The 57,671-nt window shown below is 72.9% G+C and carries 44 protein-coding genes (1 of these 44 running past the window's edge); 11 read left to right on the top strand and 33 right to left on the bottom strand.

From position 1 onward, the window contains the following. Nucleotides 1-426 precede the first annotated feature (426 nt). The 3 genes from ACFVXJ_RS21995 to thyX form a co-directional block, all read right to left on the bottom strand. Nucleotides 427-2,112, bottom strand: a complete 1,686-nt coding sequence (locus ACFVXJ_RS21995) for a ribonuclease J (protein ID WP_361308758.1) — start codon at nucleotides 2,110-2,112, stop codon at nucleotides 427-429. Between the two features lie 137 nt (nucleotides 2,113-2,249). Continuing rightward, nucleotides 2,250-3,149, bottom strand: a complete 900-nt coding sequence (gene dapA, locus ACFVXJ_RS22000; RefSeq protein ID WP_361308760.1) for a 4-hydroxy-tetrahydrodipicolinate synthase — start codon at nucleotides 3,147-3,149, stop codon at nucleotides 2,250-2,252. 240 nt (nucleotides 3,150-3,389) lie between these two features. Continuing rightward, nucleotides 3,390-4,130: an FAD-dependent thymidylate synthase gene (gene thyX, locus ACFVXJ_RS22005; protein ID WP_389663932.1), complete on the bottom strand. Its 741-nt coding sequence runs from the start codon at nucleotides 4,128-4,130 to the stop codon at nucleotides 3,390-3,392. 230 nt (nucleotides 4,131-4,360) lie between these two features. On the opposite strand from thyX, the gene ACFVXJ_RS22010 reads away from it, so the two are divergent. Next, nucleotides 4,361-4,600, top strand: coding sequence for a hypothetical protein (locus ACFVXJ_RS22010; protein ID WP_389663934.1), 240 nt, complete (start codon nucleotides 4,361-4,363; stop codon nucleotides 4,598-4,600). A gap of 48 nt (nucleotides 4,601-4,648) precedes the next feature. Further along, complete coding sequence (locus tag ACFVXJ_RS22015; RefSeq protein ID WP_389663936.1) at nucleotides 4,649-5,218, top strand: PH domain-containing protein; 570 nt, start codon at nucleotides 4,649-4,651, stop codon at nucleotides 5,216-5,218. A gap of 40 nt (nucleotides 5,219-5,258) precedes the next feature. Here the strand turns inward: ACFVXJ_RS22015 and ACFVXJ_RS22020 are convergent, their stop codons facing one another. The 6 genes from ACFVXJ_RS22020 to eccD all read right to left on the bottom strand — a co-directional run bounded on the left by ACFVXJ_RS22020 (nucleotide 5,259) and on the right by eccD (nucleotide 12,416). Then, the gene (locus ACFVXJ_RS22020; RefSeq protein ID WP_389663938.1) at nucleotides 5,259-5,711 is read right to left on the bottom strand and encodes a hypothetical protein; all 453 of its coding nucleotides are present in this window, start codon (nucleotides 5,709-5,711) and stop codon (nucleotides 5,259-5,261) included. Nucleotides 5,712-5,730: 19 nt separating this feature from the next. After that, nucleotides 5,731-6,483, bottom strand: coding sequence for a 4-hydroxy-tetrahydrodipicolinate reductase (gene dapB / locus ACFVXJ_RS22025; RefSeq protein ID WP_389663940.1), 753 nt, complete (start codon nucleotides 6,481-6,483; stop codon nucleotides 5,731-5,733). Between the two features lie 63 nt (nucleotides 6,484-6,546). Then, a complete protein-coding gene (locus tag ACFVXJ_RS22030) occupies nucleotides 6,547-7,926 on the bottom strand; it encodes a M16 family metallopeptidase (RefSeq protein WP_389663942.1) in 1,380 nt (459 codons plus the stop codon). Beyond that, nucleotides 7,923-10,142: a polyribonucleotide nucleotidyltransferase gene (locus ACFVXJ_RS22035; protein WP_389664139.1), complete on the bottom strand. Its 2,220-nt coding sequence runs from the start codon at nucleotides 10,140-10,142 to the stop codon at nucleotides 7,923-7,925. Before ACFVXJ_RS22035 ends, ACFVXJ_RS22030 begins: the two co-directional genes overlap by 4 nt. A 283-nt stretch (nucleotides 10,143-10,425) precedes the next feature. Beyond that, a complete protein-coding gene (gene rpsO, locus ACFVXJ_RS22040; protein WP_136213493.1) occupies nucleotides 10,426-10,713 on the bottom strand; it encodes a 30S ribosomal protein S15 in 288 nt (95 codons plus the stop codon). Between the two features lie 188 nt (nucleotides 10,714-10,901). Next, nucleotides 10,902-12,416, bottom strand: coding sequence for a type VII secretion integral membrane protein EccD (gene eccD, locus ACFVXJ_RS22045; RefSeq protein ID WP_389663945.1), 1,515 nt, complete (start codon nucleotides 12,414-12,416; stop codon nucleotides 10,902-10,904). A gap of 192 nt (nucleotides 12,417-12,608) precedes the next feature. Between eccD and eccCa the strand changes: the two genes are divergently transcribed. Beyond that, complete coding sequence (gene eccCa / locus ACFVXJ_RS22050) at nucleotides 12,609-16,583, top strand: type VII secretion protein EccCa (RefSeq protein WP_389663947.1); 3,975 nt, start codon at nucleotides 12,609-12,611, stop codon at nucleotides 16,581-16,583. Nucleotides 16,584-16,672: 89 nt separating this feature from the next. Further along, complete coding sequence (locus ACFVXJ_RS22055; RefSeq protein ID WP_136213490.1) at nucleotides 16,673-16,906, top strand: DUF397 domain-containing protein; 234 nt, start codon at nucleotides 16,673-16,675, stop codon at nucleotides 16,904-16,906. A 63-nt stretch (nucleotides 16,907-16,969) separates the two neighbouring features. Here ACFVXJ_RS22055 and ACFVXJ_RS22060 read toward each other — a convergent pair whose 3' ends face one another. The 4 genes from ACFVXJ_RS22060 to eccB form a co-directional block, all read right to left on the bottom strand. Next, the gene (locus ACFVXJ_RS22060; protein ID WP_389663949.1) at nucleotides 16,970-17,272 is read right to left on the bottom strand and encodes a WXG100 family type VII secretion target; all 303 of its coding nucleotides are present in this window, start codon (nucleotides 17,270-17,272) and stop codon (nucleotides 16,970-16,972) included. A gap of 45 nt (nucleotides 17,273-17,317) precedes the next feature. Then, entirely contained in the window at nucleotides 17,318-17,638 is a 321-nt protein-coding gene (locus ACFVXJ_RS22065; protein ID WP_389663951.1) for a hypothetical protein, read from the bottom strand. Between the two features lie 216 nt (nucleotides 17,639-17,854). Continuing rightward, the gene (gene mycP / locus ACFVXJ_RS22070; RefSeq protein ID WP_389663953.1) at nucleotides 17,855-19,102 is read right to left on the bottom strand and encodes a type VII secretion-associated serine protease mycosin; all 1,248 of its coding nucleotides are present in this window, start codon (nucleotides 19,100-19,102) and stop codon (nucleotides 17,855-17,857) included. 11 nt (nucleotides 19,103-19,113) lie between these two features. After that, the gene (gene eccB, locus ACFVXJ_RS22075) at nucleotides 19,114-20,691 is read right to left on the bottom strand and encodes a type VII secretion protein EccB (protein ID WP_389663955.1); all 1,578 of its coding nucleotides are present in this window, start codon (nucleotides 20,689-20,691) and stop codon (nucleotides 19,114-19,116) included. A 251-nt stretch (nucleotides 20,692-20,942) separates the two neighbouring features. Between eccB and eccE the strand changes: the two genes are divergently transcribed. The 3 genes from eccE to ACFVXJ_RS22090 all read left to right on the top strand — a co-directional run bounded on the left by eccE (nucleotide 20,943) and on the right by ACFVXJ_RS22090 (nucleotide 25,238). After that, nucleotides 20,943-22,220 carry a type VII secretion protein EccE gene (eccE, locus tag ACFVXJ_RS22080; protein WP_389663957.1) on the top strand — a complete coding sequence of 426 codons (1,278 nt, stop codon included), beginning with the start codon at nucleotides 20,943-20,945 and terminating at the stop codon, nucleotides 22,218-22,220. Beyond that, a complete protein-coding gene (locus tag ACFVXJ_RS22085) occupies nucleotides 22,217-22,915 on the top strand; it encodes a hypothetical protein (RefSeq protein ID WP_389663959.1) in 699 nt (232 codons plus the stop codon). Before eccE ends, ACFVXJ_RS22085 begins: the two co-directional genes overlap by 4 nt. Nucleotides 22,916-23,090: 175 nt before the next feature. After that, a complete protein-coding gene (locus tag ACFVXJ_RS22090) occupies nucleotides 23,091-25,238 on the top strand; it encodes an SCO5717 family growth-regulating ATPase (RefSeq protein WP_389663961.1) in 2,148 nt (715 codons plus the stop codon). A gap of 93 nt (nucleotides 25,239-25,331) precedes the next feature. Here the strand turns inward: ACFVXJ_RS22090 and ACFVXJ_RS22095 are convergent, their stop codons facing one another. From ACFVXJ_RS22095 to rimP, 9 genes are all read right to left on the bottom strand, one after another. Then, nucleotides 25,332-26,288, bottom strand: coding sequence for a bifunctional riboflavin kinase/FAD synthetase (locus tag ACFVXJ_RS22095; RefSeq protein WP_389663963.1), 957 nt, complete (start codon nucleotides 26,286-26,288; stop codon nucleotides 25,332-25,334). Nucleotides 26,289-26,407: 119 nt separating this feature from the next. Further along, nucleotides 26,408-29,956, bottom strand: coding sequence for a serine protease (locus ACFVXJ_RS22100; protein WP_389663965.1), 3,549 nt, complete (start codon nucleotides 29,954-29,956; stop codon nucleotides 26,408-26,410). Between the two features lie 284 nt (nucleotides 29,957-30,240). Beyond that, nucleotides 30,241-31,149, bottom strand: coding sequence for a tRNA pseudouridine(55) synthase TruB (gene truB / locus ACFVXJ_RS22105; protein WP_389663967.1), 909 nt, complete (start codon nucleotides 31,147-31,149; stop codon nucleotides 30,241-30,243). Beyond that, nucleotides 31,146-31,595, bottom strand: coding sequence for a 30S ribosome-binding factor RbfA (rbfA, locus tag ACFVXJ_RS22110; RefSeq protein ID WP_136213481.1), 450 nt, complete (start codon nucleotides 31,593-31,595; stop codon nucleotides 31,146-31,148). The genes truB and rbfA overlap by 4 nt, the downstream gene beginning before the upstream one ends. A 33-nt stretch (nucleotides 31,596-31,628) precedes the next feature. Further along, complete coding sequence (locus ACFVXJ_RS22115; RefSeq protein WP_136213480.1) at nucleotides 31,629-31,922, bottom strand: DUF503 domain-containing protein; 294 nt, start codon at nucleotides 31,920-31,922, stop codon at nucleotides 31,629-31,631. Between the two features lie 184 nt (nucleotides 31,923-32,106). Then, a complete protein-coding gene (infB, locus tag ACFVXJ_RS22120; RefSeq protein ID WP_389663969.1) occupies nucleotides 32,107-35,277 on the bottom strand; it encodes a translation initiation factor IF-2 in 3,171 nt (1,056 codons plus the stop codon). Between the two features lie 148 nt (nucleotides 35,278-35,425). After that, on the bottom strand, nucleotides 35,426-35,713 hold the full coding sequence (locus tag ACFVXJ_RS22125) for a YlxR family protein (protein WP_389663970.1): 288 nt from the start codon (nucleotides 35,711-35,713) through the stop codon (nucleotides 35,426-35,428). Nucleotides 35,714-35,886: 173 nt separating this feature from the next. Next, nucleotides 35,887-36,969: a transcription termination factor NusA gene (nusA, locus tag ACFVXJ_RS22130; RefSeq protein WP_389663972.1), complete on the bottom strand. Its 1,083-nt coding sequence runs from the start codon at nucleotides 36,967-36,969 to the stop codon at nucleotides 35,887-35,889. Between the two features lie 2 nt (nucleotides 36,970-36,971). Further along, entirely contained in the window at nucleotides 36,972-37,484 is a 513-nt protein-coding gene (gene rimP / locus ACFVXJ_RS22135; protein ID WP_389663973.1) for a ribosome maturation factor RimP, read from the bottom strand. Between the two features lie 180 nt (nucleotides 37,485-37,664). Here rimP and ACFVXJ_RS22140 point away from each other — a divergent pair, with 180 nt between their 5' ends. Genes ACFVXJ_RS22140 through ACFVXJ_RS22155 form a run of 4 tightly spaced genes read left to right on the top strand, consistent with a single transcriptional unit; the run spans nucleotide 37,665 to nucleotide 40,655 of the window. Continuing rightward, entirely contained in the window at nucleotides 37,665-38,222 is a 558-nt protein-coding gene (locus ACFVXJ_RS22140) for a hypothetical protein (RefSeq protein ID WP_389663974.1), read from the top strand. After that, on the top strand, nucleotides 38,219-38,683 hold the full coding sequence (locus ACFVXJ_RS22145) for a ferritin-like domain-containing protein (RefSeq protein WP_389663976.1): 465 nt from the start codon (nucleotides 38,219-38,221) through the stop codon (nucleotides 38,681-38,683). The genes ACFVXJ_RS22140 and ACFVXJ_RS22145 overlap by 4 nt, the downstream gene beginning before the upstream one ends. Before the next feature lie 16 nt (nucleotides 38,684-38,699). Beyond that, a complete protein-coding gene (locus ACFVXJ_RS22150; protein WP_389663978.1) occupies nucleotides 38,700-39,602 on the top strand; it encodes an aminoglycoside phosphotransferase family protein in 903 nt (300 codons plus the stop codon). Nucleotides 39,603-39,647: 45 nt separating this feature from the next. Continuing rightward, nucleotides 39,648-40,655, top strand: coding sequence for a slipin family protein (locus ACFVXJ_RS22155; RefSeq protein ID WP_389663979.1), 1,008 nt, complete (start codon nucleotides 39,648-39,650; stop codon nucleotides 40,653-40,655). Nucleotides 40,656-40,716: 61 nt separating this feature from the next. On the opposite strand, the gene ACFVXJ_RS22160 is transcribed toward ACFVXJ_RS22155, so the two are convergent. The 11 genes from ACFVXJ_RS22160 to ACFVXJ_RS22210 form a co-directional block, all read right to left on the bottom strand. Then, entirely contained in the window at nucleotides 40,717-42,414 is a 1,698-nt protein-coding gene (locus ACFVXJ_RS22160) for a proline--tRNA ligase (protein WP_389663981.1), read from the bottom strand. Nucleotides 42,415-42,454: 40 nt separating this feature from the next. After that, entirely contained in the window at nucleotides 42,455-43,027 is a 573-nt protein-coding gene (locus tag ACFVXJ_RS22165) for a GNAT family N-acetyltransferase (RefSeq protein ID WP_389663982.1), read from the bottom strand. A 68-nt stretch (nucleotides 43,028-43,095) separates the two neighbouring features. Continuing rightward, nucleotides 43,096-43,941, bottom strand: a complete 846-nt coding sequence (locus ACFVXJ_RS22170) for a GNAT family N-acetyltransferase (RefSeq protein ID WP_389663984.1) — start codon at nucleotides 43,939-43,941, stop codon at nucleotides 43,096-43,098. 211 nt (nucleotides 43,942-44,152) lie between these two features. Beyond that, entirely contained in the window at nucleotides 44,153-45,310 is a 1,158-nt protein-coding gene (gene ispG / locus ACFVXJ_RS22175; protein WP_389663986.1) for a flavodoxin-dependent (E)-4-hydroxy-3-methylbut-2-enyl-diphosphate synthase, read from the bottom strand. A 176-nt stretch (nucleotides 45,311-45,486) separates the two neighbouring features. After that, entirely contained in the window at nucleotides 45,487-46,788 is a 1,302-nt protein-coding gene (locus tag ACFVXJ_RS22180; RefSeq protein ID WP_389663988.1) for a M50 family metallopeptidase, read from the bottom strand. After that, nucleotides 46,785-48,038 (bottom strand): 1-deoxy-D-xylulose-5-phosphate reductoisomerase, encoded by a 1,254-nt coding sequence (dxr, locus tag ACFVXJ_RS22185; protein WP_389663990.1) that lies wholly within the window; start codon nucleotides 48,036-48,038, stop codon nucleotides 46,785-46,787. The genes ACFVXJ_RS22180 and dxr overlap by 4 nt, the downstream gene beginning before the upstream one ends. A gap of 20 nt (nucleotides 48,039-48,058) precedes the next feature. Next, the gene (locus tag ACFVXJ_RS22190) at nucleotides 48,059-49,411 is read right to left on the bottom strand and encodes a hypothetical protein (RefSeq protein WP_389663991.1); all 1,353 of its coding nucleotides are present in this window, start codon (nucleotides 49,409-49,411) and stop codon (nucleotides 48,059-48,061) included. Between the two features lie 105 nt (nucleotides 49,412-49,516). After that, nucleotides 49,517-51,460 carry an acyl-CoA dehydrogenase family protein gene (locus tag ACFVXJ_RS22195; protein ID WP_389663992.1) on the bottom strand — a complete coding sequence of 648 codons (1,944 nt, stop codon included), beginning with the start codon at nucleotides 51,458-51,460 and terminating at the stop codon, nucleotides 49,517-49,519. 195 nt (nucleotides 51,461-51,655) lie between these two features. Next, nucleotides 51,656-53,101, bottom strand: a complete 1,446-nt coding sequence (locus tag ACFVXJ_RS22200) for an aldehyde dehydrogenase family protein (RefSeq protein ID WP_389663993.1) — start codon at nucleotides 53,099-53,101, stop codon at nucleotides 51,656-51,658. A gap of 1,203 nt (nucleotides 53,102-54,304) precedes the next feature. Next, nucleotides 54,305-55,885: a PucR family transcriptional regulator gene (locus ACFVXJ_RS22205; protein ID WP_389663995.1), complete on the bottom strand. Its 1,581-nt coding sequence runs from the start codon at nucleotides 55,883-55,885 to the stop codon at nucleotides 54,305-54,307. Nucleotides 55,886-56,097: 212 nt separating this feature from the next. After that, nucleotides 56,098-57,671, bottom strand: partial view of an ATP/GTP-binding protein gene (locus ACFVXJ_RS22210; RefSeq protein WP_389663997.1) — the 3' portion only. 772 nt of this gene lie beyond the right edge of the window; only the last 1,574 of its 2,346 coding nucleotides appear in the window; its start codon lies beyond the right edge, outside the window; it ends in the stop codon at nucleotides 56,098-56,100.

Here is a 57,671-nt window from a genome sequence, read left to right on the forward strand (position 1 = left end):
CGCTTCCTTCGTACTCACCCTCGCGGGTTTTCCTCCGGGCGCTTCCTTTGTTCTTCGTTTTGTTCTTGCGTTTCCGACTCTATCAGACTCTTTCGTGTCCGATTCCCGGTCGAAGCGGGGTTCGCTTTCCAGTTCAAGCGCTTTCGCGCTTTCCCTTTCCGGCGAGGCCAACCTTACCAGACCATTTCCGCGCCGTTTCCGGAACCGGATTTGAATTCTGTGGCCGTTGGCGGGCCATTCCCTTTCGGGTGGATGCAGACTTTATCAGGTCTCCCCGGGTCTGTTTCCCACCCTCCTCGCGGGCACCGTCCGGGCACACGTGTGTGTCGGGGGGCCGTGCGAGGTGGAGACGTAAACGTACTGGAGCGGGCCCCCTCGGTGCAAATCGAGGGGAGCCCGCTCCGGTTCGGGTCGCTATGGCGAGGGTCAGACCTCGATGACGACCGGGAGGATCATCGGGCGGCGGCGGTAGCCGTCCGAGACCCACTTGCCCATCGTGCGGCGGATGAGCTGCTGGATCTGGTGCGGTTCGGCGACGCCGTCGGCCGCGGCGCGGGCGATGGCTTCCTCGATCTTGAGCGCGACCGAGCCGAACGCGCCGTCGTCGATGCCCGAACCGCGGGCCTGGATGTTCGGGCCGCTCACGACCTTGCCCGTGGTGCTGTCCACCACGACGTAGACCGAGACGATGCCCTCTTCACCCAGGATGCGGCGGTCCTTGAGATGGACCTCCGTGACATCGCCGACCGACAGGCCGTCGACGTACACGTAGCCGGCCTGGACCTTGCCGGAGATCCGGGCCTTGCCGTCGATCAGGTCGACGACCACGCCGTCCTCGGCGATCACGATCCGGTCCTTCGGGACACCCGTCAGGGCGCCCAGCTCGGCGTTGGCGCGCAGGTGGCGCCATTCGCCGTGGACCGGCATCAGGTTCCGCGGCTTGCAGATGTTGTAGAAGTACAGCAGCTCGCCCGCGGAGGCGTGACCGGAGACGTGCACCTTGGCGTTGCCCTTGTGCACGACGTTGGCGCCCCATCGGGTCAGGCCGTTGATCACGCGGTAGACCGCGTTCTCGTTGCCCGGGATCAGGGACGACGCCAGGATGACCGTGTCGCCGGGGACGATCCGGATCTGGTGGTCGCGGTTGGCCATCCGGGACAGGGCGGCCATCGGCTCGCCCTGGGAGCCGGTGCAGACCAGGACGACCTCGTGGGCCGGCAGGTCGTCCAGGGTCTTCACGTCCACGACGAGGCCGGCCGGGACGCGCAGGTAGCCCAGGTCACGGGCGATGCCCATGTTGCGGACCATCGAGCGGCCGACGAAGGCGACCCGGCGCCCGTACTCGTGGGCGGCGTCGAGGATCTGCTGGATGCGGTGCACGTGGCTGGCGAAGCTCGCCACGATGATCCGGCTGTGGGCGTTGGCGAAGACCGTCCGCAGGACGTTGGAGATCTCCCGCTCCGGCGGCACGAAGCCCGGGACCTCGGCGTTCGTCGAGTCGGAGAGCAGGAGGTCGATGCCTTCCTCGCTCAGCCGCGCGAACGCGTGGAGGTCGGTGAGTCGGCTGTCCAGCGGGAGCTGGTCCATCTTGAAGTCGCCGGTGGCCACGACCAGGCCGGCGGGGGTCCGGATGGCCACGGCCAGGGCGTCCGGGATGGAGTGGTTGACGGCGATGAACTCGCAGTCGAAGGGGCCGAGGGCCTCCCGTTCGCCTTCCTTCACCTCAAGGGTGTAGGGGCGGATCCGGTGCTCCTGGAGCTTCGCCTCGATGAGGGCCAGCGTCAGCTTGGAGCCGATCAGCGGGATGTCCGGCTTCTCCCGGAGGAGGTAGGGGACGGCGCCGATGTGGTCCTCGTGGCCGTGGGTGAGGACGATGCCCTCGATGTCGTCGAGCCGGTCCCGGATGGACGAGAAGTCCGGGAGGATCAGGTCGATGCCCGGCTGCTCCTCCTCCGGGAAGAGGACGCCGCAGTCGACGATCAGGAGGCGACCGTCGAACTCGAAGACGGTCATGTTGCGGCCGATCTCACCGAGACCGCCCAGGGGGGTGACCCGGAGGCCGCCCTTGGGGAGCTTCGGCGGCGGGCCGAGTTCAGGATGCGGATGGCTCAAAAGTCTCTCCTCACCACGCACGCCACGTACCTCGGAAGGCACGTGGCGCGCATGTCATTCGTGCACTTGCTTGTGTCTGTTGTGATCTTGCGTGTTCAGTTGTGCCGGTCGTGCTTGTTCAGTTGTGAAGTCCGTTGTCAGAGCTGTACCCCGCCGGCGGCAAGATCGATCTTGAGCTGGGCCGTCTCTTCGGCGGTCAGCTCGACCAGCGGGAGCCGCAGCGGGCCCGCGGGCAGGCCCTGGAGGTTCAGCGCGCCCTTGGTGGTGATCACACCCTGGGTGCGGAACATGCCGGTGAACACGGGGAGCAGCTTCTGGTGGATCTCGGCGGCCTTCTGCACGTCGCCGCCCAGATGGGCTTCGAGCAGCGCGCGCAGCTCGGGGGTGACCACGTGGCTGACCACGGAGACGAAGCCGACGGCGCCGACCGACAGGAGCGGCAGGTTCAGCATGTCGTCGCCGGAGTACCAGGCCAGGCCGCTCTGTGCGATGGCCCAGCTGGCACGGCCGAGGTCGCCCTTGGCGTCCTTGTTGGCCACGATACGGGGGTGCTCGGCCAGCCGTACGAGGGTTTCGGTGTTGATCGGGACACCGCTGCGGCCCGGGATGTCGTAGAGCATGACCGGCAGTTCGGTGGCGTCGGCGATCGCCGTGAAGTGGCGGTAGAGGCCCTCCTGCGGCGGCTTGCTGTAGTACGGGGTGACCGCGAGCAGGCCGTGGGCGCCGGTGCGCTCGGCCTGGCGGGCGAGCTCCAGGGTGTGGCGGGTGTCGTTGGTGCCGATGCCGGCGACGACGTGGGCGCGGTCTCCGACCGCTTCGAGTACGGCTCGTACGAGGTCGTTTTTCTCCGCGTCGGTGGTGGTCGGCGACTCACCGGTGGTGCCGTTGATGATCAGGCCGTCGTTGCCTGCGTCCACCAGGTGGACGGCGAGCCGCTGCGCGCCGTCGAGGTCGAGTGCGCCATCCGCCGTGAACGGCGTGATCATGGCGGTGAGGACCCGCCCGAAGGGGGTCTGCGGAGTCGAGATCGGAGCCATGGGTAACACGCTACTCGCTGCCACGCTCGCGGTGTCCCCTCGGGGGACGTCAACGAGGTGTCGCTCCCCCATATGACTGCGGAGTGTGACCGCGGGTTGTTGGAGCCCGGCACTGCCTGCTCGGGGGTTCAAGCAGTGCCGGGTCCGTTTGATCAGCCTAGATGAACTTTACGAAACGCCGCAATACGGACACTTGGGACTTGCCTTCGGACATCCGTGCGCGACCGGCTGTTTCCGGCCCTACGGCGCGACGCGACCGTTGGCGTTGAAGGCGGCGTAGGTGAGCGGCATGAGGGCCGCCCAGTGCCGCTCCATCTTCTCGCCGACCATCTCGATCTCCCGCTGCGGGAAGGACGGGGTGGCCGCCAGCTCGTGCTGGGTGCGCAGGCCGAGGAAGTGCATGAGCGAGCGCGCGTTGCAGGTGGCGTACATCGAGGAGAAAAGACCGACCGGCAGGACCGAACGGGCAACCTCGCGGGCCACGCCCGCCGCGAGCATCTCCTGGTACGCCTCGTACGCCTGACGGTAGGAGTCCTCCATGACGCGGCCGGTCAGCTCCTGCTGCGCCTCGGTGCCCTCGACGAACACGTACTTGCCGGGGCGCCCCTGCTGGACGAGCTTGCGCTCGGCGTCGGGGACGTAGAAGACCGGCTGGAGCTCCCGGTAGCGGCCGGATTCCTCGTTGTAGGACCAGCCGACGCGGTGGCGCATGAACTCGCGGAACACGAAGATCGGGGCGCTGATGAAGAAGGTCATCGAGTTGTGCTCGAACGGGCTGCCGTGGCGGTCGCGCATCAGGAAGTTGATCAGGCCCTTGGAGCGCTCCGGATCCTTCTGCAACTCCTCCAGCGACTGCTCGCCGGCCGTGGAGACCCGGGCGGCCCACAGGACGTCGGAGTCGGCGGCGGAGTGCTTCACCAGCTCCACCGTCACATCACTGCGGAAGCTGGGTTTCAGGTCTGAGGCGGCGGTATCGCTCACTGGGGTCCTTCCAAACGTGTCGCACCTGGGGCGCGCCCACTCTACGGCGCCCGGCGGGGCTCCCCGTCCGGGCCCGGGCGGGGAAGGGGCGCGCCGGGACGGCCGACGGGCCGCCGAACGAACGCGAACGATGTCCGAAATCCGGCACCTATCGGGGCGTTCGCGCGTCCTACTGGGGGAAGGACCACCAACGGCCCCCCGGGGCCCCGACCACAAGGAGAGCCGTCTTCATGTTCCTCCGGCGCGAACCCGTCCCGTTCACCTTCGTCGCCGAGGCCGAGCGTTTTCGCAGTAACGTCACTCCGCCGCCGCGCGAGAGTCTGAGCAAGACTCAGCTCGCCGCCCGTACGCTGGTCGGACTGACCGTGGTGGCCGGACTCGTCGGCTCGCTGCTCTTCGGTATGCCGGCTCTGCAGCCGCACCAGGCGCCCGGGACGTCACAGCAGTCGCGGGCCTCCGAGGGGCGGTAGCCTCACGGGCACAGCCCAACCGAACGTGCATGTGAGTGAGGTCCAGCCGTGCCCCTGCCCTTCTTGACGGCCGACGGCGTAGCCGACGAGCACGAAGACGAAGCCCTCCCCCACGACGACCACGACCGCTGGCGCCGGGCCTACCGGCCCGGCCCCTGCCGGGTGGCGATCGCGGCGCTGCTGCTCCTGCTGACCGCCTTCATGCTGCTGGCCACGATGATCATCGCGTTCGCGGGAGCGTGGGGCGGCGCCGTCGGGTGCCTGGCCGCCGCGCTCACGGTGCTGGGGGCGACGCTGCGCCTGCTCCTGGCGGGCGTGTGGGTGAGCCGTACGGGCCTGCGCCACGTGGCGTTCTTCCGGACGCGCTCGATCCCGTGGAGCGCGGTCGACGGGATCAGGACGGTGCAGCAGCCGGTGCGCTGGCTGGGCCTGCCGAGGACCGTGCAGGGCCAGGCGCTGACGCTCTCGACCCAGGACGGCGCGGCGGCGCCGGTGCTGCTGACCGACCACAACGCCGACTTCCTGGCGCGCGGCGAGGCGTTCGAGCGGGCCGCCGACGTGGTCGGCGCCTGGGCCGAGGAGTACCGGGCCGACGAGTACGCGGCCGTGCCCGCCTGAGGTGCACCCGGAGCGCGGCCGAAGCCCGTACAGGAGCGGATCAGACCTGTACGGGCTTCCCGTCGTGCAGGGCGATCGCCCGCTGCATGGCCTTGCGGGCCCGCGGGGTGTCGCGGGCGTCGTGGTAGGCGACGGCGAGGCGGAACCAGTTGCGCCAGTCGCCCGGCGCGTCCTCCGTCTCCGCCTTGCGGCGCGCGAAGACCTCGTCGGCGGAGTCCCGCAGGATCCGGCCGTACTGGTCCCGCTCCAGCTCGTCCACGGGCAGGGCCCCCTCGGCCTCCAGCTCGGCGGCGAGCCGGTTGGCCTTGGTGACGAAGCGGGTGTTCATCCAGAGGAACCAGACCCCGATGACGGGCAGGACCAGGACCGCGACGCCGAACGTGACGGTCAGCCAGGTGCCCTGCCCGAGCAGCATCAGGCCCCGGCTGCCGACCAGGACGAAGTAGACGACCAGGACGGCCGCCGTCAGGAAGTACGTGATCTTCGCGCGCATGGGTACTACTGCCTGCTCATCAGCCGAGGTCGAGGAAGTGTTCCAGGCCGAAGGTGAGGCCCGGGGTCTGCGTCACGCGGCGCGCGCCGAGCAGGATGCCCGGCATGAAGCTGCGGTGGTGCAGGGAGTCGTGACGGATGGTCAGGGTCTCGCCCTCACCGCCGAGCAGCACCTCCTGGTGGGCCAGCAGCCCGCGCAGGCGGATGGCGTGCACCGGGACGCCGTCGACGTCGGCGCCGCGGGCCCCGTCGAGGGCGGTGGCGGTGGCGTCGGGCTGGGCGCCGAGGCCGGCCTCGGCACGGGCGGCCGCGATGAGCTGCGCCGTACGGGTCGCCGTCCCCGAGGGGGCGTCGACCTTGTTGGGGTGGTGCAGCTCGACGACCTCGACGGATTCGAAGTAGCGGGCGGCCTGGGCGGCGAACTTCATGGTGAGGACGGCGCCGATGGAGAAGTTCGGGGCGATGAGCACCCCGGTCTCCGGGGAGCCGGCCAGCCAGCTGTCCAGCCGGGCGAGGCGGTCCTCGGTCCAGCCGGTGGTGCCGACCACCGCGTGGATGCCGTGGCCGACAAGGAATTCGAGGTTCCGCATCACCGAGTCGGGGGTGGTCAGCTCGACGGCGACCTGGGCGCCGGCGTCGACCAGCGTCTCCAGCTTGTCGCCGCGGCCGAGGGCGGCGACCAGCTCCATGTCGTCGGCGGCCTCGACGGCCTTGGCCGCCTCGGAGCCGATGCGGCCGTGGGCGCCGAGGACTGCCACGCGCAGCTTGCTCATGTTCGCTTCCTTAGGTGCGTACGTCGGCACGTGCGTACGTGCCTGCGGGATGTGCCGGCGGGGTCAGGCGACCGCTTCGTCGAGGCGGGCGGCCTGCTTCTCCTTGAGCGGGCCGATCGCCGCGAGGGAGGGGCGCTGGGCCAGGACGTCCCGGGCGACGTCGCGTACCTCGTCCGGGGTCACGGCGGCGATGCGGGCCAGCATCTCGTCGACCGACATCTGGTCGCCCCAGCACAGTTCGCTCTTGCCGATGCGGTTCATGATCGCGCCGGTGTCTTCCAGGCCGAGGACGGTGGAACCCGAGAGCTGACCGACGGCCCGGCCGATCTCCTCGTCCGTGAGCCCGTCCGAGGCGACCTTGTCGAGTTCGTCGCGGCAGATGCGCAGGACGTCGTGGACCTGGTTGGGCCGGCAGCCGGCGTAGACGCCGAAGAGGCCGGTGTCGGCGAAGCCCGAGGTGTACGAGTACACGCTGTAGGCCAGGCCGCGCTTCTCGCGGACCTCCTGGAAGAGCCGCGAGGACATGCCGCCGCCGAGGGCGGTGTTCAGCACGCCGAGCGCCCAGCGGCGGTCGTCGGTGCGGGCCAAGCCGGGCATGCCGAGGACGATGTGGGCCTGTTCGGTCTTGCGGCTGATCAGGTCGACCCGGCCGGCGGTGCGCACGCGCTTGGTGCCGCCGCGCGGGCCGACCGGCTCGGCGTCGGCACGGGTGAGCGCCCCGGCCTTCTCGAAGGCCGCGCGGACCTGGCGCACGACCTTGTTGTGGTCGACGTTGCCGGCCGCGGCCACGACCAGGCGGGTCGGGTCGTAGTGCTTCTTGTAGAAGCGGCGGATCCGCTCGGCGCCGAGGGCGTTGATCGTGTCGACGGTGCCGAGGACGGGCCGGCCGAGGGGGGTGTCCCCGTACATGGTCTGGGCGAACAGGTCGTGGACGCAGTCGCCCGGGTCGTCCTCGGTCATCGCGATCTCTTCGAGGATCACGCCGCGCTCGGCGTCGACGTCCTCCTCGCGGATCAGCGACCCGGTGAGCATGTCGCAGACCACGTCGATGGCCAGCGGCAGGTCGGTGTCGAGCACCCGTGCGTAGTAGCAGGTGTACTCCTTCGCCGTGAAGGCGTTCATCTCGCCGCCGACCGCGTCGATCGCGGAGGAGATGTCGAGGGCACTGCGCTTTTCGGTGCCCTTGAAGAGGAGGTGCTCCAGGTAGTGCGTGGCGCCGTTCAGCGTGGGCGTCTCGTCGCGGGAACCGACGTTCGCCCAGATGCCGAAGGTGGCCGAGCGGACGGACGGCAGGGTCTCGGTGACGATGCGCAGGCCGCCGGGCAGGACGGTGCGGCGGACGGTGCCGATGCCGTTCCGGCCTTTGAGGAGGGTTTGGGTACGGGCGACGGCCCGCCCCTCGGAAGAGGGGCGGGCCGTCACACGGGAACTACGCGACGTCACTTGTCGGAATCGTCCTTCTCGGCGTCGGCGGCCTCTTCGCCCTCGACCACGGGGACGAGGGAGAGCTTGCCGCGGGAGTCGATCTCGGCGATCTCGACCTGGACCTTGGTGCCGACCCCGAGCACGTCCTCGACGTTCTCCACGCGCTTGCCACCGGCGAGCTTGCGGATCTGCGAGATGTGCAGCAGGCCGTCCTTGCCGGGCATGAGGGAGACGAAGGCACCGAAGGTGGTGGTCTTGACGACCGTACCCAGGTAGCGCTCGCCGACCTCCGGCATGGTCGGGTTGGCGATCTGGTTGATCGTGGCGCGGGCGGCCTCGGCGGCCGGGCCGTCGGCGGCACCGATGTAGATGGTGCCGTCGTCCTCGATCGTGATCTCGGCGCCGGTGTCCTCCTGGATCTGGTTGATCATCTTGCCCTTGGGGCCGATGACCTCGCCGATCTTGTCCACGGGGATCTTGACGGTGATGATCCGCGGGGCGTTGGGGGACATCTCGTCCGGCGTGTCGATCGCTTCCATCATCACGTCGAGGATGTGGAGGCGGGCGTCGCGGGCCTGCTTGAGGGCGGCGGCCAGGACGGAGGCCGGGATGCCGTCGAGCTTGGTGTCCAGCTGGAGCGCGGTGACGAACTCCTTGGTGCCGGCGACCTTGAAGTCCATGTCGCCGAAGGCGTCCTCCGCACCGAGGATGTCGGTGAGGGCGACGTAGTGGGTCTTGCCGTCGATCTCCTGGGAGATCAGACCCATGGCGATACCGGCGACGGGGGCCTTGAGCGGCACACCGGCGTTCAGCAGCGACATGGTGGAGGCGCAGACCGAGCCCATGGAGGTCGAACCGTTGGAGCCGAGGGCCTCGGACACCTGACGGATCGCGTAGGGGAACTCCTCGCGCGTCGGCAGGACCGGCACGATCGCGCGCTCGGCGAGCGCGCCGTGGCCGATCTCGCGGCGCTTGGGGGAACCGACGCGGCCGGTCTCGCCGACCGAGTACGGCGGGAAGTTGTAGTTGTGCATGTAGCGCTTGCGGGTCACCGGGGAGAGGGTGTCCAGCTGCTGCTCCATGCGGAGCATGTTGAGGGTGGTGACGCCCAGGATCTGGGTCTCGCCACGCTCGAACAGCGCCGAGCCGTGCACGCGCGGGATGGCCTCGACCTCGGCGGCGAGGGTACGGATGTCCGTGATCCCGCGGCCGTCGATGCGGACCTTGTCCTTGATGACGCGCTCGCGCACCAGGGCCTTGGTCAGGCTGCGGTAGGCGGCGGAGATCTCCTTCTCGCGGCCCTCGAAGGCCGGGAGGAGCTTCTCGGCGGCGATGTCCTTGACGCGGTCCAGCTCGGCCTCGCGGTCCTGCTTGCCCGCGATGGTCAGCGCCTGGGCGAGGTCGCCCTTGACCGCGGCGGTGAGGGCCTCGTACACGTCGTCCTGGTAGTCCAGGAAGACCGGGAACTCGCCCTCGGGCTTGGCGGCCTTGGCGGCGAGGTCGGCCTGGGCCTTGCACAGGACCTTGATGAACGGCTTCGCGGCGTCGAGACCGGCGGCGACGACCTCTTCGGTCGGCGCCTCGGCGCCGCCCTTGACGAGCGCGATGGTCTTCTCGGTGGCCTCGGCCTCGACCATCATGATCGCGACGTCGCCGTCCTCCAGGACGCGGCCCGCGACGACCATGTCGAAGACGGCGTCCTCGAGCTCGGTGTGCGTCGGGAACGCCACCCACTGGCCGCGGATCAGCGCGACGCGGACGCCGCCGATCGGGCCGGAGAAGGGCAGACCGGCCAGCTGGGTGGACGCGGAGGCGGCGTTGATCGCCACGACGTCGTACAGGTGGTCGGGGTTGAGCGCCATGATCGTGGCGACGACCTGGATCTCGTTGCGCAGGCCCTTCTTGAAGGACGGGCGCAGCGGGCGGTCGATCAGGCGACAGGTGAGGATCGCGTCCTCGGAGGGGCGACCCTCGCGGCGGAAGAACGAGCCGGGGATCTTGCCGGCGGCGTACTGCCGCTCCTCGACGTCCACCGTGAGGGGGAAGAAGTCGAGCTGGTCCTTGGGCTTCTTCGACGCGGTGGTCGCGGAGAGCACCATCGTGTCGTCGTCCAGGTAGGCAACGGCGGAGCCGGCGGCCTGGCGGGCCAGACGGCCCGTCTCGAAGCGGATGGTGCGGGTGCCGAAGGAACCGTTGTCAATGACGGCCTCGGCGTAGTGGGTCTCGTTCTCCACTAGCGTTTTCTCCATTTTCGTCGTCTCCGTCCGCCACCCGTGTGGTGGTGGACGGTTGCGGAGAAGCGCTCCTGGCGTGCGGGCCGGTCTTCGATCGAAGCACCCGGTTCGTAGCCTTCCGGGGCTTTCCGGATGCCACTACCGAGGACCGGCGGCGTAGGGAGGGCGCTCCTCCTCTTCAGTTGTGCACCTGCGACCAGACTACAAAGCGTCCGGTACGTCGCGCACGTACAGCAAAGGGAGCGGTCCCATCGGTGTGGGAACCGCTCCCTTCACAGCGTCTTTACTTGGCGCCGGCCGCACCGCGGCGGATGCCGAGGCGCTCGACCAGCGTACGGAAGCGCTGGATGTCCTTCTTGGCCAGGTACTGCAGCAGGCGGCGACGCTGGCCGACCAGGATCAGCAGACCACGACGGGAGTGGTGGTCGTGCTTGTGGGTCTTGAGGTGCTCGGTCAGGTCCGAGATGCGCTTCGAGAGCATGGCGACCTGGACCTCGGGGGAGCCGGTGTCGCCCTCCTTGGCACCAAACTCTGCGATGATCTGCTTCTTCGTAGCGGCGTCGAGCGGCACGCGTACTCCTCGTTTAGGTCTTCGTAGCCACCGAGTGCCCCAGGTCGAATTCTCTGGGGATCTTCCGTAACTCGGGAGGCGGGGTCCGCTGAGCGCAGCCTCCAGAGATGCTCCGGGGGCGCGTACACAAACGGCCGTCACCCAGCGTACCAGGCTGCCGGGCCGGGGACCGCCCCGGTCGGCCCGTCTCAGCTGGTGAGGGAGCGGGCCCGGGTGTAGACGTCGAGCACGGCCAGGGTCAGCGGGACCAGGCTGAGCAGTACCGCCGCCTCGGTGAGGTCGAGCAGCCGTCCCCAGAAGGGTGACAGGCCCTTGCGGGGGATGACAAGCGCGATTCCGGCGAGGAGGGCCGCGCCGCCGGCGACCGCCGCGGAGAGCCAGATGGTGCGCAGGTCGAGGCCGCCGCGGTCGTGGTACTTGACGAGTTCCGCGAGCAGGTCGGCCGGCGGGTGCAGGGCCAGGCCCAGGACCAGCAGGGCGACCGCGGCGAACCCGGCGACCAGGGCGCACACCACCTGGGAGGTGTAACGGAAGAGACGGGCGCGCAGCAGCATCGCGAGGCCGCCGGCCAGGGCCAGCAGCCGGCCCCAGGTGTTGTCGGAGAAGCCGAGGACGGCGGCGGAGCCGACGACGACCGCGGCGCAGCCGCCCGTCAGGCCCAGGAGCATCTCGTGGCCGCGCCGGGCCTGGGCCGCTATGGCTTCCGCGTCGAGGGACGCGCCGGAGTCGTGCCGGTCGGCGCCGGTCGGGTCGGCCGGGTCGCCGTACGGGGCCGGGTCGTGGCTGTCGGGCGACTCGTAGTCGCGGGTCGAGCTCTGCGGCGCGGCGTAGCCGATGGGCAGCCGGGCGAAGCGGGCGGAGAGGCCGGGCAGGAAGGCGACGAGCCCGATCGCGACGGGCGCGCAGACGGCGGCGGCGGCGGTCGCGGAGGCGTCGGTGGCGATGGCCGCGAAGGTGGCGAGGGTGCCGGTGGCGGCGAGGAAGGTGGCCGCGACGAACGGCGCGTCGCCGTGCGGGGTGAGGGCGACCAGCGCGACGGAGGCGACCAGGGCGCACGCGCAGCCGAGCAGGAACTGCAGGCGGCCGGGTCCGTGACCGGCGGCGGGCGCGACGATGCCGGAGCCGGCGATGAGCAGGTGCGGGAGGGCGGCGAGGCCGAGGGCGACGGCGGAGCCGCCGTCCCGGTAGACGCGGGCGCGCACGCCGGCGGCGGCGGTGAGCAGGACGCCGACGGCGGCGGCGATGACGCCGGGCAGGCTGTGGGTGTCGTGGTGGACGGGGTCGGCGTACCAGAGGACGAAGCCGAGCAGCACGAGCAGGATCGCGGCGCCGGCGAGCCCCGCGCCGCGCAGCATGTCGTCGCTCCAGCGGTGCCGGTCGCGTACGACGGCGGACGCCACGGCGTCGGAGACGTCGTCGAAGACGGCGGGCGGCAGGGACTCGGCGAAGGGGCGCAGGCTGAGCACCTCGCCGTCGAGGACCTGCTGGGCGGCGAGGGTGCGGGCGCCGTCGAGGACGGCGCCGGAGCGGCGTACGAGGTGGAACCCGGTGGGGGCGCCGACGGGCTGCGTCTGGCCGGTGAGCCGCAGGAGTTCCGGGTAGACGTCGGCGACGGCGATGTCCTCGGGGAGGGCGACGTCGATCCGACTGTCCGGTGCCACGACGGTGACCCTGCAGAAGCCGGTCGCCTCGGCCGTACTCACCTGTCTGACCCCCTGGTTGCCGTTCCGGCGTCGCGTGTCGCGGCGTCGGATTCGCTCGAGCGCATGTCGCGCGGCCACCCTACCGGGCTTATGACGGACTGTAGGCAAGTAGGATCACCACCCCCGGCCAGGCCCGGGACTTGAGGGCGCCGGTCGTGGACGTCCGTCCGTTTTCGAGGGATTGATGCTCCGGTGAGCCAGATCGTCGTGAAACGCCCGCCCAGGTCGCTGCCGCCGGAGGTGCCGGCGGACGAGGTGCGCCTGGAGGCTCCGCCGGAACTTCCGCGGGGCCAGCAGGAGGGCATGCTGATGCAGCTCCTGCCGATGCTGGGCATGGGCTCGTCGGTCGTCTTCTTCTTCATGCCGGGCGCGGCGCCCTTCATGCGCATCATGGGTGTGCTGATGCTGGTGTCGACGGTGGGCATGGTGATCGCCCAGTTGGTGCGCCACCGGCGCGGCACCCAGGGGCAGATGGCCGATGTGCGCCGGGATTACCTGAAGTACCTGGCGCAGACCCGGCGTCAGGTGCGTCGGACCGCGCGGGCGCAGCGCGACGCGCAGTTGTACCTGCACCCGGCGCCGGACCAGTTGTGGTCGGTGGTGGCGGAGGGCTCGCGGCTGTGGGAGCGGCGGGTCGGCGACGAGGACTTCGGGCAGGCCCGGTTGGGTCTGGGCGCGCAGCGGTTGGCGACGCCGTTGGTGGCTCCGGACACGGCCCCCGTGGACGAGCTGGAGCCGTTGACGGCCGGGGCGATGCAGCGCTTCCTGAAGGTGCACTCCTCGCTGGACGGGCTGCCGGTGGCGGTGTCGATCCGGGCGTTCTACCACGTGACGGTGTCCGGGGAGGCGGAGTCGGCGCGCGGTACGGCGCGGGCGCTGGTGGCGCAGTTGGTGACGCTGCACTCCCCCGAGGACCTGATGGTGGCGGTGGTGGCGGCGCCGGGTGCGGTGCCGTCGTGGGACTGGACGAAGTGGCTGCCGCATACGCAGGTGCCGGGGCAGGTCGACGGGGCGGGCACGAAGCGGCTGTTCGGGGACGACCTGGGCGAGCTGGAAGGGCTGCTGGGGTCCCGGTTGGAGGGGCGGCCTCGGTTCAGCCGGGACGTCTCGCCGGTGCTGGACCAGCCGCACCTGGTGGTGGTGCTCGACGCCAACTCGCCGCGCGGTGGTCTGGTGCCGCCGGACTCGGTGTTCGCGGCGGTCGAGGGCCTCCAGGGCGTGACCATCGTCGAGGTGGTGGCGGGCGAGCTGGACGAGCCGCGCGGCGGCCTCTCGGTCGTGGTGCGGCCGGGCCGGCTGCGACTGGAGTCGGGCTCGGGCGTCGCCTACGAGGGCGCTCCGGACACGCTGTCGTTGCCGGCGGCGGAGGCCCTGGCGCGGCAGTTGGCGCCGCTGCGCACCGGGGGCGGTGACGACGACGAGCCGCTGCTGGCGAACCTGGACTTCACGGACCTGCTGAACCTGGGCGACGCGGCGCAGGTCGACGTCTCCCGCACCTGGCGGCCGCGGTCGGCCGGCGAGCGGCTGCGCGTGCCGATCGGCGTGGGCGAGGACGGCACGCCGGTGATGCTGGACCTGAAGGAGGCCGCGCAGGAGGGCATGGGCCCGCACGGCCTGTGCGTCGGCGCCACGGGCTCGGGCAAGTCGGAGCTGCTGCGCACGCTGGTGCTCGGCCTGGCGGTCACGCACACCTCGGAGACCCTGAACTTCGTCCTCGCGGACTTCAAGGGCGGTGCGACGTTCACCGGCATGGGGCAGCTCCCGCACGTGGCGGCCGTGATCACCAACCTGGCGGACGACCTGACCCTCGTGGACCGGATGGGCGACTCGATCCGCGGCGAGTTGCAGCGCCGCCAGGAGCTGCTGAGGTCGGCGGGCAACTACGCCAACATCCACGACTACGAGAAGGCGCGGGCGGCGGGCGCCCCGCTGGAGCCGCTGGCCTCGCTGGTGCTGGTCATCGACGAGTTCTCCGAACTGCTCACCGCCAAGCCGGACTTCATCGACATGTTCATCCAGATCGGCCGGATCGGCCGCTCGCTGGGGGTGCACCTGTTGCTGGCCTCGCAGCGCCTGGAGGAGGGCAAGCTGCGCGGCCTGGACACCTACCTGTCGTACCGGATCGGTCTGCGGACCTTCTCGGCGGCCGAGTCGCGGACCGCGATCGGTGTGCCGGACGCGTACCACCTGCCCTCGGTCCCCGGTTCCGGCTACCTGAAGTTCGGCACCGACGAGATGACCCGTTTCAAGGCGGCGTACGTCTCGGGCACCTACCGCTCGGGCGGGCCGGACCTGTCGGTGGGGCCGTTCCCGGTGGAGCGGCGGCCCGCGCTGTTCACGGCGGCTCCGGTGCCGGTGGTGTACGCGGCGCCGGACCCGGCGTACCTCGCGGCGCAGCCGAAGCGGGGGGACGACGCGCTCGCGGACACGGTGCTGGACGTGATCGTGGGCCGGCTGGAGGGGCAGGGGGTGCCGGCGCACCAGGTGTGGCTGCCGCCGCTCGACCAGGCGCCGCCGCTGGACCAGCTGCTGCCGGCGCTCGCGCCGAGCGAGGCGCGGGGTCTGCACGCGGAGGGGTACACGCGGCCCGGTGGGCTCGTCGTACCGCTCGGCCTGATCGACAAGCCGTTCGAGCAGCGGCGTGAGGTGCTGTACCGGGACTTCTCCGGGGCGGCGGGCCACATGATGGTGGTCGGCGGCCCGCAGTCGGGCAAGTCGACGCTGATGCGGACGCTGATCTCCTCGTTCGCGCTGACGCACACCCCGCGCGAGGTGCAGTTCTACGGGCTGGACTTCGGCGGCGGCTCCCTTTCGTCGGTCGCGGACCTGCCGCACGTGGGCGGGATCGCCTCCCGGCTGGACCCGGAGCGGGTGCGGCGTACGGTCGCGGAGGTGGCGGGCGTGCTGAACCGCCGGGAGGAGTTCTTCCGGGCGAACGGCATCGACTCGATCGGTACCTACCGGCGCCGGCGCGCGGCCGGTGAGCTGCCCGGCGAGGCGTGGGGCGACGTGTTCCTCGTCGTCGACGGCTGGGGCGGTTTCCGGGGCGAGTACGAGGGCCTGGAGCCGGTCGTCACGGACATCGCGTCCCGGGGTCTGGGATACGGCATCCACGTGGTGGTCACGGCGGCCCGGTACATGGAGGTCCGGGCCGCGCTCAAGGACCAGATCCTGAGCCGGCTGGAGCTGCGGCTCGGTGACGTCATGGACTCCGAGTTCGACCGCCGGGTCGCCGCGAACGTGCCGACGGGCATGCCGGGCCGAGGTCAGGTCCCGGAGAAGCTGCACTTCCTGGGCGCGCTGCCGCGCATCGACGGTTCGCACAGCGCGGAGGACCTCTCGGAGGGCACGGCCGCCTTCGTGGCCGCGGTCAAGGCGAGCTGGGCGGGGCCGTCGGCTCCGGGGGTACGGCTGCTGCCGCGGCTGCTGCACGCGGACCAGTTGCCCAAGGGCGGCGAGTTCCCCGGGCACGGCATCTCGATCGGTGTCGGGGAGACGGACCTGGAGCCGGTGTTCGTCGACTTCGAGACGGACCCGTTCTTCCTGGTGTTCGGCGAGAGCGAGTCGGGCAAGACGAACCTGTTGCGGCTCATCGCGCAGCGGATCGCCGAGCGGTACGGCCCGGACCAGGCCAAGCTCGTCGTCGGCGACTACCGGCGTGGCCTGCTCGGCGCGCTGCCGGAGGAGCACCTGCTGGAGTACGCGCCGATGGCGAATTCCCTGCAGATGCACATGGAGGCGCTGGGCGGGGTGTTCTCCCGCCGGCAGCCGCCGGACGACGTCACCCCGCAGCAGCTTCGGGACCGCAGTTGGTGGACGGGCCCGGACGTCTTCATCATCATCGACGACTACGACCTGGTGGCCGGCAGCCAGGGCAATCCGCTGACGCAGTTGGTGGAGTTCCTGCCGTTCGCCCGGGACACGGGCGTGCGCTTCATCATCGCGCGGAACTCCGCCGGTGCCTCGCGCGCGCTGTACGAGCCGTTCATGCAGCGGATCAAGGAGCTGGGCGCCCAGGGAGTGGTGCTGTCCGGCGACCCGTCCGAGGGAGACCTGCTGGGCAACGTCAGGCCGCGTCCGCTGCCGCCGGGCCGGGCCCATTTCGTCTCGCGCCGGCGCGGTACGTCGCTGATCCAGATCGGGCGGTTGCCGGCATCGGGGACGTGAGAAGCGCGAACGCTCCCCGCGCCGCCGCCCGGACACCGATAATCGGGCCTGAACGCTGCACCGAAGTCGCACGAAGGGAAGGCCGCGCCATGGGGTCCCAGCAGGAGAAGGACGAGCTGTACGCGCTCGACATCAGCGGCGTCGAGTGGGAGGGCCCGCCCGGGACCAGTCCCGACGAGGAGCGCGTGGAGATCGCGAAGCTGCCCGACGGGGCGGTGGCCATGCGGTCCTCGCTGGACCGGGACACCGTGCTGCGGTACACCGCGGCCGAGTGGGAGGCGTTCGTGCTCGGTGCCCGGGACGGCGAGTTCGACCTGCGTTGACCGAAGAACGCGCGAAGGGGCGCGCCCGGTGCGGGCGCGCCCCTTCGACGTGGACCGGCGGGCTCAGTACGCCTCGGTGAACAGGCGCGATGCCTTGATGTCCGTGGCGTGGTAGTCGCCCTTGCCGCGCTCGATGAGCTGGGCGACGGTCTCCAGCTGCTTGTGCATGTGGTCGGCGGCGGCCTTGTACTTCTTCTGGAGGGTGACGTACTCGCGGTGCGCCTCACCGTCCCAGGTGTCGGTGACCACCTTGACGGCGTTGTCCATATCGTCCAGGTCCTTCAGGATGTTCTGCGAGACCACACGAATGCGGTCCGCCATCTGCTGGACGCTTTCGTACCTGACCTTGGTGTGGCCGTCGGACATGATCTTCTCCTTCGCGCGGGGGCGTGGTGGGCAGCGTGGCCTTGGTCAGATGCCGTTGAGGCCGGACTTGTTGGCGGCGGCGAATGCCTGGCGCACGTCCTCGTCCTGGGCGTTGGTCAGGTTCTTGGTCTCCGACACCGCGTGGTGCAGGACCCCGAGCAGCCGGCGGATCTTGTCGTGGTCCAGGTTGATGTCCTCCTGGGCCTTGACGAAGCCTCCGGCACCCACGCCGGTCCAGCCCGCGCTCACCGTGGCGATGATGTCGGCCAGTTCACGGGACTGCCGCGACACGGCCTCGGCCGTCTCGGAGATCCTGTTGGCCGCCTTGACGACCGGATCGTCCGCAAGTCCGAAATTGCTCGTCATCCGAAGCTCCTCACTTCTCAATTCGCCGGCAGAACCGGCGGATCGCGTGGCGGAGCAGGCTTTCCGGGCGCGGAATCAAGCCACGCGCTCCCGGAAACTCCCCCTCCGCTCCACGCCATCCCCCGATCACAGTCGTGAAGCCTGCCGTCACTCTAGCCAGTCCACCGGTCCGCCCCAACACCGGTTCCCCGCAACGGTCGTGAACCGCGACCGTCGTCAGGGACGACGGCGGCGCCCGCGGGCGTCGCGCACGACGGTCGCGGTACCCGCGATGACGGCGATGAGGACGACGGCGGTTCCCAGGGCGTAGGTACCGAACCGCTCGTCCCGCTCCCGCGCGGTCTCGGTGAGGTCCAGGGCCGCCGCCTGCGGGGCGGCCGCCGGGGGCGGGCCCGGGTCCGGGACGGGCGCCTTGGGGGGCTCGCGGTCCTGGGTGAGTGCCCGTACCGGGTCGACGACGCCCCAGCCGACGTAGTCGTCGTGGCCGTTCACGGAGCGCTCGGCGGTGTTCTCGATCTGCCAGACGATCTGCTGCACGCTCCAGTCCGGGTGCGCGGCGCGCAGCAGGGCGGCGACCCCGGCGACGTAGGGCGCGGAGAAACTCGTCCCGTTGTCGACGCACTGGCCGAAACCGGGGACGGTGGAGACCATGTCGACGCCGGGGGCCGCGACGCCGATGAAGTCGCCGGGCTGGGAGAAGGCGGCCCGCTCGTTGTTGCGGTCGGAGGCGGCGACCGCGAGGACGCCGGGGAAGGCGGCCGGGTAGGTCTTGCGCTTCTGACCGCTGAGGCCGTCGTTGCCGGCCGAGGCGACCACCACCACCTTCGCGTCGACGGCCCGCTGGACGGCCTTGGCGAGTTCGGAGTCCGCGGTCAGCGGGACGTCGGTGTCCTGGGAGATGTTGATGACCTGGGCGCCCTTGGCCACCGCGTGGTCGATGGCCTGGGCGAGGGTCGCGGCGTTGCCGTTGCCCTGCCCGTCGTTCTGTCGGATCGGGATGACGGTGGCCTCGGGGGCGAGGCCGACGAAGCCGGTGCCGTCCTGGGGCCGGGCGGCGATCAGGCCGGCGACCTTGGTGCCGTGGCCCACCGTGTCGTTGGTGCCGTCCCCGCCCTTGGGGTCGACGAAGTCCTTGCCCGCGCCGATGTCGAGGGCGCTGCCGAGCTGCGGGTTGGCGCGGTCCACGCCGGTGTCGATGACGGCGACGCGGACGCCCTTGCCGCGGGTGTGGGCCCACAGGGCGTCCAGGAGCAGCCGTTGCAGGGCCCAGGGCCGGTCGGCGATCTGCTGCTTCATCGGGAAGGTGCACTCCCCCGTGCCGGCGAGGGTCAGGCCGTACGGGGCGGGCGGCGCGGCGGGGCCGCCGGTGACCGCCGCACCGCAGGCCGCGACGAGGGCGACGGCGGCGCCGGCGAGCAGGCTCCGGGTGGCCGCGGCGCGGCGCCCGGAAGGGTGTCGGGGCATCGGCGGCTTCCTCACGAACCCTGCGGCTGACGGGCGGAGTTGGTGTCCAGCCGCGGGCCCTTGGAGAGAAACTCCGACCACGCGATGGGCACCATGGCGGGGGTGACCGCGCCGTAGCCGAGCCGGATCTGGGCCTGGCTCGCCTCGGGCCGGCCGTCGCCCGCGCCCGGCTCCTTCGGACCGCCCGCACCGATCTTGGACTGTTCGGCGTCGCTGTCTCCGTTGGCCTGGACGGCGTAGCGCAGGCCGGTGTCGGTGACGAGGAACAGGGAACCGCCGGCGGTGGTCTGCCGGCCCTGGACCTGGGTGTACAGCAGTCCCGAGCCGGGGGTGACGTACGCGCCGGTGCCGCTGGCGGCGATGTCGACGGGGAAGCCGGTGCCGGCCCAGGTGCTGAGCGTCGGGTTGCCCTGCCCGTCGACGGAGCGCAGCACCGCGCAGACCGTGTCGCGCAGGGCGGTGCCCGGTGGCGAGCCGGGGGCCGCGGCGACCCGGTTGACCTGCGAACCCTTGCGCTGGGGCCACTTGGCGTCGTTCTTGAACGGGGTGGCGTCCGGGTTGAGGGACTGGAGGTCCACCTCGCGGGCCTTGCCGTGCATGTTGAGGCTGTCGGTCGCGGGCGCCGAGATCAGCAGCCAGGCCACGAACTCCGAGACGGGCGCGACCCGGTCGGGCAGCACGACGTAGTGCTGCGTGCCGGAGCCGGTCTGGGCGGTCAGCACCATGCCGACCTTGCTGTCGGCGGTGCCCAGGCCCTGGACGTTGGCCTTCTCGCCCGCCTTGCCGGGCAGTTGCGGGAAGGCCAGGTCGTCGCCGGGGGTGAGGGTGGCCAGCCACTGTTCGGTGACCGGTTGGGGGGTGGCGCCGGCGCCGACCAGGGCCATGGTGAGCGTTCCCGCGTCGGCGGTGCCCTCGGGGAACCGGTACTTCGTCCCGGCCGCGTCGACGAGGTAACGCTCCTTGGCGCCACCGGTGTTCTGCACGTACAGCAACTGCGTGTCGGTGGTCTTGCGGCCGTCGTCCAGCAGCTTCGCCTCCCGGTCGGCGAGGACGAAGGCGGCGGTCTGCACGCCCTTGCCGTTGCCGCCGGGCTGCTGGCAGACGGCCCAGCGCTTGGCCTTGCCGGCGTCGGCCGGGGCGGGCAGCCGGTCGGGCGCGTAGGGAATGCCGATGATCGGGCCCCGCGGCGGCTTGCCCGCGTCCAGGATCTTGTCGTCGATCTGGAGGACCTTGAACTTCGCCGGATCCAGCAGCAGTCGGGCGGAGGCCAGGTTCAGCACGGGGTGCAGCCGGGTCTGGTCCTTGCCGTTGACCTTGGTGGTCAGGACCACGTAGCGGGTCGTCGACTGCTTGCCGACGATGACCTGCGTGCCGGGCTCGTCCCAGCCCTTGGGAGCCTGTGGTTTGAACATCCCCCAGGCGCCGAAGCCCGCGACCACGAGCGCGCCGACCACCAGACCGGGGACCACGGCGCGCAGGGGACGGGGCGCGCCTTCCTCGGTGCCGGTGGCGGAGGGCTGGAGGAACGCTGCCACCGTGCGCCGCTTCGCGAAGGTGTACGCGTTGAGCTCATCACGTCGTGATGCCATGACCGCCTGATTCTCGCCGCACGGCCCGGTAGCGGACACCGGTCCCCGGGCCTCGATGATCGGACCGGGGACCTACTATGCCTCTTGACGGACGGTACGCAGGGGGCGGGTAGGCTCAGTCGGCCGCCAAGCGGCCCGTGGACCGGGGCGGTCGGGGCCCGTCGGGGCGGATTCGGAAGACTTCGGGGGTGCGGCGGCGACCGCCGCGCAGGAGCGTACGGGGCCCGCCCCCGGGATGGGGAGGTACGCGAGTGACGGCCACCGCGACGGAGCCACGGACGACCTCGGCCACACCCCCGGCGGGCGCCGGGGTGACACCGCATCCGCGGTCGGGGCCGGGCCGGTTCGGCCCGTTCCGACTGCAACAGCTGGTGCTCCTCCAGATCGCGGCCGCGGCCCTGCTGGTGGCGTGGGTGGTGGAACCGCTGCTGCTGGTGCCCGCCGGGGTGTTGGCCCTGGTCCTGGTGCCGCTCGCGCTCGTCCGCCGCCACCAGCGCTCGCTGCCCGAGTGGATCGGGGGCGCGCTCGCGCTGCGCGCCCGGCGGCGCCGGGCCGCCTCCCGCCCGGTGCCGGCCGGCGTGGAGCCGGGGCTGGCGCCGCTGGTCGAGGCCGAACCCGCGCTGCGCACACTGACGTTCGGCGACCGTGACCGGCGGCCGGTGGGGATGGTCGGCGACGGCACGTTCCTGACGGCCGTGGTCCAGGTCGACATGGACGCCACCGCGCTGCGGCCGGACCGGGGGGCACGCCCGCTGCCGCTCGGCCTCGTACGGGACGTGCTGGAAGTGGACGGGATCCGGTTGGAGTCCGCCCAGTTGGTGCAGCACACCCAGCCGGCGCCGGCGCCGCACCTGCCGCCGCAGGCGATGGCCACCCGCAACTACGCGCCGCTACAGGCCAGTACGGGCGCTCCGGCGGTACGGCTGACCTGGATCGCGCTCAAGCTGGACCCGGAACTGTGCCCGGAGGCGGTCACCGCGCGCGGGGGCGGGCTGGGCGGCGCCCAGCGGTGTCTGGTGCGGATCGCGGACCAACTGGCGAGCCGGCTGACCGGTGCCGGTTTCCGGGCCGTGGTGCTCACCGAGCAGGAACTGACGGGCGCGCTGGCGACCTCCTCCTGTGCGAACCCGAGGGCGATCACCCAGGCCGGCCGGGCCGCGGGCAGCGGTCGGCGCACGGAGGAGACGGCGCGGACCTGGCGTTGCGACGACCGGCGGCACACCACGTACTGGATCGGCCGCTGGCCGCAGTTGGGCGGCGCGGGAGCGGCGTTGCCGCAGTTCGTGGCGTTGCTGACGTCGCTGCCCGCACTCGCGACGAACTTCAGCCTGACGATGGCGCCGGCCGAGCGCCAGGGCGTGACGCTGACCGGGCACGTACGGGTGACCGGACGCAGCGACGAGGAACTGGTCGCCGCCCGCCGTGAACTGGAGCGGACGGCTCGGGGTGTGAAGACCGGACTCGTCCGGCTCGACCGTGAACAGGTGCCGGGCCTGCTGGCCTCGCTGCCGCTGGGAGGAGCGCGATGAGGGGCGGTTTCGGGCTGATCGGGCCGCGCCGCGAACGACACGTCGTCCCGGCTGCCGACCTGGACGCGCTGGCCCTGCCCGTCGCCGACGACGGGGTCGTCATCGGGGTGGACGCCGAGGGCCGTCCGGCGGTGCTGGGCGTCAACCGGCCCACGCCGTACGAGGTGACGCTGATCGGCGGCCTGTGGACGGCGCAGGTGCTGGCGCTGCGGGCGGCGGCCACGGGGGCCCGGGTCGCGGTGGAGACGGGGCGCGGACAGGTGTGGTCCGGGCTGGCCCAGGCGGCGGGCGGCGGCCAGCAGTGCGTCACCCTGCACGACGTCGGGCGGGTGCCACCGCAGGGCGCGTCGGCGGGCAGCCCGGTGCTGGTGGTGCGGGACTGCGGGATGCGGCCGCCGCGCGGGCGGGTGGTGGCGGGGCCGTGGCAGTCGGTGCTGACCCTGCTGCCGTACCTGAGCCCGGCGGCGCCCCGGTTGATGGGCAACGCGTCGCTGGTGGGGGTGCAGCGGGTGTCCCCCGACGAGGCCGCGCAGATCGGCCGGCTGATGCACCTGCCGCGGGCGGCGGTGGAGTCGCTGCCGACGCTGGGGGACGGGGTGACGCTGTGGTGCACGCCGCGGGACCGGAAGTTCGTCATGACACAGGGCACGGAGACGGAGACGGGGCTGCTGGGCCCGGCACGACGGATCGACTGAGGGGTCGGCGGACGGACCGGCTGACGGGACGGCTTACGGGGCGGGCGAGGCGGTGTCCCGGGGGGTGCGAGTCGGGGCACGGGGGCGAGCGGGGCGGCGGCACGCGATTAGGCTGGGCGTGGGCGCGGCGTCGAGGTGGGCGCCTGACCGTTGTTCGACAGACCAGGAGGACTCAGTGAGCGGCGATCGGAACGAGAGGCGCGGCGGGACGTGGGACGTCCCGACGGACGATCAGTCCGATGCGGAGCCCGAGGTGACGGGCGAGTTCACCATCGACTACACCCCTCCGGCCTGGTACACGCAGGGTGCGGCGCAGGCACCTGCCGCGTCCGTGCCGGGGCTGCCGGAGGGCAGCGGCTTCGAACCGCACCGTCCGTCGGACGTGACGTCGCCTCCCACGATGCGGATCGCTCCCCCGGCACCGCGCACGCCGTCGGCGGACGCGGTGGTCCCGCCGCCGGTGTTCACCGCCGCTCCCCCGGCGGCCCCGACCCCCGTCGCCGCGGCGGAACCGGCGCCGGTGACGGCTCCGGAACCGGTGGCCGCCCCGCTGCCGACCCCCGTGGCGAACCCGGAACCGGCGCCGGCGCCCGTGGTGGCCGAGGCCCCGGTCGACGCGGCCCCGGTCGTCCCCGCCCCCGCGGAGCCGGCCCCGGTGCACGCGGCTCCCGTGGAGACCCCGCCGCAGGCGACGGCCCCGGTCCCGGCCGACGCGCCGACGCCCGCTCCGGCTCCGGCCGACGCGGTCCCGGCTCCGGTAGACGCGGTCCCGGCTCCGGTAGACGCGGTCCCCACTCCGGCTCCGGCCCTGGTCGACGCGGTGCCGCCCGCGCAGCCGTACCGCACCGCCACACCGCCCGAGGGCACTCCCGTACCCCCTTCCCCGTACACGGCGACCCCGCCCGGGCCCTACGCACCGCCCGCGGCCCCGGCGGAGCCCGTCGAGCCCGCCCCGCAGCCCCCGTTCGGGGGACCGGGCGGTGAACTGCCCCCGCTGCCGCCCGCGTACCAGGGCGCGCAGGGTTACGGTTTCCCGCCCCCGGCGCCGACCCCGGTCCAGGCCCCGGTTCCCGCCCCCGCGCAGCCGCAGCCGCAAGCCCAGCCCCAGCAGCAGCACGACCCGCGCGCCGGCGGCCAGTGGCCGCAGCCCCCGTACCAGGCCGGCCCGGCCACCGCCGGGGCGCCGCTCGGCTACACCGCCGCCGTCGAGCTGTCCTCCGACCGCCTGCTGCGCGCCAAGCAGAAGCCCAAGCCCACCCGTTCCGGCTTCCGCTTCGGCGGCAAGGCCGCCGAGGCCGAGCGCCTGCGCAAGCTCGAACTCATCCGCACCCCGGTCATGTCCTGCTACCGCATCGCCGTGATCAGCCTCAAGGGCGGCGTCGGCAAGACGACCACGACCACCGCCCTCGGCGCGACGCTCGCCACCGAGCGCCAGGACAAGATCCTGGCCATCGACGCCAACCCCGACGCGGGCACCCTCGGCCGGCGCGTGCGCCGCGAGACCGGGGCGACCATCCGCGACCTCGTCCAGGCGATCCCGTACCTCAACTCGTACATGGACATCCGGCGGTTCACCTCGCAGGCGCCGTCGGGCCTGGAGATCATCGCCAACGACGTGGACCCGGCCGTCTCGACCACGTTCAACGACGAGGACTACCGCCGGGCCATCGAGACGTTGGGCCGCCAGTACCCGATCATCCTCACGGACTCGGGCACCGGTCTGCTCTACTCCGCCATGCGCGGTGTCCTCGACCTGGCCGATCAGCTGATCATCATCTCGACCCCGTCCGTGGACGGCGCGAGCAGCGCCAGCACCACTCTGGACTGGCTGTCCGCGCACGGCTACGGCGATCTCGTCGCACGCTCGCTCACCGTCATCTCGGGGGTCCGCGAGACCAGCAAGATGATCAAGATCGAGGACATCGTGCAGCACTTCGAGACCCGCTGCCGCGGCGTCGTCGTGGTGCCCTTCGACGAGCACCTCGCGGCGGGCGCCGAAGTGGACCTCGACCTGATGCGGCCCAAGACGCGCGAGGCCTACTTCAACCTCTCCGCCCTGGTCGCCGAGGACTTCATCCGGGCCCAGCAGCAGGCCCCGCAGGGCCACTGGGGAGCGCCGCAGCAGGGCGGGCAGCCCGGTGTCCCCCAACCGCAGCCCGCATACCAGCAGCCCATGCCCCAGGCTCCCCAGCCCTACGGCGGCGGGCCGTACCCGCAGCCCGGTGGACCCTGGCAGCAGCCCCAGCCACCGCACCCCGGTCAGCACCCGCAGCCCCAGCAGCCCCAGACCGGTCAGCCGCCGCGCGACCCCCGGCTCGGCTGACCCGGCCGCCGCCGGCGACGCACGAGGGCCCGTACCACCCCTGGAACCACCGGGGAGGTACGGGCCCTTCGCGTCGTCCGGGGACGACGCCGCTCAGCGCTGGGTGTCGTACGTCTCGACGAGGACGCGGGACCGCTTCACGTCGTCCGCGATGGCTTCCAGCAGCCCGTCCAGGGACTCGAACTTCGCCATGCCCCGCACGTAGGCGAGGAAGTCGACGGCCACGTGCATGCCGTAGAGGTCCAGCCCGAAGCGGTCGATCGCGTACGCCTCCACGGTCCGCTCGGTGGCGTCGAACTGCACGTTCGTGCCCACCGAGATCGCCGCCGGCATCCGCTCGCCGTCCGCCGTCAGCCAGCCCGCGTACACCCCGTCGGCCGGGATCGCGGTGTGCGGCTGCGTCTCGACGTTGGCCGTCGGGTAGCCCAGCTCGCGTCCGCGCTGCGCCCCGCGCACCACGACGCCCTCCACCCGGTGCGGGCGGCCGAGGATCTCCGCGACGCCCTCCATGTCGCCCTCGGCGACGAGCTTGCGCGCCAGCGTCGACGAGAACGGCACACCGCCGCCCGCCTCTCCCCGCACGACCAGGTCCACGACCTCGACCTCGTAGTCGTACGTGGTGCCCAGTTCGCGCAGGAAGTCGACGTTCCCGGCGGCCTTGTGACCGAAGCGGAAGTTCGGTCCCTCGATGACGGCCCGCGCGTGCAGCTTGTCGACGAGCACCTTCACGATGAAGTCGGCCGGCGACAGCTGCGAGAACTCCGCCGTGAACGGCAGGATCAGCAGCGCGTCGACGCCGAGGCGCGCCATCAGCTCGGCCCGGCGCTCGTAGGTCGCCAGGATCGGCGGGTGGCTGCCGGGGCGCACGACCTCGCTCGGGTGCGGGCTGAACGTCACGACCACCGAGGGCACGCCGAGTTCGCGGGCCTTGGCCACGGCCCGTCCGATGATCAGCTGATGGCCGCGGTGCACTCCGTCGTAGGAGCCGATGGTGACGACGCTGCGTCCCCAGTCATCGGGGATGTCCTCCAAGCCACGCCAGCGCTGCACTGAGACCGCTCCTCGCCCGAACCCGTGGGTAGACCCGTACCGATTGCCGATTGCAGGTCTAAGACTGCCATGCCGTCCGCCGCGGCCCCGCATCGGCGTCGGGCCGGCCCCGTCCCGCCTCAGGTGATGTCCGGGGCTCCCCGACCCAGCGTCTCGACCGTGCGCCGGGCGCCCGGCCCGAGCAGCGCGGCGGCCTCCGCCCTGGCCTCCCCGAGCCAGCGCGCGGTCACCGCGCCGAATTCGGGGTCGGTGCGCGACAGCTCCACCGTCCGCCGCTCGAAGACGGCGGGGCCGCCGGGGAGCCGCAGCAGTTGCCGCCCGGTGCGCCGCAACAGGTCGCGGGTGCGCTGGTGGGGGCGGCCGGCGGCGCCGGCGGCGACGGCGCCGAGGAAGGCGTCCAGGACCGCCGGGTCGGTCTCCTCGCGCAGCAGTACGTCGGCCAGCTCGCCCCGCAGGGGATACGAGGGCTCCCCGCCGGGCGCGGCCAGCACCGCGGCCAGGGCGGCCCGCACCGGCACCGGCGCCGACCTCAACAGGTCCAGGACGAGGGGACGCAGGACGGGTTCGGCCGCCGGGCCCTGCTCCAGGCGCCGGTCCACGAACGCGGCGGCGTGCGGGGCGTCCTCGGGGCACCGGGCCAGGTGCTCGCGTACGAGGTCGCCCGCGCGGCGGGCCAGCCCCGGGGTGGTGAGCGTCGCCAGGGCGCGCACCACCTCCCCGTCGGCCCGGGCCCGCAGGGCGTCGAACACCGCGTCCGGCTCCGGCAGCACCGGCAGGGCCGCCACCAGCGCCTCGGCGGGCAGCCGGGCGCCGCATCGGGGGTCGCGGAAGCAGGCCAGGGCGTCGGGGAGGTAGCGGGCGCGCGCCTGGGGGTCGCGGAGCAGCGTGGCGAGGGCGCCGCCGTGCAGGGTGGCGTCGGCCGGTCGGGCGAGCAGCGCCTGGGCGGCGTGGCGCAGCAGTTCCCGGTCGGCGGGGGTGCGCACGTGGGGGGCGGTGGCCTGCCCGTAGGCGGCGGCCGCGACCCGGCGTCCGGGCCGCTCGTCGTGGGCCCAGCGGTGGACGGCCCGGCACAGGGCCGAGGGCTCGTCCTCGGCGAGTACGGCGAGCAGTTCGTCGGCGCGGGGGTGGGCGGCGGTGACGAGCGCCTCGACGAGATCGTCCACGGCGAGGCGTCGGTGGGTGTGCAGCAGGGCCTGGGCGGCGGTGGCGACGGTCGCGCCGGGCCGGCCGCGCAGTCGGCGCTCGTCGTCGAACCAGGCGCGGAGCAGGAGCTGGACGTACCGGGGGTCGCGGGCGAGGCGACGGCCGACGGCTTCGAGGTAGCGGTGGTCCCGGGGCAGCAGTCGACGCAGCAGGTCCAGTCGGTCGGGCTCGGGGAGGCGGAGCCGGTTCCAGAAGCGGCCGCCGAAGTCACCGGTGCCCGGCGCGCCGCTCCCCCGACCTGCCAGGTGTTCGACGAGGGCGTGCAGGACCGACAGGTACGGGGTGGCGTCGGGTGCCCGCAGCAGGGTCTCGCGCAGCAGCCGGCCGGCCCACCACGCGCGGTCCGCCTCCGGGGTGCCGGCGTCGGTCGGCGCCTGCGCGAAGGCGTCCAGGGCCGCCACCAGCCCGCGCAGCGCCCGGTGTGCCTGGTCGGGCGGGAGGCGTCGCAGGGCCTCCAGGACGGGGCCGATGCGGTGGCGGGGCACGGGTGGGCCGGTGGTGGCCGGCCCCCGGTGTACCAGGGCCTCCAGCGCGGTCGGTACGTCGAGGTGGCCGGCCTGGAGCCAGTCGGACAGTTCCTCGTGGGCGAAGCGGTAACCGGGCCCGGCGGGCACCAGCAGCCCCTCGGTGAGGACGGCGGACGCCCAGCCGGTGCGCCAGGGGAACAGTTCCTCGAAGGCGGCCCGGTCCAGCCGACCCCGGCCCGGTCCCAGGCAGCGCCGGGCGGCCTCGTGGACCCGGCCGGCCACGCGTGCGGCCAGCCGGCGCACGCCGGGCGAGTGCACCCTCGGCCCCTGCACCCCGGGGCCGTGCGTCCCGGCGCCCGGGGCGGCGGGGTTCCGGGCATCGGCGACGGAGCCGGCGATGCGCACGGCCACCCGCAGCGCGAGGAGGTCCAGGTGGGCGGCGAACACCTCGTCCCGGCCCGGACGGCCTTCGGTGACCCCCGCGGCCCGTACGCCCGCCAGCAGCCGCAGCGTCACGGGGTGCCGGGCGTCGCACTCCCGGACGGCGTCGTCGGGAATGCCGAGGCGGGTCCGCAGGGCGGCGGCCTCGGCCGGGGTCAGGTCGCCGACGGGCAGCGCGGGCGGCAGCCGCCGGGCGGGCCGCGCGGGGCTGTGCAGCGCCTCGGGCGGGTAGAGGGCGCCGGCCGCTTCCCAGTGCTCGGGTCGGGCGGCGATCACCAGCCGGGCCCCGGTGCCGCCGAGCCAGCGTGCGGTGGCCGCGGTCCACGGCGCGAGGCGCCGGGCGAGCGCCGGCGGCATCTCCTCGGGGGTGTCGAGCACCACCAGCAGCGGCCGACCGGCGCCGGCGGCGAGCCGCGCGACCTCGGCCCCGATGTCGGCGCGCCCCGGCGGTTCGGCAACCCCGCCGGTGGCGGACGGGCCGGACGGTTTGGAGGACCCGGGTGGTTCGGGCGGCTCGGGCACTTCAGGCGGCTCGGGCCGTCCCCCTGGTGCGAAGGCGCCGGGCGAAGTCGCCGGGGAGCGTTCGCCCGCCGCCGCGATCCGGCCGGCGGCGGCCAGCGCCCGGTCCACGGCGTCGGCCAGCGACCCGTCCCCGTCGCGCAGTTCCGCCCCCCGCAGCCACAGCGTCGGCGCGGGGCGCTCCCCGCGCGCCCGGGCGGCGGCCAAGGCGGCGAGCGCGGTGGTACGGCCGGTGCCCGGATCGCCGACCACCCCGAGGACGGGCCGGCCGCCGGCGGTGAAGGCGTCGAGTTCGGCGGCGATGCGGGGTCGGACGACGGGCTCCGGCTCGTCCTGCTCCGGCCCCGGTCCGGGCCCCCGGTTCAGCACCGGCCCGAGCGTGATCGCGGTGAGTTCCAAGGCGCCCGCGAGGTTCAGTTCCGGCCCGTATCCCGGCACGGTGGCGGCGTTGCGTTCCAGCAGCGCCCGCAGCGGGCCGTCGGGGTCCGCCTCGGCCGCCGCGCGCAACGGCACGGCGAAGGCGCCCGAGCGGTGCTCCGACCGCAGAGCGGTGCCCAGGACCGCGAGCACCGCTCCGGTCACGGCGTCGAGGACGGGAGCCCCACAGGCTTCCCCGCCGGCCTCCAGGGCGACCCGGCCGTCCGTGCCGATGGCCAGCTCGACCGCGGCGGGCAGCGCGTGGCACCGCTCCCCCGTCCGGTACGCGACCTCCGCCCCGGCCGCGAGCACCCGCGCCTGGCGCCGGCCCCGCGCGAGCAGCCGTACGTAGGTACCGGGCTCGATCACCGTGCGCCGGGCCACGGGCAGCGGCGCCGCCCCGAGGCCGTCGGTCCGGACGAGGGCCAGAGCCAACCCCGGCAGGGCCGTCACATCGGCCGCGCCGACGACCCACGTCCGGGCCCCGGGCCCGTGCACCACCAGCCGGTCCATGCCGTCGACGGCCTCGTGTCCGGTGATCACCGTCCCGCGGTCGTCGGCCACGAAGCCGCTGCCCCGCACCCGCCCGGCGAGATCGCAGATCCTGACGAGCTCCGCCACTGCCGCACCACTCCCCGCCGTTCCGTGCTCATGACGGTAGGCGGATGAAGATCAGCGCGAAAAGCACACGAGGCGAAAGCGCCCCCTTGTGCTCCCTCCATTCACTCCGAGCGCCTGCTCGGACGGGTGAATAGCGGGCCTCGGGTGGATAAACACCTACCCGAGGGGGGTCGTGGAGCGGTGAGCAGCAGTCGGTGTGCGCTCACCGCTCCACGTCAACGAAGGACCAGTGACAACGTCGACCAGGGACGAGACGAGAGCCGAACGGAAGCGATCGGCGGCGGTCAGACGAAGACCGCGAGCGACTTCGCCTTCCCGCCCTTGTTCTCGACCAGTCCGAGCAGTTGCCCCTGCGGACCGAACACCGCGACCGTCCGCCCCTCGGCGTACTCGTCCGGCATGTCGATGCGCACGCCGTTGGCGAGCAGCGCGGCCCGCCGGGCGTCCAGGTCCCAGCGCGCGAACGCCGCGGCGGCCGCCTCGCCGATCGGCATGACCGTCAGCTCCTCCTGGAGCTGGTCGAGCGTCCGCGCCCGGTCGAGCTTGTACGGGCCCACCCGCGTGCGCCGCAGCGCGGTGAGGTGGCCGCCGACGCCGAGGTCGGCGCCCAGGTCACGGGCGAGGGCGCGGATGTACGTACCGCTGGAGCAGACGACGGAGACGACGAGGTCGATGACCTTCGTGCCGTCCTCGGCTTCCGCGTCGCGCATGTCGTAGACCCGGAACGACGAGATGGTCACCGGCCGGGCCGGGATCTCGAAGTCCTCGCCGTCCCGCGCGCGCTTGTAGGAGCGCACGCCCTTGATCTTGATGGCGCTGACCTTGGACGGCACCTGCATGATCTCGCCGGACAGCTTGGCGATGCCCGCGTCGACGGCCTCGCGGGTCACCCGGGAGGCGTCCGCGGAGGAGGTGATCTCGCCCTCGGCGTCGTCCGTGAGGGTGTTCTGCCCGAGCCGGATGGTGCCGAGGTACTCCTTCTCGGTCAGCGCGAGGTGACCGAGCAGCTTGGTCGCCTTCTCGACGCCCAGGACGAGTACGCCCGTCGCCATCGGGTCCAGCGTGCCGGCGTGGCCGACGCGGCGGGTCTTGGCGATCCCGCGCATCTTGGCGACCACGTCGTGCGAAGTGAAACCGGACGGCTTGTCGACGACGATCAAACCGTCCGGAGTCTTCCCTGCTTCGGTGCTCATTCCGCCGCTGCGTCCTCGTCGTCCTCGCCCGGCTTCTTGTACGGGTCGGCGTCACCGGCGTAGGTGGCGCCGGAGGACGCCTCGCGCACCTCGGCGTCGGAGGCGCGCACCTTGTCGAGGAGGTCCTCGATGGTCTTGGCGTTCTCCGGGAGGGCGTCCGCGACGAAGGTCAGGGTGGGCGTGAACTTGGTTCCCGCCGCCCGGCCGACCGCGGAGCGCAGTACGCCCTTGGCGCTTTCCAGGCCCGCTGCCGCGCTGGCCCGGTCCTCGTCGTCGCCGTAGACCGTGTAGAAGACCGTGGCCTCCCGCAGGTCGCCGGTGACGCGGGTGTCCGTGATGGTCACGTGCGTACCCAGGCGCGGGTCCTTGACACCACGCTGCAGCTTCTCGGCCACCACCTCCCGGATGAGGTCCGCCAGCTTCTTCGCCCGCGCATTGTCGGCCACTGGTCCGTCTCCTTCTTTCTTGCAGACAAGCAATCAGTCTTCATCACCGTGCAGCCGCCGTCTCGCCGACAGCAGCTCCACTTCCGGACGCGCCGCGACCAGCCGCTCACAGCGGTCGAGTACGTCCGACACGAACCCCGCGTCCCCGCTCACCAGCGCGACCCCGATCCGGGCCCTGCGGTGCAGATCCTGGTCGCCCACCTCGGCCGCGCTCACGGAGAACTTGCGTTGGAGCTCGGCGACGATGGGCCGGACGACGGAGCGTTTCTCCTTGAGCGAGTGGACGTCGCCGAGGAGCAGATCGAAGGACAGAGTCCCCACGTACATGCGGTTCCGGATATCCCGCCGGTGCGGGTTCGGTGGCCTGCCTGGCCGTCGCCCGGCAGGGTCACCTGAACCGTACACGCAACGGCCGGGGCCGATCGACGGATATTCCGCCGACCGGCCCCGGTGGTGCTCGTACGACCAACGGCCGTACGAGCCTTACGACACGGTGCGAACCGCCTCGCGCTTACGCGCGGGGCTTCTCGCGCATCTCGTACGTCGCGATGACGTCGTCGATCTTGATGTCGTTGAAGGAACCGAGGTTGATACCGCCCTCGAAGCCTTCGCGGATCTCGGTGACGTCGTCCTTGAAGCGGCGCAGACCGGAGATGGTGAGGTTCTCGGCGATGACCTTGCCATCGCGCAGGAGCCGCGCCTTGGTGTTGCGCTTGACCTCGCCGGAGCGGATGAGGACACCGGCGATGTTGCCCAGCTTGGACGAGCGGAAGATCTCGCGGACCTCCGCCGTACCGAGCTCGACCTCTTCGTACTCGGGCTTGAGGAGACCCTTGAGGGCCGCCTCGATCTCCTCGATGGCCTGGTAGATCACCGAGTAGTAGCGGACGTCGACACCCTCGCGGTCCGCCATCTGCGCGGCACGACCGGCCGCACGGACGTTGTAACCGATGACGATGGCGTCGGAGCCCATCGCCAGGGCGATGTCGGACTCGGTGACCGCACCCACACCGCGGTGCAGGACGCGGATGTCGACCTCTTCGCCGACGTCGAGCTGGAGCAGCGAGGACTCGAGGGCCTCGACCGCACCGGACGCGTCGCCCTTGATGATGAGGTTGAGTTCCTGGACCAGACCGGCCTTGAGGACCGAGTCGAGGTCTTCCAGGGACACCCGGCGGACGCGCTTGGCGAAGTTGGCGTTGCGCTCACGCGCAGCACGCTTCTCGGCGATCTGACGGGCGGTGCGGTCCTCGTCGACGACGAGGAAGTTGTCGCCGGCGCCGGGGACGTTGGTGAGACCCAGGACCAGGACGGGGGTCGACGGACCCGCTTCCTCGACGTTGTTGCCCTTGTCGTCGAGCATGGCGCGCACCCGGCCGTAGGCGTCGCCCACGACCATCGTGTCGCCGACGCGGAGGGTACCGCGCTGGACGAGGACGGTGGCGACGGCACCGCGGCCGCGGTCGAGGTGGGACTCGATCGCAATACCCTGAGCGTCCTGCTCCGGGTTGGCGCGCAGGTCGAGCGAGGCGTCGGCGGTGAGGACGACGGCCTCCAGCAGGGAGTCGATGTGCAGACCCTGCTTGGCGGAGATGTCGACGAACATCGTGTCGCCGCCGTACTCCTCGGCGACCAGACCGAACTCGGTGAGCTGACCGCGCACCTTGACCGGGTCGGCACCCTCGACGTCGATCTTGTTGACCGCGACGACGATCGGGACGCCGGCGGCCTTGGCGTGGTTGAGCGCCTCGATCGTCTGCGGCATGACGCCGTCGTTGGCCGCGACCACGAGGATCGCGATGTCGGTCGACTTGGCACCACGGGCACGCATGGCGGTGAACGCCTCGTGACCCGGGGTGTCGATGAAGGTGATCTTGCGCTCTTCACCGTTGACCTCGGTACCGACCTGGTAGGCACCGATGTGCTGGGTGATGCCGCCGGCCTCGCCCGCCACGACGTTCGTCTTGCGGATGGCGTCGAGCAGTCGGGTCTTACCGTGGTCGACGTGACCCATGACGGTGACGACCGGGGGACGCGGCATGAGGTATTCCTCGCCGCCCTCGTCCTCGCCGAACTCGATGTCGAAGGTCTCGAGGAGCTCGCGGTCCTCCTCCTCCGGGCTGACGATCTGAACCTGGTAGTTCATCTCGCCCGCGAGGAGCTGGAGGGTCTCGTCGGACACGGACTGCGTGGCCGTGACCATCTCGCCGAGGTTCATCATCACGGCGACGAGCGACGCCGGGTTGGCGTTGATCTTCTCCGCGAAGTCGGTGAGGGACGCACCGCGCGACAGGCGAACGGTCTCGCCGTTGCCGCGGGGCAGCATCACGCCGCCGACGGACGGGGCCTGCATGGCCTCGTACTCCTGGCGCCTCTGACGCTTGGACTTGCGACCACGACGGGCCGGACCGCCGGGACGGCCGAAGGCACCCTGCGTGCCACCACGGGCACCGGGACCACCGGGACGCCCGCCGAAGCCGGGACGACCGCCGCCACCGGCACCGGCCGGACCGCCGCCGAAGCCGCCGCCACCGGGACGGGGACCGCCGAAGCCGCCACCGCCGCCGGGACGCGAGCCGGGACCGGCCGGACGGCCGGCGAAGCCGCCGCCCGCGGGACGACCGGCGCCACCGGGACGCGGACCACCCGCACCGGGACCACGGCCACCGGGGCCGCCGCCGGGACGCGGACCGGGACCACCGGCAGCGGGACGCTGCGGCATCATGCCCGGGTTGGGACGGTTACCGCCGGGAGCACCACCCGGACGCGGGGCGCCGCCCTGCGGACGGGGCATGCCACCGGGGCTGGGACGCGCGCCGCCGGGACCCTGCGGACGCGGGGCGCCGGCCGGGCCGCCCTGCGGACGCGGGGCACCCTGGCCGCCACCGGCGCCGGGGGCACCGGGACGGGGAGCGCCGGCCGGACGGGGCGCCTGCGGGCGCGCCATGCCGGTGGAGCCACCAGAGGTGAAGGGGTTGTTGCCCGGACGGGGACCGGCCGGACGGGCGCCCTGCGGACGCGGGGCACCGGCACCACCGGAGGGGCGCTGGCCCTGGCCACCGGGAGCGGTGCCGGCCGGACGCGGGGCGCCGGGACGGGCGCCGCCCTGGGGGGCCTGACCACCCTGGGCCGCCGGACGCTGCTGCGCCGGACGGGGACCGGGGGCGCCGGGACCGGCGGGACGGTCGGTACGCGCCGGGGCAGCGGCCGGAGCCGGTGCGGGCGCGGAGAACTCGGTCGCCACGGGCGCCGCCGGAGCGGGCTTCGGGGCGGCCGGGGCCTTGGGACCGGGACGCGGGCCGGGGGCGGCCGGAGTCACGGGCGCACCCGCTGCCGGGGCCTCGGCGGCGGCGGGCTTGGGGGCCGCCGGAACGCCGGGCTTGGGGGCGGCGGGACGTGCCGCGGCGGCCGGGGACGGCGCCGCGGGGGTGGGGGAACCCGCGCGGCCTGCGGCCGCGGCGGGGGAAGGCGCGGCCTTGCGGGGCGCGCCGGGCTTCGCAGCGGACTTGCCGGCGTTGCCGCCGGGCCCCTGCAGTGCATCGGTCAACTTGCGTACGACCGGCGCCTCGATCGTCGAGGACGCCGAACGGACGAACTCACCGAGTTCTTGGAGCTTGGCCATGACGACCTTGCTCTCAACTCCGAACTCCTTCGCGAGTTCGTATACCCGGACCTTAGCCACATCGCTCCTTTTAGGTCCGGGTTACGCCGGACCGTCGCTACTTCATGGGCGTACTCATCGCGTACTCATCGAGTGCTCATCGCAATCTCGACCTACTTCCAACTCGCGAGGTACCTGACCGCACGGGGTATCCGTGCCGTACTACTTCTTACGGTGTCGCCCCGGCCTCACCGGCCAGGGCTGTGCGCAGTGCCGCCGTGTCGAGTGCTCCTGCGGACCTGAAGGCCCGGGGGAACGCCCGGCGGCGGACCGCCTGGTCGAGACAGACCACGGCGGGGTGCAGGTAGGCACCCCGGCCGGGCAGCGTACCGCGTGGATCGGGGACGCATTCGTCCTCGATCGCCACGATGCGCAGCAGATCGCTCTTGGCCGCTCGCTCCCGGCACCCCACACAGGTGCGTTCGGGGCATGCGCGGGCTTGCGTCCGGCCAGACACGCCTAAGTCTACCTCCCCGTACCGACCTCACCCCTTCAGGCGAAAAATCGAACGGACGTTGTCGTGATCCATTCGGAATCCTCCGGGCGGGCCCGGAGTGCTCCCGTGTGCCGGGGACCCCGGTCCACCGGGGTCCCTGTCTACCCGCCGGTGAGCACCGGCCGGTAGTGGTTTTATTCCCCGCGCCGGTCGGCGTGCCCGCCGTCGCGGCCGTCACGGCTGTCACGGCCGTGGCTGTCGCGGCCGTCACGGCCGTCGCGGTCCGCGTCCCGGTCCGAGGGCTCCTCGGTGTCCGGACGGATGTCGATGCGCCAGCCGGTGAGCCGCGCGGCGAGGCGGGCGTTCTGGCCCTCCTTGCCGATGGCCAGCGACAGCTGGTAGTCGGGCACGGTCACCCGGGCGGAGCGGGTGTCCCAGTCGACGACGTCCACCTTGCTCACCCGAGCGGGTGACAGGGCGTTCGCGACCATCTCGGCGGGATCGTCCGACCAGTCCACGATGTCGATCTTCTCGCCGTGCAGCTCCGCCATCACGTTGCGCACGCGGCTGCCCATCGGGCCGATGCAGGCGCCCTTCGGGTTCAGGCCCGAGCGGGTGGAACGTACGGCGATCTTGGTGCGGTGACCGGCCTCACGGGCGATCGCCGAGATCTCGACGCTGCCGTCGGCGATCTCCGGGACCTCCAGCGCGAACAGCTTCTTCACCAGGTTGGGGTGGGTGCGCGACAGCGTCACCGACGGACCGCGCACGCCCTTCGCCACCCGGACGACGTACGCCTTCAGGCGCAGCCCGTGCGTGTACTCCTCGCCCGGGACCTGCTCCTGCACCGGCAGGATGGCCTCCAGCTTGCCGATGTCGACGAGGACGTTCTTCGGGTCCTTGCCCTGCTGCACCACGCCGGTGATGACGTCGCCCTCACGGCCGGCGAACTCGCCGAACGTCAGGTCGTCCTCGGCGTCGCGCAGACGCTGCAGGATCACCTGCTTGGCGGTCGTCGCCGCGATCCGGCCGAAGTCCGACGGGGTGTCGTCGAACTCCTTGGGCTCCTGCCCCTCTTCGAGGTCCCTCGGGTCTTCCGTCGCCCACACGACCACGTGACCGTTGCTGCGGTCGAGCACGACGCGGGCACGGCGGTAGCTGCCCTCGGTGCGGTGGTACGCGATGAGGAGGGCCGACTCGATCGCCTCGACGAGCAGGTCGAAGGAGATCTCCTTCTCCCTGACCAGACCCCGCAGGGCACTCATGTCGATGTCCACGGCTACGCCTCCTCTTCCTTCTTGTCCTTGCGGTTGAACTCGATCTCGACACGCGCCTTGGCGATGTCGGTGAACGCGATGCGGCGGGCGGTCGCCTTGCGGCCCTTCACGCCCGGTACTTCGAGGTCCATGCCCTCGTCGTCGACGTCGAGGATGCGGGCGATCAGTTCACCGGCGCCCTTGTCGTCCTCGGCCACCAGGCCGAACTTCACGAGACGTCCGATCGCCCGGACGTAGTGACGGTGCTCGGTCAACGGACGATCGGCGCCCGGGGAGCTCACTTCGAGGACGTACTCGTCCTCACCCATCACATCGGACTCGTCGAGCAGATCGGAGACCTCACGGCTCAGCTCGGCGCAGGCGTCCAGTTCCACGCCCTCATCGGAATCCACGATGACCCGCAGCATCCGTCGCTTGCCCGCCTTCGACAGCTCGATGTCCTCGAGGTCCAGGCCCTTGGCGGCGACGAGCGGCTCCAGCAGTCCGCGCAGCCTGTCGCTCTGGGTGGTGCTCATCCGGGTGACTCCTCGGCCGCGTGTGCTGTTGTGGTTTTCCGTCGCGTGTCAGGTCAAAGGGTATCCGGTCGCGGAGGGTGTTGCCGTCCGCGCGCCCCGCGAGGGCCCCGGGTACGGTGATCACACCCTGCCCCGCGAGCACCTCCGGAGGACGTCGCCGTGCCCTGGACCATGCCTTCGATGCCCCCGGCGCCCCACGCGCCCTCACGCCGGAGCCTGCTCGCCGGAGCCGCCGGTGCGGTCGGGGCCGCGCTGCTCACCGGCTGCACGGACGAGAGCGGCGCCCCCGCAGCGGAGAGCGGGATTCCACTCGAACGGCGGATGCGGGAGACGGCCGCGCGTGACACCGAGCGGTTGCTGGAACGTTACGACGCGACCACCGCCGCCCATCCGGACCTGGCCGGGCGCCTCGCGCCGCTGCGCGCGGCCGTCGCCGCACACCGCGTGGCCCTGGCCGTCCCCGACCCCGGTCACCCGGCCGGCGCCGCCGCCCCCTCCGCCTCGTCGTCCGGTTCCGCCCCCTCGGCCGGGACGCCGGCGCCGCGCTCCGCGCCCGTACCGCCGACGCCCGCCGAGGCGCTGACCGAGTTGGCGGACACCGAGCGGAGCCTGTCCGAGGCCCGGACCGTCGCGCTGGCCGGCGCGCCCGGGGAACTGGCCCGGCTGCTGGCCTCCGTGGCGGCCTGTGGAGCCGTCCACGCGTACCTGCTGACCTCGACCCCGGGAGCCGCCTCGTGAAGCCCTCGTCCCCGCCCTCCCCCGCGAGCCGTCCGCTGGAAGCCGCGCAGTCGGCGCTGGCCGCCGAGCACGCCGCCGCCTACGGCTACGGGGTGATCGGCGCGCGCACCTCCCCGGAGCGCGCCAACGAGGCCCGCGATGCCTACGGGAGCCACCTGGCCCGCCGCGACTCGCTCGCCCGGACGGTGCGCGCGCTGGGCGGTGCGCCGCGGGCCGCCGAGGCGGCGTACACCCTGCCGTACGAGGTGCGCGGACCGGCGGACGCCGAGCGACTGGCCGCGGAGATCGAGGAGCGTGTCGCGGGCGCGTACTCCGATCTGGTGCGGGCCGCGGAAGGGCCGCTGCGCCGCGAGGCGGCCGACGCGCTGAGCGCCGCCGCCGTGCGGGCGGCGCGGTGGCGCGGCGGCGGCGTAGCCTTCCCTGGGCTCGCCGAACGCGCGGATCGCGCCCAGACCAGCTGAAAGGGACCACGCACGCATGGCTTTCGAACCGCCGCAGCGGCTTGTACGGGCGCTCGGCGAGATGCCGCAATCGGCGCAGGACGCGGACTGGCTGGGGCGGCTGCCCCGGCTCGCCGAGGAGGCGATGGCCCGGCGCGAGGTGGTGGCCCAGCGGGTGCAGGCGCCCGGCGGGCGCAGCAGCCTGGTCGTGCTCGTGCGGTACTCCGACGGGACTCCGGCCGCTTTGAAGCTCGCCCCGCCGGCGGCCCGACCCGATCTCGAACTGGCCGCGCTCGCGCACTGGGGCGGCTTCGGCGCGGTCCGGGTCCTCGACTCGCGCCACCACGGGGAGGACGGCGGGCTGCTCTTGGAGCGGCTGCACCCCGAGGTGTCGCTGCGCTCGCTGCCGGAGGCGAAGGCCCTGCTGGAGGCGTGCGGCACGCTGCGCCGGCTGTGGGTGGCGCCGGGCGACGGGCACGGCTGGGAGACGGTGGCGCGGCGCACCGCCCGGCAGGCGGAGGTGCTGCGCAAGGCCCCGCCGGAGGCGGCGGCGCTGGCGGCGACGGCCCTGGCGCTCCGGGAGGAATTGACGGCCGCCCCGGCCGAGGAGTTGCTGCTGCACGGCAACTTCCGGCAGGGCAAGGTATTGGCGGGCGAGCGCGCGCCGTGGGTGACGGTGGGCCCGGATCCGCTGGTCGGCGAGCGGGCGTACGACCTGGCCCGGTTGGTCCGGGACCGGCTGGAGGACCAGGTGGCGTCCTCGGCGGGGGCCTCGGGCGCCCGGCGGCGGGTGAACAAGCTGGCGGACGCCCTCGACGTGGACCGGGAGCGGCTGCGGGGCTGGACGGTGTTCCGCGCGGTGGAGTCCGGGAACCGGGCCCTGGCGGCCGGACGGCGGCGCGACGCCGAGTCGTTGCTGGAATTCGCGACCTGGTTGTAGGGCATACCGTAGATATCAGGATGTGTCCGGCGGCAGGAGGCCGTCATGGTCCAGGAACTGGTGACAGCGGTCATCGCGGCGGGGCTGGGCGCCGCGGCGGCCACGGGTGTCGCCGCACGGGTGGTCAGGCAGTACGAGCGGGGCGTGGTCTTCCGCTTCGGCCGGCTGCGGCAGGGCATCCGCGGTCCGGGTTTCACCATGGTCATCCCGGGCGTCGACCGGCTGCGGAAAGTGAACATGCAGATCGTGACGATGCCCGTCCCGGCGCAGGAGGGCATCACGCGGGACAACGTCACGGTGCGGGTGGACGCGGTCGTGTACTTCAAGGTCGTGGACGCGGCCAGTGCGATCATCGAGGTGGAGGACTACCGTTTCGCGGTCTCCCAGATGGCGCAGACCTCGCTGCGGTCGATCATCGGCAAGTCGGACCTCGACGACCTGCTGTCGAATCGCGAGCAGCTCAACCAGGGCCTGGAATTGATGATCGACAGTCCGGCGGTGGGGTGGGGCGTGCAGATCGACCGGGTGGAGATCAAGGACGTCTCCCTGCCGGAGACGATGAAGCGGTCGATGGCGCGGCAGGCGGAGGCGGACCGTGAGCGCCGGGCGCGGGTCATCAACGCGGACGCGGAACTGCAGGCGTCGAAGAAGCTGGCCGAGGCGGCGGCGGTGATGTCGGAGCAGCCGGCGGCGCTCCAACTGCGCCTGCTCCAGACGGTGGTGGCGGTGGCGGCGGAGAAGAACTCCACCCTGGTGCTGCCCTTCCCGGTGGAGCTGTTGCGCTTCCTCGAACGCGCCGCGCCGACCCCCTCGGCCCCGGACGCCGCGGCCCCGCAGCCCGCTCCCCCGCCGGCCCCGCGCCCTCCGGAGCCGGCCGCGCGGGACGCCGGCCCGCGGGACGCCCTGGCGGGCACGGAGCCGCCGGACGCCCTGGCGGCCGGGCCCGCGGTCGACCGGGTGGACGGCTCACCGGATCCGGACCCGGACCCGGTCCTGCCCCCGCCGCCCCACCCCGTACCCCCGCCGTCGGCGCCGGACGAACCGGACGCCTGACGGCTGCGGTCGGCTGCCGGCCGCGGGCTGCCGGTTGCGGACCCCGGACGGTTCGGAACCCCTAAGAGGTCAGCCGGGCCAGCGCCTCCGCGAGGGGGAGTTCCTCGCGGGTGCCGGCGGCGCGGTCCTGGAGTTCGACCACCCCGTCGGCGGAGCGGCGACCCGCGACCAGGATCCACGGCACGCCGATCAGCTCGGCGTCCGTGAGCTTGACGCCGGGCGACAGGCCGGGCCGGTCGTCCAGCAGGACCCGGCGGCCGGCCTCCGCCAGGGCCGTGGCCGCCGATTCGGCCAGCGCCAGGGGCACGGCCTTGCCCGCCGCCACCACGTGGACGTCGGCGGGGGCGACCGAGGCCGGCCAGCACAGGCCCCGCTCGTCGGCCGTCTGCTCGGCCAGGGCGGCCACGACGCGGGAGACGCCGATGCCGTAGGAACCCATGGTGACCCGGACCGGCTTGCCCTCGCGGCCGAGCACGTCGAGCCCGAAGGCGTCGGCGTACTTGCGGCCCAACTGGAAGATGTGCCCGATCTCGATCGCCCGGTCCAGTGCGAGCCCGCTGCCGCACGCGGGGCAGGGGTCGCCCGGCTCGACCACGACGACGTCCAGGTACCGGTCGACCTCGAAGTCCCGTCCGCAGACCACGTTCCGGGCGTGCGTATCCGGCTTGTTGGCTCCCGTCACCCACGAAGTGCCGGGCGCGACACGGGGGTCGGCGAGGTAGCGGACCTTGTCCAGGCCCTGCGGGCCGACGTAGCCGCGTACCAGGTCGGGACGGTCGGCGAAGTCCTCCGCCGTCACCAACTCCACGACGGCGGGGGCCAGGTGCTCGCCCAGCTTGCCCAGGTCCACCTCGCGGTCGCCGGGCACGCCGACGGCGACGATCTCGCCGTCCACCTTCACGAGCAGGTTCTTGAGCGTGGCGGCGGCGGGGACGCCCAGGTGCGCCGCCAGCGTCTCGATGGTGGGGGTGTCGGGGGTGGGGATCTCCTCCAGCGGGCCGTGCTCCGCCGTCACCGGGGTCAGCGGGAAGGTGACCGCCTCCGTGTTCGCCGCGTAGTCGCAGGACGGGCAGTCCGCGAAGGTGTCCTCGCCCGCGCGCGCCGGCGCCAGGAACTCCTCGGAGGCCGAGCCGCCCATCGCGCCGGAGATCGCCGAGACGATCCGGTGGTCCAGCCCGAGCCGCTCGAAGATCCGCCGGTAGGCGGCGCGGTGCAGGGCGTAGGAGTGCGCGAGGCCCTCGTCGCTCACGTCGAAGGAGTACGAGTCCTTCATCTGGAACTCGCGGCCCCGCAGCACGCCAGAGCGCGGCCGGGCCTCGTCGCGGTACTTGGTCTGGATCTGGTAGAGCATGACCGGCAGGTCCTTGTAGGACGTGCACTGGTCCTTCACGAGCAGGGTGAAGATCTCCTCATGGGTGGGGCCGAGCAGGTAGTCCGCGCCCTTGCGGTCCTTGAGCCGGAACAGCAGGTCGCCGTATTCCGACCAGCGGCCGCTGACCTCGTACGGCTCCCTGGGCAGCAGCGCCGGCAGCAGCACCTCCTGCGCCCCGATCGCGTCCATCTCCTCGCGCACGACGCGGGAGACGTTCTCCAGGACCCGCTTGCCGAGCGGCAGCCAGGTCCACACCCCGGCGGAGCTGCGCCGGACGTAGCCCGCGCGGACGAGGAGGCGGTGGCTGAGGGTCTCGGCGTCGGCCGGGTCCTCGCGGAGGGTTTTGGCCAGGAGGCGGGACATGCGCTGCACGTGTTGCGTTGACATGAAGGGAGCCTACCGAGGCCCTCCCCGGCCCCTCGTCGAATTACGGCCTGCGCAGCGGCAGCGGGGCGCCCATCACGGCGTAGGGCAGGCTCGCGCTCGGGAAGTACACGCGGCGGGCGAGGTCGGTGTAGCCGAGCGCGCGGTACAGGGCGCGGGCCGGGCTGTCGGTGTCGATGGCGGACAGGATCGAGCGCGGTTCGGCGGCGGCGTCGGTGATCCGGGTGATCAGCTCCCGGCCGACGCCGTGGCCCTGGAACCCGGGGTGGACGTGGAGTTCGGTGATGACGAAGGAGCCGTCGAGCCAGCCCTCGTGGCCTCCGGTGCGCAGGTACGGCTCGACCACGGTGGACCACCAGTGGTCGCGGTCGTTCGGCATGCCGTAGACGAACCCGGCGAGCGCGTCGTCCTCGGTGTACGCGCCGAGCGCGCGGGCGCCCCGGCAGGTCATGTGGCGCTGGACGATGTAGCGCCGGATGGCCACTTCCTCGTCGCTGAGCCCGAAGGCGACCGCCTGCACGCGCAGGGCCTCGTCCACGCGCGCGGCGAGGTCGAGGGGGCCGACGCGGAGCCCGCCGGGCCGGTGGGGGCCGTCGCCCCCGGGGGTTGGCAGCATGCGGTGACCTTACTCGGCGGTAGCGGCGAGGGGTACGGGTCCGGCACCGGGTTCGTGGCCCGGGGCGGTCAGAAGAGCACGCTCATGAAGGCGCCGACCTCGCGGAATCCCACGCGCCGGTAGGCCGCCCGCGCGGCGGTGTTGAAGTCGTTGACGTAGAGGCTGACGACGGGGGCCACGTCGCGCAGGGCGTACTCCACGACGGCGGCCATCCCGGCCTCGGAGTGCCCGCGGCCGCGGAACTCGGGGTCGACCCACACGCCCTGGATCTGGCAGGCGCGCGGGGTGGCGGCGCCGATCTCGGCCTTGAAGACGATCCTGCCGTCGTCGACGCGGGCGAAGGAACGGCCCGTACCGACGAGTTCGGCGACCCGGGCCTGGTAGAGCAGCCCGCCGTCCCCGGCGAGCGGGGAGATGCCGACCTCCTCGGTGAACATGGCCACGCAGGCGGGCATGATCAGGTCCATCTCGTCCTTGCGGATGCGGCGGACCAAGGGGTCGGGCCGGACGTCGGTGGACGGCTGTTCGGTGATCATCAGGGGCTGGTGGGAGCGGACGTCGCGGGCGGGCCCCCAGCTCGGTTCCAGGAGGCTCCACAGCAGTCGGGTGGCTTCGGCGGGGCCGACGATGGAGGAGCAGCGGCGGCCGGTGCGGCGGGCGCGGTCGGCGAAGGCGCGTACGGCGTCGGGGCCCGCGCAGACGGGGACGAGGTTGGCGCCCGCATAGCAGAGGGAGCGCAGCTCGCCGTCGCGGTACCAGCCCCACATCTCGCCACCCAGGCGCCAGGGGTCGAGGCCGGCGACTTGGACCCGGGAGGTGACGAAGGCGTTCTCGACCGGCTCGCGCCCGAGGACTTCGAGCGCGGATTCGAGATCACTGGGTTCAAGGACCCGGGTGGTGGTCTGCGTCAACACTGGGGCCTCACCATGCAAGTCTGCTGATCTCCGCACTGTACCCGGCGCCGCACGGGGATGCCCGGTCCCACAGGTCACGAAAAAGCCCCGCCCCCGCCCCCGTACTGCGGGGACGGGGCACGGGGCGAAACCGCCACGGGCGAGCGAGCCGAAGGGGCGCGCCTGGGTGAGTCAGGCCGAGAGCGCCCCGGAGCCGAACCGAGCCCGAAAACTAGACGCCGATGGCGACCGTCGGCTCCCCCGAGGGGATGCCGTCCTTCTCCATCTGCTCGGCGATCTTCATGGCTTCTTCGATGAGCGTCTCCACGATCTTCGACTCGGGGACGGTCTTGATGACCTCGCCCTTGACGAAGATCTGGCCCTTGCCGTTGCCGGAGGCGACACCGAGGTCGGCCTCGCGGGCCTCGCCGGGGCCGTTCACGACGCAGCCCATGACCGCGACGCGCAGCGGGACCTCCATGCCCTCCAGGCCCGCGGTGACCTCTTCGGCCAGCTTGTAGACGTCGACCTGGGCACGGCCGCAGGACGGGCAGGAGACGATCTCCAGGCGGCGCGGCTTGAGGTTCAGCGACTCCAGGATCTGGATGCCGACCTTGACCTCCTCGACCGGCGGCGCGGACAGCGAGACGCGGATGGTGTCGCCGATGCCTTCGGAGAGCAGCGCCCCGAAGGCGACGGCGGACTTGATGGTGCCCTGGAAGGCGGGGCCGGCCTCGGTGACGCCGAGGTGCAGCGGGTAGTCACAGGCGGCGGCCAGCTGCCGGTAGGCGTTGACCATGACGACCGGGTCGTTGTGCTTGACCGAGATCTTGATGTCGCTGAAGCCGTGCTCCTCGAAGAGGGACGCCTCCCACAGCGCGGACTCGACCAGCGCCTCGGGGGTGGCCTTGCCGTACTTCTTCAGCAGTCGGGCGTCGAGCGAGCCCGCGTTGACGCCGATCCGGATCGGGGTGCCCGCGTCGTTGGCGGCCTTCGCGATCTCCTTGACCTTGTCGTCGAACTGCTTGATGTTGCCGGGGTTCACGCGGACGGCGGCGCAGCCGGCGTCGATGGCGGCGAAGACGTACTTCGGCTGGAAGTGGATGTCGGCGATGACCGGGATCTGGGACTTCTTCGCGATCACGGCGAGCGCGTCGGCGTCGTCCTGGGTGGGGCAGGCCACGCGGACGATGTTGCAGCCGGAGGCGGTCAGCTCGGCGATCTGCTGGAGCGTGGCGCCGATGTCGGAGGTGCGGGTCGTGGTCATCGACTGCACCGAGATGGGCGCGTCGCCGCCGACGGCCACGGAGCCGACCTGGATCTTGCGGCTGACCCGGCGGTCGGCGAGCTTCGTCGGCACGGACGGCATTCCGAGAGAGATGGCAGTCATCTGCTGTGCAACCCCAAGGTGTGGATCAAGGTCCCGAGATCGGCGGGCTCCAGGCTTCGAGATTACGCCAAGGCGCGGGCGACCCACGCATCGCCGGGGGCGTGCCACCCGAACGTAGGGAGCCGGGCACGATCCGTGCCCGGCTCCCGAACGTGTGCGCGGCGGACGGTCGCGCGCTAGCTGATCTTGATCGGGTTGACCACGTCCGCCACGAGCACCAGCAGCGTGAAGCAGACGAAGACGCCGGCGACGACGTACGCGGCGGGCATCAGCTTCGCCACGTCGAACGGGCCGGGGTCGGCGCGCCGGAAGACGCGGGCGACGGTGCGCCGCACGGACTCCCACAGGGCGCCGGCGATGTGGCCGCCGTCCAGCGGCAGCAGCGGCAGCATGTTGAACAGGAACAGCGAGAGGTTGAACATCCCGAGGACGCCCAGCAGCGTGGCGAGGCGCTGCTCGCCGGGGATGTCCATGGTGGCGATCTCGCCGCTGATGCGGGCGGCGCCCACGATCCCCATCGGGGAGTCGGGCTGGCGCTCGGCGCCGTTGAAGGCCGCGTTCCACAGGGCGGGGATCTTCTCCGGGAGCCGCAGCAGCCCCTGCACGCTGCTCTGCGCGACATCACCCATGTGGTCGACGGACTCGCCGAAGGTGAGCGGCGCGATCACTTCCTTGGGGCCGAAGCCGAGCCAGCCGGCCGTGACGTACTGGCCCTTGACGTACCCGCCGTGGCCGTCCGTCTTGGCGACCTTGTTCTCGATCAGCGTCGCCCGCAGGGTCAGTTCCCGGCCGTCCCGGACGACGGTGACGGTGGCGGGGCCGACGGTGTCGCGGATCTTCTGCTGGAGCACGGCCCAGTCGGTCACCCGCTTGCCGTCGAAGGCCACGATCTTGTCGCCGGCCAGCAGGCCCGCCTTCTTGGCGGGGGCCACGGGGTCGCCGTCCTTGCAGATCTCGCGCTTCTCGCTCTGCTGGATGACACAGGGCGACACGGACGCCACCTGGGTGGTGGTCTGGTTGACGCCGAAGGTCATCCACAGCCCGAAGAAGATCGCCAGTGCCAGGACCAGGTTCATGAACGGGCCCGCGAACATCACGATCACGCGCTTCCAGGGCTTGCGCGTGTAGAACAGCCGGCTCTCGTCCCCGGGCTGGAGTTCCTCGTACGCCGCCGAGCGCGCGTCCTCGATCATCGAGCGGAACGGGGAGGTGGAGCGGGCGCTGACCTTGCCGTCCTCGCCGGGCGGGAACATCCCGATCATGCGGATGTAGCCGCCCATGGGGATGGCCTTGATGCCGTACTCCGTCTCGCCCTTCTTCCGCGACCAGACCGTCCGGCCGAAGCCGACCATGTACTGGGGCACGCGGATGCCGAAGAGCTTGGCCGTCGAGAGGTGGCCGAGTTCGTGCCAGGCGATGGAGAACAGCAGGCCGAACACGAAGACGACCACACCGATCAAGGTCAGCAAGATCGTCATGCGTTCGCCTCCACGGCGGCCCGTGCCGCCATCTCCCGGGCCCGGGCCCTGGCCCAGGTCTCAGCTTCAAGGACGTCCCGGACGGTGAGGGAAGTTCCCGCGTCCGGTGTTCCGTGCTCATCGACCACGGCAGAGACCGTATCCATGATTGCTGTGAACGGCAGCCGACCGGCCAGAAAGGCCGCCACGCACTCCTCGTTCGCCGCATTGAACACGGCGGGCGCCGTGGACCCGAGGGTACCGACGTGCCGGGCCAGGTCCACCGCCGGGAACGCCTCGGTGTCCAGGGGGAAGAACTCCCAGCTCGACGCCTTGGTCCAGTCGAAGGCCGGGGAGGCGTCGGGGACCCGCTCCGGCCAGCCGAGGCCGATCGCGATCGGGCCGCGCATGTCGGGCGGGGTGGCCTGGGCCAGCGTCGAACCGTCGGAGAACTCGACCATCGAGTGGACGTAGGACTGGGGGTGGACCACGACCTCAATGCGGTCGAAGGGGATGTCGTAGAGCAGGTGCGCCTCGATGACCTCCAGCCCCTTGTTGACCAGCGTCGCCGAGTTGATGGTGATCACCGGGCCCATCGCCCAGGTCGGGTGCGCGAGGGCGTCCCGGACGGTGACCTTGGCCAGCTCGGCGCGGGTACGGCCGCGGAAGGGGCCGCCGGAGGCGGTGACCACGAGCTTGCGGACGTCGGCCCGGGTGCCGGCGGCCAGCGCCTGGAAGAGCGCGGCGTGCTCGGAGTCCACCGGGATGATCTGGCCCGGCTTCGCGAGGGCCTTGACCAGCGGGCCGCCGACGATCAGCGACTCCTTGTTGGCCAGGGCCAGGGTCCGGCCCGCCCGCAGCGCGGCGAGGGTGGGCGCGAGGCCGATGGAACCGGTGATGCCGTTGAGGACGGTGTGGCAGGGGGACGCGGCGAGTTCGGCCGCCGCGTCCGCTCCGGCCAGGATCTCGGGCAGTGGCTCGGCGCCGCCGTACTGGGCGCTCAGCGCCTCTTTCAGCGCGGGCACGGCGTCCTCGTCGGCCACCGCGACCGTCCGTACGCGCAGTTGCCGGGCCTGCTCGGCCAGCAGCGCGACGCGCCCGCCGGCGGCGGACAGCGCGGTCACCCGGAAGCGGTCCGGGTTGCGCAGGGCGAGGTCGATGGCCTGGGTGCCGATGGAGCCGGTGGAGCCGAGGATGACGATGTCCCGGCGGCCGACCGCGGGGTCGAAGAGGAGGTGCGGGTCGGCCAAGGGGGCTGGGCTGTCGGTCATGCCCCCATTGTTGCCGCAACTCACGGACGGTCGGACACGGAGTCCCCCTGAATGACCGCGGCCAGCAGCTCGGGGAGGGTCCCGACGAAGTCGGGGAGCGTCAGGGCCGCCCACCACCACGCTTCGACGTCCGCGCCGAGGGCCGCCGTGAGCAGCCGGTCGGCCTCGGCGCGGGAGGCGAGGACGGCCACCGGCCGGTCGTGCCGGTCGGGGTGGTCGATGTCGCCGAGCCAGTGGTCCTCGTCCAGCGCCCAGACGGCCGGGGCCTTGTGCCGCAGGACGTCGGCGCCGGTGAGCAGGCCCGCGTCCAGGCAGGCGCGGACCCAGCGGACGTCCTCGCGGAGGTCGCCCATGGCATTGGGCACCCCGAGGCTGGCGAGGGCCAGCTCGCGGTCCACACTCGGCTCCGGTTCCGGTGCCGTGCCGGGCGCGAGGGCGGCGACGGCTTCGGCGAGGCCCGGGACTGCGGGCCCGGGGCGGGTCGGCGCGGTCCCGGCGGCGACGGCGGCGGCCAGTTCGGGGAGGGTACCGGTGAACGCGCGGGCGGCGCGCTCCACTTCGGCCCACCGGCGCGGGTCGTCACCGAGCGCCGGGCGCAGGACGCGGACCAGGGCGGCCCGCATGCCGGCCCATTCGTCGAGGTTCCAGGCGAGGCGCCCGACGGCGTGGGCCTGCCCGAGCAGCAGGGTGCGGTGGGCGGGCGCGACGGCCGCCGCGAGGTCGTCGAAGGTCAGGGTGCCGGTGCGGACGGCCCGGACGGCGGGGCGGTGCCAGGAGGGGCCGTACGTGTCCTGCGCGTGGGTGTCGAGCAGGGCGCGGACGGTCCCCAGGTCGAGCCCGGCCACCAGGAGCAGGGCCTCGACCGAGCCGGGCGGCAGCGGGGCGCGGGAGTGCTCGCGCAGCAGGGCCGCCGGGTCGAGCTCGTGGGGCACGGTCAGCACGTCGAGCGGTATCCGCGGCCTTCGGGCGCCGTGGCGGCGCAGCAGGGCGACGAGTTCCGTACCGCTCAGCGCGGGGCCCGGCTCGCCCGGTACGGCGGGGTGGCGGCCCAGCTCGGCGGTCAGCGTGGCGAGCAGCCGCGGCGCGGGCCCGGGGCGGCGCCGGTACCGCGCGGGCCCGGGCAGCCCGGGCAGCGGCCGGCCGAGCACGTGCGGGTTGCGGGCGACGTTGCGGCGGTCCTCGTCGGCCCCGTCGCGCAGCAGCAGGGTGACGGCCGCGGCGGGCAGGTGCTCGTCGCGGCAGAGGTAGCGCCGGGCGGCGGGGTCGAGCCGGCCGAGGAGACCGGCGACGACCGCGTCCGGTGCGTGGCGCAGCAGCAGCGCCACGCACCAGGCCAGTCGTCGGCTGTACCGGTCTTCCTCGGCCGTCGCCATCGCTGTGCCGCCTCGTGCTCGTGCCGGTTCCCGTACCTCGGGTCCCGTGGGGCCCGTACACCAGTCTGACCGCGCGCCGATCGTGGCAGGTCGGCGGGTGGGTGGTCAGCGCAGCGGACGGTGCACGTTCTCCTTCTGCGAGGGGCCGGGGGTGGCGTCCGCGATCCAGGGGCCGTCGCCCGAGGGGTCGAGGACGCCCTCCTCCAACCAGGTGTAGGTGCCGGAGAGGACGCCCGCGACCACCTTGCGGTCCAGGTCGTCCGTGTTGGACCAGAGCCGGCCGAACAGTTCCTCGACCCGGATCCGGGACTGGCGGCAGAACGCGTCGGCGAGCTGGTAGGCCTCGCGGCCGTGTTCGCCGCCGGCCCGCAGGTGCTCGGCGCGGACACAGGCGGCGCTCATGGCGAAGAGTTCCGCCCCGATGTCGACGATCCGACCGAGGAAGCCCTGCTTGGTCTCCATCCGGCCCTGCCAGCGCGCCATCGCCATGAACGTCATCCGGGCGAGTTTGCGGGCGCTGCGCTCGACGTAGCGCAGGTGGGTGGCGAGGTCGGGGTGGCCGGCCGGGTGGAACTCGCGGTAGGTGCCGGGGACCTGCCCGGCTCCGGTGGCCAGCTTGGGCAGCCAGCGGGCGTAGAACCCGGCGGCGCGGGCGCCCGCCTTGGCCTTGTCCCCGAGGTCCTTGTCCGGGTCGATCAGGTCGCCGGCGACCGAGAGGTGGGCGTCGACGGCCTCCCGGGCGATCAGCAGGTGCATGATCTCGGTCGAGCCCTCGAAGATGCGGTTGATGCGCAGGTCCCGCAGCAACTGTTCGGCGGGAACGGCCCGTTCGCCGCGCGCGGCCAGGGACTCGGCGGTCTCGAAGCCGCGTCCGCCGCGGATCTGGACCAGTTCGTCGGCCATCAGACAGGCCATCTCGGAGCCGTAGAGCTTGGCGAGGGCGGCCTCGATGCGGATGTCGTTGCGGTCCTCGTCGGCCATCTGGGAGGCGAGGTCGACCACCGCCTCCAGGGCGAAGGTCGTCGCGGCGATGAAGGAGATCTTCGCGCCGACGGCTTCGTGCCGGGCCACGGGCCGGCCCCACTGCTCGCGCACCCCGGACCACTCGCGGGCGATCTTCAGGCACCACTTCCCGGCGCCGACGCACATGGCCGGCAGCGACAGGCGTCCGGTGTTCAGGGTGGTCAGCGCGATCTTCAGGCCGGCGCCCTCGGCGCCGATCCGCTGCGCGGCGGGGACCCGCACCCGGTGGAAGCGGGTGACGCCGTTCTCCAGGCCGCGCAGGCCCATGAAGGCGTTGCGGTGCTCGACGGTGATGCCGGGCGAGTCCGCCTCCACGACGAAGGCGGTGATCCCGCCGCGGTGGTTCTCGCTCTTGGGCACCCTGGCCATGACCACGAGCAGGTCGGCGACGACCCCGTTGGTGGTCCAGAGCTTCACCCCGTCGAGGAGGTACGCCTCCTCCCCGTCCTCGGTGACCGGGACGGCGGTGGTGGCCAGCCGGGCCGGGTCGGAGCCCACGTCGGGCTCGGTGAGCAGGAAGGCGCTGATGGCACTGGTGGCGCAGCGGGGCAGGTAGGCGTCCTTCTGCTCTTGGGTGCCGAACATCTTGAGCGGCTGGGGTACGCCGATCGACTGGTGGGCGGAGAGCAGCGCCCCGATGGCGGGACTGACGGAACCGACGAGCGCGAGCGCCTTGTTGTAGTACACCTGGGTGAGACCGAGCCCTCCGTACTTGGGGTCGATCTTCATCCCGAGTGCGCCGAGCTCCTTGAGTCCGCGCACGGTCTCGTCGGGGATCTTCGCCTCGCGCTCGATGCGCGGGCCGTCGATCTCGCGCTCGCAGAAGTCGCGCAGCCGGGCCAGGAACGCCTCGCCGCGCCGGACGTCCTCGTCGGCGGGGAGCGGGTGGGGGTGGATCAGGTCGAGCCGGAACCGTCCCAGGAACAGTTCCTTGGCGAAGCTGGGCTTGCGCCAGTCCTGCTGTCGGGCCGCTTCCGCGACCTGCCTGGCCTCGCGTTCGGTCACCTTGGGCTGTGTTGCGGACATGCGGGGACTCACCTCGCCGCCGAGTCGGATGACTTTCCGGAATACCGGTCGGTGCTACCTGTCAGTCGTACCCCCTCCACGGCGCCCGGAAAAGCGGGGCGGGGCAGGGTGGGGGAACGGGCGGGTGAAAAGGGGGACGGCCGGAGCCCCCGCACAGTAGGCTCCGGCCGTCGGCTTTGGGCCGTACGAGTCGGCTCAGATGTCGAGGCCGGTGAGGACCAGGACCCGCTCGTAGGTGTAGTCGTCCATCGCGTAGCGGACGCCTTCGCGGCCGACGCCCGACTGCTTGACGCCGCCGTACGGCATCTGGTCGGCGCGGTAGGACGGCGCGTCGCCGACGATCACGCCGCCGACCTCCAGCTCCCGGTGGGCGCGGAACGCGGTCTGGATGTCGCGGGTGAAGACGCCGGTCTGCAGACCGAACTTCGAGTCGTTGACGGCGGCGAACGCCTCGTCGGTGTTCTCGACCTTCTGGAGGGTGAGGACCGGCCCGAAGACCTCCTCGACGGCGAGCTTCACGCCGTCCGGCAGGTCGGCGACGACGGTGGGCTCGTACGAGGCACCCTCGCGCTTGCCGCCGGTCAGCAGCTTGGCGCCGGCGGAGACGGCCTCCTCGACCCAGGACTCGACCCGCTTGGCGGCGTCCTCGGAGACGAGGGGGCCGACGTCGGTGGCGGAGTCGGACGGGTCACCGGTGACCTGCGCCTGGACCTTGGCGACGACCTTCTCGACGAGCCGGTCGTAGACGGAGGCGTCGGCGATCACGCGCTGCACGGAGATGCAGGACTGGCCGGCCTGGTAGTTCGAGAAGGTCGCGATACGGGTCGCGGCCCAGTCGAGGTCGGCCTCGGAGGACCAGTCGGCGAGGACGACGGCCGCGGCGTTGCCGCCGAGCTCCAGGGTGCAGTGCTTGTGGGGCACCGACTGCTGGATCGCGTAGCCGACCGTGTCGGAGCCGGTGAAGGAGATGACGGGCAGGCGCTCGTCCTTGACCAGGGCGGGCATCTTGTCGTTCGCCACCGGCAGGACGGACCAGGAGCCGGCCGGCAGGTCGGTCTCGGCGAGCAGCTCGCCGAGGATGAGGCCGGAGAGCGGGGTGGCCGGGGCGGGCTTCAGGATGATCGGCGCGCCGACGGCGATGGCGGGGGCCACCTTGTGGGCGCACAGGTTCAGCGGGAAGTTGAACGGCGCGATGCCGAGGACCGGGCCCTTGACGAAGCGGCGGGTCAGGGCGAGACGGCCGACGCCACCGGCGTCGGTGTCCAGGCGCTGGGCCTCTCCGCCGTTGAAGCGGCGGGCCTCTTCGGCGGCGAAACGGAACACGGACACCGCACGGCCGACCTCACCGCGGGCCCACTTGATGGGCTTGCCGTTCTCGGCGGAGATCAGCTGGGCGATCTCCTCGGTGCGCTCGACGAGCCGCTTCGAGACGTGGTCGAGGGCGGCGGCGCGGACGTGCGCGGGGGTCGCGGAGAACTCCGCCGTCACGGCGTGCGCCGCGGCCACGGCCTCTTCGACCTGGGCGTCGGTGGGCACGCTGACCGTGCCGACCAGGCGTCCGTCCCACGGGGAGTGGACGTCGAAGCTGTCCTCGCCGGTGGCCTGGCGGCCGGCGAGCCAGAAGGCGTGGGTGGAAGTCATGCGAATCCCGGCCCTTCGGAGTTGTGCGGGTCCTTGTCCCCTCCACCGTAGGACTCCGCCGGCGATTCGGCGTTTGTCCGGCATGGAGTACGCGCGGCGAAGGCTGCGCCGCTTTGTCACTGTCCCCACCGCACGGGACCCGTACGGGGCCGCCCCGCGCGGTCTGCCCGGCGCCAAGGGCGCGTCCCGCGCGAGTACGGGCCCCTTGAGCCTGGCCGGGCCCCGACGGTGGACGCCTTCCGACGGCGCCCGGCGGACGGGTGGGCGTGCGGGGCGACCCGGATTGCGGTGGGCGCCGCACACACGGCCCGCGGGCAGGGCGCCGCCGGCAGGAGCAACCTGACCACGGGCCGCCCGGCCCTCGGCCGGACGCGCCGCCGGCCACGGCGCCCGCCCCCCACCGGGTGGGTCCCGCGCGAGGGCTGCCTCGCGGATGACGGCCCGGGGCGGAGCCTCAGGGTGGCGGCGCGCCCGGCCCGGCCCTCGGCCGGACGCGCCGCCGGCCACGGCGCCCGCCCCCCACCGGGTGGGTCCCGCGCGAGGGCGCCGCCTGAGGCGCGCCGGGGTCCGGCTCATGTGTGCGGCCGGCTCTGCGGATCCTCCGGCCGCAGCCCCTGCCAGCACGGCGCCGCCCTGACTCGGCCCTCCGGATCGCGACCGCGCCGCCTCCCCCGCCACCGCGTGAGCATTGGTACGCGCGGGCCGGGGCCTGTCGGTCTGATGCCCCTACGGGTCACGCCGCGACGGGTGGCCGGGGGCGGGGCGTGGAGCCTCGCGGTGCGCGCGGACCGCTCCGCCCTCGGTCCCGGCGGAACGCCACTCGGTCGCCTCCGACCTCGGCCGCCCGGCACCGAAGGGCGCCGGCACGGACGGGCCTGGGCGGAGGACCGTTCATCGGGCGAAGGTCACGGCCCGCTCCGGCCGGGAGCCGCACCGAGGAGTGTCCGGGCCGGGCCCCGACCATGTTTCGGGCTGTCGCCCGAAGCCCACGGGCCCGGGCGGCACGCACTCGGCCCGCATCGACCACCGTCGCGCGGCCCGGAAGTGCGTCGGGTCGGACCCGGGCCGCAGGATCCGGTGGAGAACCGCCCCCGGCGTAGCACGCGGTCGACGGCGACCACGGGCCGGGCGGCCCGCCGAAGCGCGCCGGGTCGGCGCCGGGCTTCTGCCGCGCACCGCGATGTCCCGGGGCCCGGGCGGGGTCTATGCGTCGGTGGGGCTGGCCTTGAGGGCGAGCCAGAGTTCCATGCGGACGTCCGGGTCGTCCAGGGAGCGGCCGAGGATCTCCTCCACGCGCTTCATCCGGTAGCGCAGGGTGTGCCGGTGCACGCCGAGGTCGACCGCCGCCGCGTCCCATTGGCCGTGCCGCGACAGCCACGCGTACAGGGAGGCCACCAGGTCGCCGCGGCCCTTCTCGTCGTGCTCGCGCAGCGCCCGCAGCGTGCCGTCCGCGAAGGCCCGTACCGCGTCGTCGGCCAGCAGCGGGAGTACGGAGCCGGCCGCGAGGTCCTCGTGTTCCACCATCGGGCGCCCCCGGCGGCGGGCCACCGCGAGGGCCTGGTCGGCCTGCTTGACGGCGGCGGCCACGCCCGCGGGGCCGGCCGGGGCGGACAGGCCGACCACCAGCTCGTCCGGCTCCGGCCCGACCGAGTCCCGCCCGCGCCGCGCCTCCGCCGTCTCCGCGTACTCCGCGCACGCCTGTACGGCGGAGCCCGCCTCCGCGGCCAGGACCACGAGCCGTCCGTCCTCCGGGACCACCAGCAGCGCCTCCCCGGTACGGGCCGCCGCCGACTCGACCGCGTCGGCCAGTTGGGCGAGCCCCTCCGGCTGGGCGGTTCCCGGCAGCGCCGGCTCGGCGACGACGATACGGAACGGGGCGTCCAGCAGGGCCCCGTACAGATCCCCGGCCACGGCCCGGGCGTGCTCCGCCTCGCCCGTCATCAACATCCGCAGCACCGCCGCGCCGAGCCGGGACTCCGCGTCGTGCAGCGACCGCGACCGCTCGGTGGTGAGGGTGAGCAGGGCCACCGCGGAGTGCACCGCGTACCGCTCGGCGGTGCCCAGCGGCGCCCCCGTGCCCACGGCCAGCGCACCCCGGGCCCGCCGCCCGGTCCCGAGCGACTGGAGTTCGACGCGGTCCTCGGTCCCGCCCACCACGGCACTCGCGGGCGCGGGCCGCTCCCGCAACCGCTCCACGTCCGGGGTGAGCCGGGCGGCCCGGCGCGCGGCCCAGTCCGGGGCGGCGGCGACGACCGCGCCGGAGGTGTCGTAGAGCGCGGCCCAGCCGTGCACGTGGGCGGCCAGCTTCGCCAGCAGCTCGGCCGGTCCGTCGACGGAGAGCGCGGCGCGGGTCAGCTCCCGCTGCGCCTCGAAGCCGGCCGTCACCGCCCGGTACTGGTCGGCCGCGAGCGCCGCCGAGACCGCCTTGCTGATGGCGAGGAACGGGGTCCGGCGCGGTACCTCCAGCAGCGGCAAATCCTCCGCCCGGGCGGCGTCGACCAGCGCCTCGGGGATCGCCTCGTAGTTGACGCCGATCGCGAAGCCGATACCGACGACGCCGGCCGCCGCGAGCCGCCGTACGTAGCGGCGCATCTCCTCCGGGTCCTCCGCGTCCAGCTTCATGGCGGTGATCAGCAGCAGCTCGCCGCCCTCCATGTACGGGACGGGGTCGGCGAGCTCGCTGACGTGGGCCCAGCGCACGGGGGTGTCGAGGCGGCTCTCCCCCGCACGGACGCTGAGCTTGAGGGCCGAGTGCTGGACGAGCGAGGCGAGGGTGAGCGGCATCGGGTACCAGTGGCCTTTGAGGGGAGGCGGAAGCGGTCGGTGCGGGGAGGGGCGGAGGCGAGGAGGCTAGGGCACGAGGGGGGAGCGGATTTCGCCGTGGCGTATGAACGGCTCTCCTCGATTCTGCCACCCCGTACGGGTCCCCTCAGCTCGGCCCGGCCGGTGCGCGGCGACCGGCTCGGGCCGGCCCGGCTCGGCTCGGCCCGGCCCGGTCAGCTCGTGTCGGCCAGCCTGACCAGCAGCGGGGCCGCCCGTTCCCCTCGGACGGAGGTCAGCGACAGCACCGCGTGCCCCGGCGGCACGGCGTGCGCGAGCTCCGAGGCCGACCACCGCTCCCGCTCCACCTGTCGCACGGTCACCGCGTCCGTGGTGACGGACTTCCCGGTGATCAGCTTGCGGAAGGCGTGCATGGCCCGGGTCAAGGGCTGGTCCGCGAAGACGGTCCGATGGGTGACGTCCCGCGTCTCGACCCACTCCGTGCCCCAGGCCTCCGCGAACCGCTTGCCGTCCCAGGTGGTCACCCCGGAGAAGGCCATCCGGCAGCCGACCGCGCCGAGCAGCGGGGTGCGCAGCGCCTCCGGTACGTCGTCCAGCGTGCGCAGTGCCAGCAGTACCCCGGCGTTGGCCGAGCGGAGCCGCTGGATGCCGCGCACGGTTTCGGGGGTCAGGGTGTGGGCGGCGTCGTCGAAGGCGAGGAACGCGAAGAGCGAGCGGTCGGCGCGCGCCGCGGCGGAGGCGGTGAACTGGGCGAGCAGCAGCCGGGCCAGCATCCGGGAGGCGTCGGCGTGCGCACGTTCGGGCAGGTCGACACGGACGCGCAGCGGGTGTTCCAGCGAGCGCAGCGAGAACGGCCGCCCCTGGCCGGTGGTGTCGAAGAACCCCGCGAAGGCGGGCCGGTCCAGCAGCGCCACCCGGTCGGCGAGCACCGGGCCGGGGTCGCCGTGGGCGCCGTACTGGCGGGCGCGGGCGCCGAGTTCGCGGAGCATGACGTGCAGGCCGGCGTCCTCCAGCGCGGTGCGCAGCGCGTCGAGCGCGGCGGGCACCTGGTCGAGGAGTTCGCGCAGCTCGGGCACGCCGGGGAAGCGGCCGTACGCGGCGCGGAAGGGGCCCAGCAGCTGGGCGAGGGCAGTGGCCGCCCGGCGGACCTCCGTCCCGGGGACGTCTCCGGCGAACGCCTCGGCGAGCAGCGAGGCGGCCTCGTCGGGGTCGGTGGTGCCGCCGTACAGGTCGAGGTCGTAGACGGAGTCGGGGTCGCCGACGCGGACCACGACGTCATAGGCGGCGTCGGGCCCCAGCGGGGTTCCGGCCGAAGCCACGACGATCACGGCGGCCTGCCCGGCCAGCGCCTGTAGCGCGAGCGTCTCCACGACGGGCCGGACCAGCCGCCGGGTCTTGCCGGAGCCGGACGGGCCGACGGCGAGCAGCGAGGTGCCGAGCACGTCGGGGTCGAGGGCGAAGCCGGTCCCGCGGCGGGCCCAGGGGTTGCGTTCGCCGTCCTCGACGGTGCCGAGCAGCACCTGCCGGGCCGGCAGGTCGTGCCGCGCGGCCCGCGCGGGCAGGTCCCGCGCCCCGGACGGGTGCACGCACGCCGCCGCCCCCTTGTCCCGCACGGCCTGCGCGAAGGCCCCGGCCCGCCCCGGGTCGGCCCGCACGCTCTCCCACGCCCGCCGGATCCGCGCGTAGTCCACGTCGTTCATCCGCCCGGCCGCCACCTCCCCGGCCAGCCGCTCGGCCGCTTCCGTGAGGCCCGCGGCACGCAGCTCGCCCCAGGCGAGGGGGTCCTGCG

Origin of the sequence: Streptomyces sp. NPDC058279, assembly GCF_042881255.1 — a bacterium.
Lineage (GTDB): Bacteria > Actinomycetota > Actinomycetes > Streptomycetales > Streptomycetaceae > Streptomyces.

Excerpts from the sequence above, each read along its gene's own strand:
- ACFVXJ_RS22065 (WP_389663951.1), bottom strand. The coding sequence starts at position 17,638 with ATGACGAGCAATTTCGGACTTGCGGACGATCCGGTCGTCAAGGCGGCC.
- ACFVXJ_RS22195 (WP_389663992.1), bottom strand. The coding sequence starts at position 51,460 with ATGTCCGCAACACAGCCCAAGGTGACCGAACGCGAGGCCAGGCAGGTC.
- ACFVXJ_RS22140 (WP_389663974.1), top strand. The coding sequence starts at position 37,665 with ATGCCCCCGGCGCCCCACGCGCCCTCACGCCGGAGCCTGCTCGCCGGA.
- ACFVXJ_RS22150 (WP_389663978.1), top strand. The coding sequence starts at position 38,700 with ATGGCTTTCGAACCGCCGCAGCGGCTTGTACGGGCGCTCGGCGAGATG.
- ACFVXJ_RS22155 (WP_389663979.1), top strand. The coding sequence starts at position 39,648 with ATGGTCCAGGAACTGGTGACAGCGGTCATCGCGGCGGGGCTGGGCGCC.
- dxr (WP_389663990.1), bottom strand. The coding sequence starts at position 48,038 with ATGACCGACAGCCCAGCCCCCTTGGCCGACCCGCACCTCCTCTTCGAC.
- ACFVXJ_RS22180 (WP_389663988.1), bottom strand. The coding sequence starts at position 46,788 with ATGACGATCTTGCTGACCTTGATCGGTGTGGTCGTCTTCGTGTTCGGC.
- dapA (WP_361308760.1), bottom strand. The coding sequence starts at position 3,149 with ATGGCTCCGATCTCGACTCCGCAGACCCCCTTCGGGCGGGTCCTCACC.
- mycP (WP_389663953.1), bottom strand. The coding sequence starts at position 19,102 with ATGCCCCGACACCCTTCCGGGCGCCGCGCCGCGGCCACCCGGAGCCTG.
- ACFVXJ_RS22205 (WP_389663995.1), bottom strand. The coding sequence starts at position 55,885 with ATGCCGCTCACCCTCGCCTCGCTCGTCCAGCACTCGGCCCTCAAGCTC.
- ACFVXJ_RS22060 (WP_389663949.1), bottom strand. The coding sequence starts at position 17,272 with ATGTCCGACGGCCACACCAAGGTCAGGTACGAAAGCGTCCAGCAGATG.
- ACFVXJ_RS22010 (WP_389663934.1), top strand. The coding sequence starts at position 4,361 with ATGTTCCTCCGGCGCGAACCCGTCCCGTTCACCTTCGTCGCCGAGGCC.
- ACFVXJ_RS22160 (WP_389663981.1), bottom strand. The coding sequence starts at position 42,414 with ATGTCAACGCAACACGTGCAGCGCATGTCCCGCCTCCTGGCCAAAACC.
- ACFVXJ_RS22200 (WP_389663993.1), bottom strand. The coding sequence starts at position 53,101 with ATGACTTCCACCCACGCCTTCTGGCTCGCCGGCCGCCAGGCCACCGGC.
- dapB (WP_389663940.1), bottom strand. The coding sequence starts at position 6,483 with ATGAGCAAGCTGCGCGTGGCAGTCCTCGGCGCCCACGGCCGCATCGGC.
- ACFVXJ_RS22190 (WP_389663991.1), bottom strand. The coding sequence starts at position 49,411 with ATGGCGACGGCCGAGGAAGACCGGTACAGCCGACGACTGGCCTGGTGC.
- ACFVXJ_RS22020 (WP_389663938.1), bottom strand. The coding sequence starts at position 5,711 with ATGCGCGCGAAGATCACGTACTTCCTGACGGCGGCCGTCCTGGTCGTC.
- ACFVXJ_RS22115 (WP_136213480.1), bottom strand. The coding sequence starts at position 31,922 with ATGTACGTGGGGACTCTGTCCTTCGATCTGCTCCTCGGCGACGTCCAC.
- eccB (WP_389663955.1), bottom strand. The coding sequence starts at position 20,691 with ATGGCATCACGACGTGATGAGCTCAACGCGTACACCTTCGCGAAGCGG.
- ispG (WP_389663986.1), bottom strand. The coding sequence starts at position 45,310 with ATGACTGCCATCTCTCTCGGAATGCCGTCCGTGCCGACGAAGCTCGCC.
- ACFVXJ_RS22055 (WP_136213490.1), top strand. The coding sequence starts at position 16,673 with ATGGGGTCCCAGCAGGAGAAGGACGAGCTGTACGCGCTCGACATCAGC.
- rimP (WP_389663973.1), bottom strand. The coding sequence starts at position 37,484 with ATGAGCACCACCCAGAGCGACAGGCTGCGCGGACTGCTGGAGCCGCTC.
- ACFVXJ_RS22085 (WP_389663959.1), top strand. The coding sequence starts at position 22,217 with ATGAGGGGCGGTTTCGGGCTGATCGGGCCGCGCCGCGAACGACACGTC.
- truB (WP_389663967.1), bottom strand. The coding sequence starts at position 31,149 with ATGAGCACCGAAGCAGGGAAGACTCCGGACGGTTTGATCGTCGTCGAC.
- ACFVXJ_RS22165 (WP_389663982.1), bottom strand. The coding sequence starts at position 43,027 with ATGCTGCCAACCCCCGGGGGCGACGGCCCCCACCGGCCCGGCGGGCTC.